This is a genomic window from Enterococcus silesiacus, from assembly GCF_001886225.1.
Classification (GTDB): domain Bacteria; phylum Bacillota; class Bacilli; order Lactobacillales; family Enterococcaceae; genus Enterococcus_L; species Enterococcus_L silesiacus.
In genome coordinates this window covers 57672-115342 of sequence record NZ_JXLC01000009.1, presented here as the reverse complement: position 1 = coordinate 115342, position 57671 = coordinate 57672, and the positions used below count along the sequence as shown (strand labels likewise).

Annotated in this window: 52 protein-coding genes and 1 riboswitch (2 of these 53 cut by a window edge); of the genes, 42 read left to right on the top strand and 10 right to left on the bottom strand. The window is 36.5% G+C overall.

The annotated features are described in order from the left end of the window. On the top strand, positions 1-1035 hold the 3' portion of the coding sequence (locus RV15_RS08210; protein WP_071877571.1) for a WxLIP family cell surface protein. The gene continues 48 nt to the left of window position 1, outside the view; 1035 of the gene's 1083 nt are visible here — the last part of the coding sequence; the start codon falls outside the window, past its left edge; it ends in the stop codon at positions 1033-1035. A 228-nt stretch (positions 1036-1263) separates the two neighbouring features. On the opposite strand, the gene RV15_RS08205 is transcribed toward RV15_RS08210, so the two are convergent. Next, a complete protein-coding gene (locus tag RV15_RS08205) occupies positions 1264-1845 on the bottom strand; it encodes a YdcF family protein (RefSeq protein WP_071877570.1) in 582 nt (193 codons plus the stop codon). 160 nt (positions 1846-2005) lie between these two features. Between RV15_RS08205 and RV15_RS08200 the strand changes: the two genes are divergently transcribed. The 10 genes from RV15_RS08200 to melA all read left to right on the top strand — a co-directional run bounded on the left by RV15_RS08200 (position 2006) and on the right by melA (position 14607). Beyond that, the gene (locus RV15_RS08200; RefSeq protein ID WP_071877569.1) at positions 2006-2863 is read left to right on the top strand and encodes an aminoglycoside 6-adenylyltransferase; all 858 of its coding nucleotides are present in this window, start codon (positions 2006-2008) and stop codon (positions 2861-2863) included. A 424-nt stretch (positions 2864-3287) separates the two neighbouring features. Next, positions 3288-4745 carry a L,D-transpeptidase gene (locus RV15_RS08195; protein ID WP_071877568.1) on the top strand — a complete coding sequence of 486 codons (1458 nt, stop codon included), beginning with the start codon at positions 3288-3290 and terminating at the stop codon, positions 4743-4745. Between the two features lie 266 nt (positions 4746-5011). After that, positions 5012-5191, top strand: a complete 180-nt coding sequence (locus tag RV15_RS08190; protein ID WP_071877567.1) for a 2-hydroxymuconate tautomerase — start codon at positions 5012-5014, stop codon at positions 5189-5191. A gap of 374 nt (positions 5192-5565) precedes the next feature. Next, complete coding sequence (gene thrS, locus RV15_RS08180) at positions 5566-7506, top strand: threonine--tRNA ligase (protein WP_071877566.1); 1941 nt, start codon at positions 5566-5568, stop codon at positions 7504-7506. A gap of 152 nt (positions 7507-7658) precedes the next feature. Further along, on the top strand, positions 7659-9779 hold the full coding sequence (locus tag RV15_RS08175) for a penicillin-binding transpeptidase domain-containing protein (RefSeq protein ID WP_071877565.1): 2121 nt from the start codon (positions 7659-7661) through the stop codon (positions 9777-9779). A gap of 127 nt (positions 9780-9906) precedes the next feature. Beyond that, the gene (gene rpmG / locus RV15_RS08170; protein WP_002296119.1) at positions 9907-10056 is read left to right on the top strand and encodes a 50S ribosomal protein L33; all 150 of its coding nucleotides are present in this window, start codon (positions 9907-9909) and stop codon (positions 10054-10056) included. A gap of 321 nt (positions 10057-10377) precedes the next feature. Next, positions 10378-11223: a hypothetical protein gene (locus tag RV15_RS08165; RefSeq protein ID WP_245791283.1), complete on the top strand. Its 846-nt coding sequence runs from the start codon at positions 10378-10380 to the stop codon at positions 11221-11223. Between the two features lie 111 nt (positions 11224-11334). Beyond that, entirely contained in the window at positions 11335-12120 is a 786-nt protein-coding gene (locus tag RV15_RS08160) for an alpha/beta fold hydrolase (RefSeq protein WP_071877563.1), read from the top strand. A gap of 184 nt (positions 12121-12304) precedes the next feature. After that, the gene (locus RV15_RS08155) at positions 12305-13147 is read left to right on the top strand and encodes an AraC family transcriptional regulator (protein WP_071877562.1); all 843 of its coding nucleotides are present in this window, start codon (positions 12305-12307) and stop codon (positions 13145-13147) included. 149 nt (positions 13148-13296) lie between these two features. After that, entirely contained in the window at positions 13297-14607 is a 1311-nt protein-coding gene (melA, locus tag RV15_RS08150; protein ID WP_071877561.1) for an alpha-glucosidase/alpha-galactosidase, read from the top strand. 58 nt (positions 14608-14665) lie between these two features. Here the strand turns inward: melA and RV15_RS08145 are convergent, their stop codons facing one another. Beyond that, the gene (locus RV15_RS08145; RefSeq protein ID WP_071877560.1) at positions 14666-15205 is read right to left on the bottom strand and encodes a DUF924 family protein; all 540 of its coding nucleotides are present in this window, start codon (positions 15203-15205) and stop codon (positions 14666-14668) included. A 536-nt stretch (positions 15206-15741) separates the two neighbouring features. Here RV15_RS08145 and RV15_RS08140 point away from each other — a divergent pair. The 3 genes from RV15_RS08140 (at position 15742) to RV15_RS08130 (ending at position 20002) form a co-directional block, all read left to right on the top strand. Further along, positions 15742-18240 carry an adhesive domain-containing protein gene (locus RV15_RS08140; protein ID WP_071877559.1) on the top strand — a complete coding sequence of 833 codons (2499 nt, stop codon included), beginning with the start codon at positions 15742-15744 and terminating at the stop codon, positions 18238-18240. Positions 18241-18275: 35 nt separating this feature from the next. Continuing rightward, positions 18276-18878 (top strand): WxL domain-containing protein, encoded by a 603-nt coding sequence (locus RV15_RS08135; protein WP_071877558.1) that lies wholly within the window; start codon positions 18276-18278, stop codon positions 18876-18878. 83 nt (positions 18879-18961) lie between these two features. After that, positions 18962-20002 (top strand): WxLIP family cell surface protein, encoded by a 1041-nt coding sequence (locus tag RV15_RS08130; RefSeq protein WP_071877557.1) that lies wholly within the window; start codon positions 18962-18964, stop codon positions 20000-20002. A gap of 78 nt (positions 20003-20080) precedes the next feature. Here RV15_RS08130 and RV15_RS08125 read toward each other — a convergent pair whose 3' ends face one another. Beyond that, positions 20081-20917, bottom strand: a complete 837-nt coding sequence (locus tag RV15_RS08125) for a YusW family protein (RefSeq protein ID WP_071877556.1) — start codon at positions 20915-20917, stop codon at positions 20081-20083. A 224-nt stretch (positions 20918-21141) separates the two neighbouring features. Here RV15_RS08125 and RV15_RS08120 point away from each other — a divergent pair, with 224 nt between their 5' ends. Continuing rightward, positions 21142-21534, top strand: a complete 393-nt coding sequence (locus RV15_RS08120; RefSeq protein WP_071877555.1) for a DUF4809 family protein — start codon at positions 21142-21144, stop codon at positions 21532-21534. Positions 21535-21662: 128 nt separating this feature from the next. On the opposite strand, the gene RV15_RS08115 is transcribed toward RV15_RS08120, so the two are convergent. Next, entirely contained in the window at positions 21663-22160 is a 498-nt protein-coding gene (locus RV15_RS08115; protein WP_071877554.1) for a DUF4303 domain-containing protein, read from the bottom strand. 265 nt (positions 22161-22425) lie between these two features. Continuing rightward, positions 22426-22594, top strand: a riboswitch (M-box (ykoK) riboswitch). A gap of 171 nt (positions 22595-22765) precedes the next feature. Here RV15_RS08115 and RV15_RS08110 point away from each other — a divergent pair. From RV15_RS08110 to RV15_RS08080, 7 genes are all read left to right on the top strand, one after another. Beyond that, positions 22766-23680: an LCP family protein gene (locus RV15_RS08110; protein ID WP_071877553.1), complete on the top strand. Its 915-nt coding sequence runs from the start codon at positions 22766-22768 to the stop codon at positions 23678-23680. A gap of 156 nt (positions 23681-23836) precedes the next feature. Beyond that, the gene (locus RV15_RS08105; RefSeq protein WP_071877552.1) at positions 23837-25171 is read left to right on the top strand and encodes an FAD-dependent oxidoreductase; all 1335 of its coding nucleotides are present in this window, start codon (positions 23837-23839) and stop codon (positions 25169-25171) included. Then, positions 25161-26633, top strand: coding sequence for an AcpB/EbpR/MafR family transcriptional regulator (locus RV15_RS08100; RefSeq protein ID WP_071877551.1), 1473 nt, complete (start codon positions 25161-25163; stop codon positions 26631-26633). The genes RV15_RS08105 and RV15_RS08100 overlap by 11 nt, the downstream gene beginning before the upstream one ends. A gap of 193 nt (positions 26634-26826) precedes the next feature. Next, positions 26827-28335, top strand: a complete 1509-nt coding sequence (glpK, locus tag RV15_RS08095; protein WP_071877550.1) for a glycerol kinase GlpK — start codon at positions 26827-26829, stop codon at positions 28333-28335. An 18-nt stretch (positions 28336-28353) separates the two neighbouring features. Beyond that, a complete protein-coding gene (gene glpO, locus RV15_RS08090; protein ID WP_071877549.1) occupies positions 28354-30189 on the top strand; it encodes a type 1 glycerol-3-phosphate oxidase in 1836 nt (611 codons plus the stop codon). Between the two features lies 1 nt (position 30190). Beyond that, the gene (locus RV15_RS08085; protein ID WP_071877548.1) at positions 30191-30910 is read left to right on the top strand and encodes an MIP/aquaporin family protein; all 720 of its coding nucleotides are present in this window, start codon (positions 30191-30193) and stop codon (positions 30908-30910) included. Positions 30911-31699: 789 nt separating this feature from the next. Continuing rightward, positions 31700-33427, top strand: coding sequence for a Na/Pi cotransporter family protein (locus RV15_RS08080; protein WP_071877547.1), 1728 nt, complete (start codon positions 31700-31702; stop codon positions 33425-33427). A gap of 35 nt (positions 33428-33462) precedes the next feature. On the opposite strand, the gene RV15_RS08075 is transcribed toward RV15_RS08080, so the two are convergent. Further along, a complete protein-coding gene (locus tag RV15_RS08075; RefSeq protein ID WP_071877546.1) occupies positions 33463-34008 on the bottom strand; it encodes a shikimate kinase in 546 nt (181 codons plus the stop codon). 116 nt (positions 34009-34124) lie between these two features. On the opposite strand from RV15_RS08075, the gene RV15_RS08070 reads away from it, so the two are divergent. From RV15_RS08070 to RV15_RS08030, 9 genes are all read left to right on the top strand, one after another. Then, entirely contained in the window at positions 34125-35057 is a 933-nt protein-coding gene (locus RV15_RS08070) for an alpha/beta fold hydrolase (RefSeq protein ID WP_071877545.1), read from the top strand. A gap of 119 nt (positions 35058-35176) precedes the next feature. After that, positions 35177-35716, top strand: coding sequence for a 5-formyltetrahydrofolate cyclo-ligase (locus tag RV15_RS08065; protein ID WP_071877544.1), 540 nt, complete (start codon positions 35177-35179; stop codon positions 35714-35716). Between the two features lie 9 nt (positions 35717-35725). Further along, positions 35726-36436, top strand: a complete 711-nt coding sequence (locus RV15_RS08060; protein ID WP_071877543.1) for a rhomboid family intramembrane serine protease — start codon at positions 35726-35728, stop codon at positions 36434-36436. A gap of 185 nt (positions 36437-36621) precedes the next feature. Continuing rightward, a complete protein-coding gene (locus tag RV15_RS08055; RefSeq protein WP_010760500.1) occupies positions 36622-36840 on the top strand; it encodes a YqgQ family protein in 219 nt (72 codons plus the stop codon). Further along, entirely contained in the window at positions 36841-37812 is a 972-nt protein-coding gene (locus tag RV15_RS08050) for an ROK family glucokinase (RefSeq protein ID WP_071877542.1), read from the top strand. Between the two features lie 15 nt (positions 37813-37827). After that, the gene (locus tag RV15_RS08045; protein ID WP_071877541.1) at positions 37828-38226 is read left to right on the top strand and encodes a rhodanese-like domain-containing protein; all 399 of its coding nucleotides are present in this window, start codon (positions 37828-37830) and stop codon (positions 38224-38226) included. A gap of 136 nt (positions 38227-38362) precedes the next feature. Beyond that, on the top strand, positions 38363-38728 hold the full coding sequence (locus RV15_RS08040) for a DUF488 domain-containing protein (RefSeq protein WP_071877540.1): 366 nt from the start codon (positions 38363-38365) through the stop codon (positions 38726-38728). A 27-nt stretch (positions 38729-38755) separates the two neighbouring features. Beyond that, positions 38756-40591: an FAD/NAD(P)-binding protein gene (locus RV15_RS08035; RefSeq protein ID WP_071877539.1), complete on the top strand. Its 1836-nt coding sequence runs from the start codon at positions 38756-38758 to the stop codon at positions 40589-40591. A 146-nt stretch (positions 40592-40737) separates the two neighbouring features. Beyond that, positions 40738-41382, top strand: coding sequence for a CPBP family intramembrane glutamic endopeptidase (locus tag RV15_RS08030; RefSeq protein WP_071877538.1), 645 nt, complete (start codon positions 40738-40740; stop codon positions 41380-41382). Positions 41383-41839: 457 nt separating this feature from the next. Here the strand turns inward: RV15_RS08030 and RV15_RS08025 are convergent, their stop codons facing one another. Beyond that, positions 41840-42007, bottom strand: coding sequence for a DUF3042 family protein (locus RV15_RS08025; protein ID WP_010760505.1), 168 nt, complete (start codon positions 42005-42007; stop codon positions 41840-41842). Positions 42008-42266: 259 nt separating this feature from the next. On the opposite strand from RV15_RS08025, the gene RV15_RS08020 reads away from it, so the two are divergent. The 4 genes from RV15_RS08020 to RV15_RS08005 all read left to right on the top strand — a co-directional run bounded on the left by RV15_RS08020 (position 42267) and on the right by RV15_RS08005 (position 47437). Then, the gene (locus tag RV15_RS08020) at positions 42267-43427 is read left to right on the top strand and encodes a galactokinase (RefSeq protein ID WP_071877537.1); all 1161 of its coding nucleotides are present in this window, start codon (positions 42267-42269) and stop codon (positions 43425-43427) included. A gap of 60 nt (positions 43428-43487) precedes the next feature. Then, positions 43488-44474, top strand: a complete 987-nt coding sequence (gene galE, locus RV15_RS08015) for a UDP-glucose 4-epimerase GalE (protein ID WP_071877536.1) — start codon at positions 43488-43490, stop codon at positions 44472-44474. A gap of 468 nt (positions 44475-44942) precedes the next feature. Beyond that, entirely contained in the window at positions 44943-46424 is a 1482-nt protein-coding gene (galT, locus tag RV15_RS08010) for a UDP-glucose--hexose-1-phosphate uridylyltransferase (protein ID WP_071877535.1), read from the top strand. 26 nt (positions 46425-46450) lie between these two features. Then, positions 46451-47437 (top strand): LacI family DNA-binding transcriptional regulator, encoded by a 987-nt coding sequence (locus RV15_RS08005; protein WP_071877534.1) that lies wholly within the window; start codon positions 46451-46453, stop codon positions 47435-47437. A gap of 31 nt (positions 47438-47468) precedes the next feature. Here RV15_RS08005 and RV15_RS08000 read toward each other — a convergent pair whose 3' ends face one another. Beyond that, positions 47469-48488 carry an immunoglobulin-like domain-containing protein gene (locus tag RV15_RS08000; protein WP_071877533.1) on the bottom strand — a complete coding sequence of 340 codons (1020 nt, stop codon included), beginning with the start codon at positions 48486-48488 and terminating at the stop codon, positions 47469-47471. Between the two features lie 242 nt (positions 48489-48730). Here RV15_RS08000 and RV15_RS07995 point away from each other — a divergent pair, with 242 nt between their 5' ends. From RV15_RS07995 to RV15_RS07975, 5 genes are all read left to right on the top strand, one after another. Then, positions 48731-50224 carry an AcpB/EbpR/MafR family transcriptional regulator gene (locus RV15_RS07995; RefSeq protein ID WP_071877532.1) on the top strand — a complete coding sequence of 498 codons (1494 nt, stop codon included), beginning with the start codon at positions 48731-48733 and terminating at the stop codon, positions 50222-50224. 120 nt (positions 50225-50344) lie between these two features. Continuing rightward, positions 50345-50623 carry a YiaA/YiaB family inner membrane protein gene (locus RV15_RS07990; protein ID WP_071877531.1) on the top strand — a complete coding sequence of 93 codons (279 nt, stop codon included), beginning with the start codon at positions 50345-50347 and terminating at the stop codon, positions 50621-50623. A gap of 342 nt (positions 50624-50965) precedes the next feature. Then, a complete protein-coding gene (dnaX, locus tag RV15_RS07985; RefSeq protein WP_071877530.1) occupies positions 50966-52720 on the top strand; it encodes a DNA polymerase III subunit gamma/tau in 1755 nt (584 codons plus the stop codon). Between the two features lie 15 nt (positions 52721-52735). After that, entirely contained in the window at positions 52736-53050 is a 315-nt protein-coding gene (locus RV15_RS07980; protein WP_025872942.1) for a YbaB/EbfC family nucleoid-associated protein, read from the top strand. 140 nt (positions 53051-53190) lie between these two features. Beyond that, positions 53191-54024, top strand: coding sequence for a PrsW family glutamic-type intramembrane protease (locus RV15_RS07975; RefSeq protein ID WP_083429133.1), 834 nt, complete (start codon positions 53191-53193; stop codon positions 54022-54024). 120 nt (positions 54025-54144) lie between these two features. On the opposite strand, the gene RV15_RS07970 is transcribed toward RV15_RS07975, so the two are convergent. Beyond that, entirely contained in the window at positions 54145-54582 is a 438-nt protein-coding gene (locus RV15_RS07970; protein ID WP_071877529.1) for a MarR family winged helix-turn-helix transcriptional regulator, read from the bottom strand. A 30-nt stretch (positions 54583-54612) separates the two neighbouring features. Beyond that, a complete protein-coding gene (locus RV15_RS07965) occupies positions 54613-54945 on the bottom strand; it encodes a darcynin family protein (RefSeq protein WP_071877528.1) in 333 nt (110 codons plus the stop codon). Positions 54946-55167: 222 nt separating this feature from the next. Here RV15_RS07965 and recR point away from each other — a divergent pair, with 222 nt between their 5' ends. Then, positions 55168-55764 (top strand): recombination mediator RecR, encoded by a 597-nt coding sequence (gene recR / locus RV15_RS07960; RefSeq protein WP_071877527.1) that lies wholly within the window; start codon positions 55168-55170, stop codon positions 55762-55764. Positions 55765-55823: 59 nt separating this feature from the next. On the opposite strand, the gene RV15_RS07955 is transcribed toward recR, so the two are convergent. Then, the gene (locus RV15_RS07955; protein ID WP_245791281.1) at positions 55824-56495 is read right to left on the bottom strand and encodes an O-methyltransferase; all 672 of its coding nucleotides are present in this window, start codon (positions 56493-56495) and stop codon (positions 55824-55826) included. Between the two features lie 253 nt (positions 56496-56748). Here RV15_RS07955 and RV15_RS07950 point away from each other — a divergent pair, with 253 nt between their 5' ends. Next, a protein-coding gene (locus RV15_RS07950; RefSeq protein ID WP_071877525.1) for a SpaA isopeptide-forming pilin-related protein crosses the window boundary here: on the top strand, positions 56749-57671 show its 5' portion. It continues 820 nt past the right edge of the window; only the first 923 of its 1743 coding nucleotides appear in the window; it begins with the start codon at positions 56749-56751; its stop codon lies off the right edge, out of view.

Below are 57671 nucleotides of genomic sequence, written 5' to 3'. Positions count from 1 at the left end.
TTCTCAGTGACTATCGGCACAATCAGTCAAGCAAGTGAAATCGATTTTAGTGTTAAAGCAATCTTACCTGAAAATCAACGGAGTAAGGAAATTAGTTATTTTGATTTAAGAGTAGTACCTGGAAAAACGCAGACGATTAGCGTAGAGTTAACCAATGAAACAGAAGAAGAGGTTGTTGTCTATGCTTCAGCAAATTCAGCGATTACCAATGATAATGGCATCGTTGATTATTCTTATAAGGATACAAAAAAGGATTCATCAGCTGTATTTGCATTTAGCGAAATCGCAAAGATACCTAAAGAAATTATTCTACCAAAAAAATCAAATAAAATAATTGATTGTGTGATCGAGATTCCTCAAGACGCTTTTGACGGATATGTTTTAGGCGGTCTTTATTTTGAACAGAAAGAAAACGAAGAAGAAAAGAGCCAAGGAGCATTGGCAGTGGGTAACCGCTTTTCATATGTTGTGGGGGTTTTATTAAGCGAGACAGATAAAGAAGTTAAACCAGAACTAGCTTTGAACAAGGTTAAGACTACCCAAATAAACGGTAATAATGCGGTTATTATGAACATTCAAAATAAAAAAACAGCAATGATCAAAACATTGCAGATGGATGCAAAGCTTTACTACGAAGATGAAGCAAAACCGCGTTATGAGAATCATCAAGAGTCATTGACCATGGCACCTAATACCAATTTTAATTATAAAATCGATTTAAAAGATCAGCCTTTTGTTGCAGGTGATTACACCGTGAAAATCAAAGCCAATGATGGCTATAAAGATTGGACTTGGGAAAAAACATTCAAGATAAAGGAGAAAGAGGCCAAAAAATTTAATGCAACGGCAATCAATCTTCCACCAGAACAGAAAAATCAATTTCCATGGACTCTTATTATTGGTATAAGTGCCGGTATTTTAGCTGTAATTTTAGGAATTATTTATTATTTCAATCAAAAAATGAAAAAAGAACAGAAAATCCAACAAGAAAAGTATGAGGAGTTACAAAAAAGCATGGATAAACCCAAAGAATAGTTGGCTTATCCATATTGAATTATTTCGTTCGGTTAGTAAAAAAATTGATGATTTTTAATAGAGCTAAATAAAAAATTAATAAAATAAAAGAATTTACATCATATTTCCTTCACAATTATCGACTATTATATAACTATACCAACAACAACCCTAACAAAACACTTTTTCATTTTTAACTCCTTTCCCGCCCTTCCCCAAAGGGCGGGTCTTTTTTTTTGAAGAGATTGCTCAATGATCGAAAAGTAAACCATAGCCTAAAGCGCATATTTCTCTAACATAAGTTTTAAATACAGCGGAAGATTTAGAGACAGAAGGTAACCCGCTGACCTCAGAAATTCCTAAACGTTTTGCTAATAATTTTGAGCGATACATATGAAAATCACTTGTAACAAGTACTGTATTTCCTAATTTTTGTTTCTTTTGAGCATTTAGAATATTTTCTTTTGTACGGGTAGAGGTATCTTCGATCAGAATCCGTTTTTGTGAAATACCGTGTACCCTGAGATATTCAGCCATTACATTCGCTTCGCTATCTGGTTCATCTTCACCTTGACCACCGCAAACGATGACTGTTGTTTTTGAATATTTTTTCAAATAAGGAATAGCTGCATCCAAACGTTCTTTTAAAACAGTACTGGGATAGGCATGATCCTTTGAAGTCCCTCTGACTTGAGCCCCTAGAATCAGGACTGTATCTGGCGTTGCAGTTGGCTGTTCTTTGGTTCCGCTTAAAATCAAAAAAAGAACGAGTGCCGCATACACAAAACCTAATCCTATAATGATAAACATGATTCGTTTCACCCATTTCATAACACCACAACCTTTCTTATCTAGTGTAGTAGATAATCAAAATGGATGGTGCTAATATTTCCTTTTTTAAAGTTTTTTTAACGATTTTTAAACAAAGTATAACATAGTTCAGCAATTTGCCTTATACTCTATGTATAAGAGGAAGAAGTGGAGACTAGATATGAGAAGTGAGCAAGAGATGTTTCGTTTGATTTTAGATTCAGCAGCCAATGATCCTAGAATTCTGGCTGTTGGCATGAATGGTTCGCGGACAAATAAAAATGTCCCTAAGGATTTATTTCAGGATTATGATATTGTCTATATTGTGGAAGCAATTGAATCTTTTCTCTGTGATCAATCGTGGATCGATAGGTTTGGGGCGCGTTTAATTATGCAAACACCGGAAGCTATGGAGTTGTTTCCACCAACTAACAATGGGCGTTTTACTTATTTAATGTTATTTGAGGACGGCAATCGAATCGACCTGACCCTTTGTCCTAAAGAACAGGCAAATCATTGGCATGAGGGAGATCGTTTAGCCAAGATTTTATTGGATAAAGAACAATTATTACCAAGTCAAGCAGAAGCGACCGATCAAGAGTTTTGGGTCAAACGGCCTAGCCAAGTAGAGTTTTCAGACTGCTGTAATGAATTTTGGTGGGTCAGTACCTATGTGGTAAAAGGCTTATGGCGTAATGAATTGTTTTATGCAGCAGATCATCTGAATGAAAATTGCCAAAAAGAACTTTTACGGTTACTATCCTGGCGAGCGGGTGCTGATCATGGGTATGATTTTAGCGTTGGAAAGAACTATAAATATTTGCCTAATTATTTGACGAAAGAAGAATACGAAGCGCTCTTAAAAACAATGGACGTTTCTAGTATTGGCAAGGGGTGGTCTGCACTATTTTCTTTACAAAAGCAGTTTGATGATTATGCTAAGCAGTTTTCAGAAAAAAATAATTTAGTGTATGACCAAAAAACAGCTGAGAAAGTTATAAAATATTCGACAGCATTTCGTTTTAAATCCCCAAATTAAATGTATTTCTATTTCTTTTTTTAGCAGCAAGTGAAAAGTAGGTTGTGCAATAGCTTTTATTGTAAATAAATAAGAATTTAATAAAATATATTGCTAAATGGGCTTTTTTCCTCTTACACATGTATGATAGAATAGTAAGTGCACTATATTAAATTTTGATGACGCTCGTTACCTGTTTACTAGGAAAAATATAATTCTAGCATTTATACATACAAAACATGAATTTTTTCTCATATGTAAGCAAATTAATTGAAGAATGAAGAGAATTTGACTACACTAACGTTAAAATGTCAATTCTAATAGGAATTGATGAATAAAGTCAAAGCAATTGTAGGAAGAGTTACTTCCATTTATTTAATTTCTATAAACAGAAAAGGCGTTCATCAAAAGAAACATATAAATCATAAAAAAGGAAGATAGCTCAATGGAAAATGAAGAATCAGTTAGTCGCTCGACAAAAAATACAAGAGCGCCCCTAAATAAGAAGAAAAAGAAATGGTTAGTTCCTGTAGTTGGTTTGTTGATTTGCTTAGCACTGGTATTTACTGGCGGGCTTGTCTACTTCCAATCACATTTTTTCATCACGGCAAAAGCAAATGGTGTTGACATCAGCTTATTAAACGCAAAAGATGCGAAGAAGAAGCTGGAAGAGCTGAATAAAGCTGAAGCTGTTGTTATTAAAGTGAACGACAAAGAAGAAAAAATAGAATTACCTGAAAAATACGAAATTTCAGAAGAATATCTGAAACAAAATATTGGGGATCGTTCTATTAAATTACCGATCAATGAAGACTATAAAGCGGAGTTAAAGAATAAGCTGAACGAGCTGACCTTTGAAGAAGGAACGCCAAGTCAAGATGCTCGGATCGAAAAAGTTGATGGTAAGTATCAAATTCTAGCAGAACAAACTGGGACAAACGTTGATAAAGAAGCTTTGATGAACCAAGTCTTGAAAGATGTTGACGAAAATAAAGGCAATTATGTTTATGATGTAAAAGAGTTTTACCAAAAGCCCGCACTTACAAAAGATGATAAGGGATTACAGGAAAAACTAGCAAAATTGTCTAAAAAAGAAAATAAAGCAATCACATTAGATATCAATGGCGAAAAGTTGACTCTTACAAAAGAAGAGCTACAGTCATTTATGGATGTAAATGGAGATGTTGATTCAAATAAGGTCTATGCCTGGGTGGAGCAAACTAATCAACAATATGGTTCGATCTTTAAGCCAATCATCTTTAAAAATGTGCATGGTGTGACAACTAAGTATAAAAATAATGGCAGCTACGGTTGGGATATCAATATGCCTCAAACAAGAGATTTACTTGTTCAGGCACTGAATAGTGATAAAGACACAGAAACGATTACAGTACCGATTGATGGGGATGTTACACAATCTTCAACGGTTGATAAAGATTATGTAGAAATCGATTTAAACGATCAAAAAATGTATTTCTTTAAAGATGGTGCCAAAGTAGTTGAAACGGATGTCATTACAGGTCGTTACAACAAGGGAACGGCCACTGTTCCAGGATTCCATACTATTTTATATAAAGACACAGATACAAAACTAGAAGGCGAAATGTTGGATGGTTCAAGCTATAGTGTACCAGTAAAATATTGGATGCCATTGAAGAGTTTTGGTGGAGTAGTAACACAAATCGGTATTCATGATGCTGATTACAAGGCAGAATATTTCGGAAATAAAGAAGCGTATAAAACGAACTTCGGTAGTAATGGCTGTATCAATACACCAGGTGCCGCAGTTGCGCAAATTTTCAACGGTGCCTATGCAGGAATGCCTGTCATTATCTATGGACACATCTATGATGATGCACCAGGAGAATTTGATAAACCAGTTGATTATGGTGAACCAGCTTAAAATGTAGTGAGAAGAAGTCTTAAGGGCTTCTTTTTTTATAACATAAAATTAGTGATTGAGCAGAAATAAAAAACTAGGGAAATAATTGAGTAAGGGAAAAACGTTACTAAAATGTATTTCCATGCCAAATTTTTTATCATGGAGAGAATTTGTTTATGAATCAAGAGGCGTCGCTGTTTATTTTGAGGGCTGAGAAATAAATATTTTTTTGTATAAAGTGATATTATTGTAAGAAGAACAATCAAAAATTGAACGGAGGAAACATGATGCCATTTATTCACGTTGAACTAGTTGAAGGTCGCAGTGAGGAACAACTAACTAATATGGTTAAAGAAATTACAGAAGTAGTATCTAAAAATACTGGAGCGCCCAAAGAGAACATCCATGTTATTGTAAATGAAATGAAAAAAGGACGCTACGCACAAGGAGGTCAATGGAAAAAATAAGCATTTTAAAGAAATACTTGCTTTTTATTTCAAGAAGTGTTTAAATTAACACATAAATGATTGATGAGAAAGACAACTGAACTTGCAAGCAGTCTTTTAGAGAGGAAAATCTCGGCTGAAAATTTTCCAGACCTGCACAAGGAATGACCACTTTTTCCAACCTTTGTTGAAGCAAAGGCGGCCGTCCCGTTAACACGCTTGAGGAACATGGCTGTTTGCTGTGTTTAAAAATAGGTGGAACCACGAACTTTTCGTCCTAGTGTCTGATGATCTTTATCAGATGCTAGGACTTATTTTTTTGCTCAAACGTGCTTATTTTGTTGGAAAGTCGAACATTCTCATAATCAATAATAAAAAAATTGGAGGAAACAAAAATGTCACTCAAAATTACATTCCCAGATGGCGCAGTCAAAGAATTTGAGCCTGGCTCATCAACATTAGACATCGCTAAAAGTATCAGTAACAGTTTAGCTAAAAAAGCATTAGCAGGGAAATTCAATGGCACATTAATAGATTTGAGTCGCCCAATCGAAGAAGACGGGAACATTGAAATCGTAACACCAGATCACGAGGATGCACTTGGGATTTTACGTCATTCATCTGCGCACTTAATGGCTAACGCATTACGTCGTTTATTCCCAAAAATCAAATTTGGTGTTGGTCCAGCCATTGATTCTGGTTTTTACTATGACACTGATAATGGTGAGAATCCAATCACAGCAGAAGATTTACCAGCGATTGAAGCTGAAATGATGAAAATCGTCAAAGAAAATAATCCAATCGTCCGCAAAGTTGTTTCTAAGAGTGAAGCGTTAGAATTATTTGCAGATGATCCTTATAAAGTTGAATTGATTTCAGAGCTTCCAGAAGATGAAGTGATCACCGTTTATGATCAAGGCGATTTCGTTGATTTATGTCGAGGTGTCCATGTGCCATCAACTGGACGTATCCAAGTGTTCCAATTATTATCAGTAGCTGGTGCGTATTGGAGAGGAAACTCCAACAATCAAATGATGCAACGTATTTACGGAACAGCTTTCTTTGATAAAAAAGATTTAAAAGAATTTATCAAGATGCGTGAAGAAGCGAAAGAACGTGACCACCGTAAATTAGGAAAAGAGCTAGACTTATTTATGCTTAATCCAGATGTTGGTTCAGGATTACCATTCTGGTTACCAAAAGGTGCCACAATCCGCCGCACCATTGAACGTTATATTACAGATAAAGAAATCAGCTTAGGTTATCAACATGTGTATACACCAATCATGGCCAACGTTGAGTTTTATAAGAGATCTGGTCACTGGGATCACTATCATGAAGACATGTTTCCACCAATGGATATGGGAGATGGCGAAATGCTAGTCCTTCGTCCAATGAACTGTCCACATCACATGATGGTTTATAAAAATGATATCCACAGCTACCGTGAATTACCAATTAGAATCGCAGAATTAGGTATGATGCACCGTTATGAAAAATCTGGGGCGTTATCTGGGTTACAACGTGTGCGTGAAATGACATTGAATGATGGGCATACCTTTGTACGTCCTGATCAAATCAAAGAAGAATTCCTACGCACATTGAAGTTAATGGTAGAAGTTTATGCTGATTTTGATGTAACAGACTACCGTTTCCGTTTAAGCTTAAGAGATCCTAACAACAAAGAGAAATACTTTGATGATGATGCAATGTGGGAAAGATCTCAAACAATGATCAAAGAAGCGGCTGATGAAGCAGGTATCGATTATTTTGAAGCAGAAGGTGAAGCAGCCTTTTATGGTCCTAAACTAGATGTTCAAGTAAAAACTGCATTAGGGATGGAAGAAACACTCTCTACAATTCAAATTGACGCATTATTGCCAGAACGTTTTGATTTGACTTATGTAGGAGAAGATGGGGAAAATACACATCGTCCGCTGGTTATTCACAGAGGGATCGTTTCGACGATGGAACGTTTTGTGGCTTACTTAACTGAAGTCTACAAAGGCGCTTTCCCAACTTGGCTAGCTCCGATTCAAGCAACAATTATTCCTGTATCAGTTGAAGCACATTCAGATTACGCGTATGAAGTAAAAAAACGCCTACAAGAACAAGGTTTACGTATTGAAGTAGATGATCGTAATGAGAAAATGGGTTACAAGATCCGTGCATCTCAAACACAAAAAATTCCTTATCAAATCGTTGTTGGAGATAAAGAGATGGATGACGCAACAGTTAATATCCGCCGTTACGGCAGTAAAGAAACAGAAGTCATCGATCTGAATATCTTTGTGGATAGTATGGTCGCTGATGTAGCGAATTATAGTAGAAAATAATTAAAAAAATGGACAAAGTGACCAACCTTTGTCCATTTTAATTTATTAAAAATTAAATATTTTCTTAGTAAGAGGATTCCCTCTATTTTTTTTTGCGTTTTTTCGTTACAATAGAGAAGCGAGACTTTTCTCACATGGAGGATTAACAATAAATGAAAAAAATGAGCTTTTTAGATAAATTAAAAAATAATAATGAAGAACCAATAACGCAAAAAAATAAAAAATCACATATTCCGTTTCGATTGAACCTATTGTTTTTTGTGATTTTTGGTTTATTTGTGGCATTGATTGTTCGCTTAGGTTATTTGCAGATTGCCGAAGGACAGCAATATGCACAAAAGGTAGAGGAAAACTCTACTTTAAAAATCAAAAACAGTGCACCTCGAGGCCAGATTTATGATGCGAAAGGTAATTTACTGGTTGGAAACAAGGCTAATTTAGCGATTACTTATACACGTGGCAAAAAGGTTCAGCCAAAAGACATGGTATTAATCGCAAATAAAGTAAACGACTTGATTCACGTACCCGCAGATGAATTAACAGAACGCGATAAAAAGGATTTCTGGTTGGCTAACCCCGAAAATTTAAAAGCAGCCCAAAAACGTTTGACAGATAAAGATAAAGTAGATGAAAAAGGCAATAAAATCACCGATGAAGGAACACTATATGCTAAAACGGTGGAAAAAGTTACGCCAGAGGAAATCAACTTTGATGAGCATACTCTGCAAGCAGCTACTATTTTTAAACGAATGAACTCTGTTGAAGAGCTAAATACCGCTTTTATAAAAAACGAAGGGGTTACTCAGGATGAAATTGCGATAATTGGAGAGCATACTTCAGAAATTGCTGGTGTTTCAACGGGGATGGACTGGGATCGAGAATATCCGAATGAAACGGATCTTAGAGGGTTATTAGGAAACGTATCTTCGCAAAAGGCTGGTTTACCAGCAGAAGAAGCCGATGAGTATATTGCTAAAGGTTATGAGCTAAATGATCGTGTAGGGACGAGCTATTTAGAAAAGCAATATGAAGACGTATTGCAGGGACAAAAAGCAATCTCAGAAGTAACTTTGGACAACAATGGAAGAATCGTGACACAAACACCTGTATCAGAAGGCAAAAAAGGTGAGAATTTAAAATTAACGATTGATATGGCTTTTCAGGCGAAAATAGAAGAAGTCGTTCGAGCACAATATCAGCAGCTTCTAGCAACAGGAAATGCGGCTTATTCGGATGGCGCATACGTTGTTGTGATGAATCCTAAGACAGGTGCTGTGATGGCAATGGTTGCACTAGATCGTGATCCTGCAACAAATGAGTTGACTTCTAATCCACTTGCTACAATCAATAAAGCTTTTGAACCTGGTTCGGTAGTAAAAGGAGCCACGATATCGGCAGGATATGAACAAGGTGTTATCAGTGGAAATGATGTGTTGATTGATGAGCCTTTGCAAATTTTTGGAAGTGAGCAGAAATCGTCTGTTTTCAATAAGGTTTTAGGAAATCAAATTCGTCTTAGTGCAGAACAAGCCTTAGAGTATTCGTCCAATGCTTATATGATGAAGTTAGTCTTAAAAATGATGAAAACAGATTATCAATATAACATGCAACTGCCTTACAACACGGGGGATCCGACCTTGTTTAATGTGTTACGTAAAACATTTGGGGAGTACGGAATGGGTGTTACGACTGGGATCGATTTGCCAGGTGAAGAAACAGGTTTTACAAATAAAGCTTTTGATGACCCTGATAGAGCACCGATGCCTGGACACTTACTCGATTTGTCTTTCGGTCAGTATGATACGTACACAGCGATGCAGCTGGCACAATATGCTGCTACTGTAGCCAATGGAGGCACTCGGTTTGCGCCACATGTAGTTGAAGGAATTTATGATAATAAGTCAGATGGTTCACTCGGTGAGCTAAAAGAAGAAAAGAAACCAGAAGCGTTGAATAAAGTTGATATCACTCCAGAGCAGATGCAAATCATCCAAAATGGCTTTTATGATGTTGTTCATGGAAATGGTGTCTTCACAACAGGTAAATACATGCAAGGCGCCGCACTTGATATTGCTGCAAAAACAGGTACTGCGGAAACAAATGTAGGTGAGCACGTTACTGTAAACAGTAATGTAGTAGCATATGCACCGTATAATGACCCAGAGATTGCGGTGAGTGTCATTTTACCTCACTTAACTAGTGAAAATACTAGACCTAATCAATCTATGGTTACAGCCATCGTTAATGCGTATGCTGAATATAAAGCTCAATAAGATTTGTAAAGTAGTTTTCCTTTACAAATTTCGTTAAAAGGGTAGAAATTCCTGCACAAACATGATATGATATTTGAGGCTAAGAAATATCTTAGAAATACGAAATTAGATATGGGAGGGAAAACACATGCGCGTAAACATTACTTTGGAATGTACTTCTTGTAAAGAACGTAACTACCTAACAAGCAAAAATAAACGTAACAATCCTGATCGTTTAGAAAAACAAAAATATTGCCCACGTGAAAGAAAAGTTACTTTACACCGTGAAACAAAATAAGCTGTACATTTAAACTTTGATTCCTTCTTGTAAGGATTCAAAGTTTTTTTGTTATTAGATTGAAGTACGTAGTTACTATAAAAGTAAAAAGTAAACTTTTCTTTAGACAAGAATTCTTTTATACTTTGTAGATTAAGCATAGTTATTTAATGTTTAAATCTTAAGAAACTTTAAAATGTTTTTTTTAGATGTCCAAAAAATGTCATTTATGTTACTATTTTGTTACAAGGTTGTTAAAGGAGTTTTACTATGAAAAAGCTTATATGGCTCATGGGTCTGTTGTTTTTATGTTCACCTATTATTTGTTATGGAGAAGAAACGATGGGGGAATCAAATTTTGATGCGGCAAATGATTTGACAAGCCGTTATGCTCGTAAGGAAATATTGGATGGGAAAACCACAAGTCTTGAAAAGAAAAAAGATGAGGTTTACTTGACGTTCCCTTTTGATAAGCGTCCTTATATGAGTTTTTCAGGATTTGTATTGAATGGTCCGACGAATGTTTATAGTGGGTTTATTGAAACAATTTTTTATCGAGATAAGATCAAAATCAAAGATATGTATTACGAAAAGAATCCAGTTAAAACGGATAAAATTGGGATTTACTCAACTGATTTGTGCTTTATATCGGAAGAGGACGTTGTGTATCATTACAAAAATATTCCTTACCTAGTTAGTAGTGATAAGCCAACGATTTTCTTTTCAAAGGTTCATTATAATAAAGAAAATGAAACGGTATCTGGTGAGATCAAAATGCCGTCGTCTAAAAATACGTATCAAATTGAGCTGTTTTATACGGATAATGACGATTATCATTATCAAGAAGGAGTAGCAGATAAAAGTGGTCAATTCAATATTGAGTTGAGCCGAGAAGGTCTTGAAGGGAAGATGTATCTCAGAGCTAGTGATGGTTTAGGAAACTATGCTGATGCGTGCGATATTATTGATCAGAAAAGTACAACATACTCCGTTCCAACTGAAGCTTTAGAAACGATCAAAAAAAGTCATAAAGTAGTTAAAGATGCGCCAAAACAAACAAGTAGATTTGTAATAATTCTAGCTCTAATTTTTGGGATATTTATACTTATTTTGGTATTATTGCGTGTAAGAGTCATTATAAAAAGGCATAAAAGGGATAAAAAAATAAAAAATGCAGAAAATAATTAATTTTATTTGTTATTAATATCATTATCTTTTGAGTAAATCAAAAAATAGTAAGAAGATTAATTTAAGGTGTATACTTAAGTAAGCAAAAGCTATTTTTTAGGAGTGAATCAGATGAAGGTCAGTATCAGACATCGATATATAAAAAAGATTCCAGTATTGGAAGTTGTTCCAGATGAGGCTAAAAATAAACCATTACCGTTGATCATTTACTATCATGGTTGGCAGTCAGCTAAAGAGTTATCATTGACCCAAGCCAGAAAGTTAGCAAAAAAAGGAGTACGTGTCCTTTTACCAGATGCAATGAATCATGGTGAGCGAAAAACAGGTCCTATTTCGCCGATTCCTTCCGTAACGTTTTGGGCAAGTATTCAATACAATATTATTGAGTTTGCCCAGTTAGTGCGTCATTTTGATAAGCAAGCATTGATCGAGTCAGATAAAATCGGAGTTGGCGGTGTCTCAATGGGCGGGATCACAACGTGTGCATTATTGTCCCAACATCCGGAAATCAAAGCGGCAGCTTGTATGATGGGAACACCAGCACCACTACGTTATATTGAGCGTGTGATGGAACGCTCCGCTGAAATGAACTTTTTTGTGCCAAGTGATCTACCTTTATTACTTAGCTGGGTAGCGAACTACGATCTTTCAAAAATGCCTGAGACGTTGGCAGAGCGTCCAGTTCTATTTTGGCATGGGACCAAAGATCCTAAAATACCTTATGAAGACATGGCTGATTTTTATCAAATGGTTAAAGGAGAATCGTATGCTAAGCATAGTCAGTTTATTACAGGTGAAGGTGAAGGGCATCTAGTTAAAGGTGAGATGATGGATGTTGTCGCAGATTTTTTTGAAAAGGAATTGAAAATCGAGCATGATTACCTGAAAAATGAATAGACTTATATTGAAATTTCAAGTGTTAGAGATATAACGTTTAAACGTTATATCTCTAACACTTTTTTGATCCAGTATATAAATATTGAAATTTTTTACGAAGGATGAATAACTTTTTTAGCGGGTAGGCTATAATGGAAATAATCATATAAAAGATAGTTGGACAACTTAATTGGAGATGAAAGTTATGGTAGGAGAACAGAGGAATTACAGAGATATTTTTGTGAAGGAGCAATTTTTTAGTGATTTTTATTTTTTTAATGTTGGTCACGAACTTTGTGAAAGCAGTCATCATCATGGACCAACAATGAGAGAAGAGCACGTCATCCATTATATTGTTTCGGGTTGTGGAACATATGATGTTAATGGAATCAAATATCGTCTGGGTAAAGGGGATTTTTTTATTATAAAACCAAATGAAATGACTTTCTATCAAGCAGATGATGAGAAACCTTGGGAATATTACTGGTTTGGTTTTTCTGGATCGATGGTCAAAGAACTACTTTATAGTAATGGCATCGGTCTAACAGATTATGTCGGAAAAGTTGAAAAGACAGATGGGATCAAAACATTATTTGAACAAATTATCGCTTCCAATATGTTCGATGATCGGGAAAAATTAGCGAATCAGGCACGATTTCTGACTTTATTGTCACGTTTTAAATTACAAGAAAAAACGATTCATTCTTCGATTTTAGAAAGTCGAAAACAAAAGTACAGTCAATCATTTTTGCTTTATATCAAAAACAATTATTATCGTGAAGAGCTTTCAATTCGTGAAATCAGTCACTCAATGAGCTTGAATAGTTCTTATTTAAGTCAAGTAATCAAAGATGAGATAGGTTGTTCTCCGATGGGGTATTTAAAAGAATTTCGGTTACAAAAAGCCTCGATTTTATTGGAAACGACTGATTTACCAATTACAGAAGTTGCTTTGGCTGTTGGCTATAAGAGCAGTCAGAGTTTTTCAAGGGCTTTTAAAGATCAATTTGGTTGCTCACCATCAAATTTTTCTGGTCAGAGAAGCTAAAAAAATGCCTTATTTTTCTAAAATAATGTTATGTATATATGAAAACGCTTAACTTATAATGATTTTATTGATTGGCTAGTAATCACTATAGTTGTTCACTTAAGACTGTAGAGGCCTATTCAATTTTTTATATGAGGAGGAGAATAGACATGACAAAGATTTCTTTTATTGGTGCTGGAAGTACGATTTTTGCTAAGAATGTTTTAGGCGATGCGATGTTGACACCAAGTTTACAGGATTCAGAGATTGCGTTGTACGATATTGATGAGGTGCGTTTGAAGGAATCAGAATTGATGTTAAAAACTATCAATAAAAACTCGAATGCAGGACGAGCAACGATTCAGATATATGCAGATCGTAAAGAAGCGTTGCGTGATTCTGATTTTGTGATCAATGCGATTCAAGTTGGCGGATATGAACCAAGTACTGTTATCGATTTTGAGATTCCCAAAAAATATGGACTAAAGCAAACAATTGCTGACACAACTGGTATTGGCGGGATTTTTAGAGGGTTACGAACGTTACCGGTCATGTTTGAATTTGCTAAGGAGATCGAAGAGGTTTGTCCTAATGCTTGGCTGCTGAATTATACAAATCCAATGTGTATTTTAACGATGGGCATGCTGAAGGCAACCAAAGTCAAAACGGTTGGTTTATGCCATAGCGTTCAAGTTTGTGTACCAGAGCTATTCAAACATTTGGGAATAGATAAAGAATATGATTTGGACGATTTTCAATGGAAGATTGCAGGAATCAATCACATGGCATGGTTATTGGAGATTACAAAAGAGGGCAAAGATTTTTATCCAGAAATCAAACGCTTGGCAAGTCTTAAAACAGAACCTCATGACGATGCAGTACGTTTTGAACTGATGAAACATTTTGGTTATTATGTGACCGAGTCCAGCGAGCATAATGCAGAATATCATCCTTATTTTATCAAAAAAAATTATCCGGAATTGATCGATACCTTGAATATTCCAATCGATGAATATTTAAGACGTTGTGTGAAGCAAATCGAAGATTGGGAAAAACAGCGGGCTGATATTGTTCATAATGGCTCATTAGAACATACGAGAAGTCGGGAATATGCTTCTTATATTATGGATGCCATTACGACAGGCAATCCAACCGTGATTGCAGGCAATGTTTTGAATAAAGGGCTGATTACCAATCTGCCAGAAGATTCTTGCGTGGAAGTTCCTTGTTTAGTAGATAAAAATGGTGTACAGCCAGCGTATGTTGGTCATTTGCCAACACAGCTTGCAGCGTTAAACCGCACAAATATCAATGTTCAGGAATTAACTGTTGAAGCTGCAATGACATTGAAAAAAGATAAAATCTATCAAGCAGCGTTATTAGATCCTCATACAAATTCAGAATTATCGATCGATGAAATCAAAGCAATGGTCGATGAGCTAATTGAAGCTCACCGTGATTATTTACCAGAGTACCACTAAGCGATAAGAAATAGGGAAGCAAGCGATTAGCCGTTTGCCTCCCTATTTTTATAGTTCCCTAAAACGAAGATCCTGGTTCTTTTAAAAAGGTAATTTCCTCTGCTGTTGAGTGTCTACCTAAACGATCATTTCGATGTGGATAACGGCCAAAACGTGCTAAAATCTCACGATGTTTTAGTTCAAAGGCAAGATTATGCTCTAATCCTTTTTCCGCAAAATGTTTTAATGCTTCCTCATGAATAACTAAAGATTCGGAATGCATTAGCGGCATGTAGATAAATGCGCGCCGTTCCGTTGTTAAATGCTCCAGCTTCCCTGTTGCAATCGCTTCTTGTGTTAAAATTAAAGCCATACCGTCATAGGCAAAAGAACGTGCATTTCCTCTAAATAAGTTACGAGAAAACTGATCTAAAACAATAATTTCAGCTAATCGACCGTTAATATTTTTTCGCCAAGCTGACTTTTCCCCTTGAGCCACTTGCCTATGAATGTCTGAAAACCTTTCCTTGATAAGATTATCAAAAGCCAAATCCTTTTTAAACCACTGACTAGCTTCAGATTCCTCAAACCAAAATGTAAGTATTTCTTGATAGTCCATTGTCTAACCTCCAATCTTCAAATTTATAAACAATTCAATTTTGTCATAAGAATTACCTAAAAAGGGAAAAGAAAAAAGAGTGGATTTTTTTGCAAATAATAAGAAAAGTAAGTGTTATTTTATTTGTTTGAAAACTGGTATTTTCCGTTTATAAATAAAGCTGACTTCACTTTTTTTAGCTTGACTATTTTGAAAAAATATAGGAATAGCCAAATAAAAAGTAAGAAATGGATGCTTGATTTTTTTATAAAAAACTGGGCATTTTAAAATAAATTTTATATAGGTAAATGAGATGTGTGATTTTAATTCTTTAAACCTATTTTTTACCGAAAATTACAATCCAATTATTTGAAATAAAATTATTTAGATAGTATTCTTTACAATGCAATCATATATTACTTAATTGTCTGTATTGGTCGACCTAGAAACAAGCAGATAAACAAGTTTAAAGATTGAACAAGCTATTCAGTCTTTATGTTACCTAGCTATGCAGAGCTGAATCAGCCTTGCTATGCTTTAAAATTAAGGAGGCAATCATGAAAAAGAATTATCGCGCTACAATTACGTTAGCTGGGGCATTGGTATTATTAACAGCCGCAGTAACACCGAGCTCGCTCGTTTTTTTGGGGAATAGGAATCAGTTTGAAGCAGATGCTGTAGAGTTGACGAATACAGCAGATTTAGCAGATATCAGTATTTTAAAAGGGACACAGTTGTCTTCCAACAAAGGAACTGTCATAAGTGATGGTGTTAAGTTGGAAAAAAATGCAGATTCTACATATGATTTAGATCTTTCATTTAAAGGAACTGCCGTTGCAGATGTTGGTTTAGTGTCACCAAAGGTTATCGTTTTTGCGATTCCTGAAGAATTACGTGGGAAAATCGATGGACCGATTTTGATCAATGCTAGCGCTAAGTTACTTCCAATCGTGCCAGGAGACGTTCCTGTGGTCAAAGATTTGGTTTTGAAAGTAGGGGGTTTTGTAACGAGACTACTTGGGCTGGCAAAACCATTGGGATTGCAACTTGATTCTCTGGAAAAGGCATTTGAAGGACTTAATTCCCTTCAAGAATTAGGCAGCTATCAAGCAACAGTTGAAGGAAAATTATCACCAGACGGTAAATATGTGATGGTCGATTTCACTGATGGATTAGGGCAATATGTTCGTACGACGTATGCAAAATTGTTTAATCCACTGAAAGAAGCTGTCGCTGGATTAAAATTCACTGGACTTCTAGCCATTTTAAATCCAGTTCTTGATTTATTAAAGCCAGCTGTTAATGGTTTGTTGGACCTTGTTGGGAAAATTGCCAATGGAACATCGGATGTGTTAACTCAAGCGTTGCAGGCTAATGTACTTGGTGATGTTGATTTCAATTTTTCTACGAAAGTTTCTGATGTAACAGCTGAAAAGGCAAAGGTAACGGCAATGGCAGTGAATAAACCCGTTATTGATTTAGAATTACTAAATACGATCCATGCAAACGGAGATGCGATCAATCTATATTTCGATAAAGTAGAAGAAGATCCTTTAGCGAATTATTCAGTTGCAAAACCGGTTGTTGAAGATATTTTAGAAGGTATGACAAGTCTTAATGGAAGCGTAGCGATTACTAAGCCAACCCCAGAAGGAGTGACATTTAAGGCAAAAGTCGAATTGCCTAATGGAACCATTCTATCTGAAACGGTCAATGAAGACGGGACATTTTGGATTCCCTTTGGTGACTATCAGCCTCAAGGGAATGATCAGCTAAAAATAGTGATTGAGGCTAGTGTAGATAAATATACCAAAGTTAGTGAGCCGACAATCAAACAAGTAATAGCCGATCCGTTTATTCAATACCCAATCGCAAAACCAATTGTAGCGGATATTATAGAAGGCGGAACTAGCCTTATTGGAAATGTTGCAATCGTTCAGCCAGTACCAGACGGCGTGACATTTAAAGCAAAAGTTGAGTTGCCTGATGGAACAAGCCTGACAAGTTCCATTGATGAAAATGGGGATTTTACGATTCCCTTTGGTGACTATCAACCACAAAGTAATGATCAATTAAAAGTAGTAGTTGAAGCAAGTAACGGGAAACAAACAAAAGTCAGCGAACCGGAAATCAAACAAGTAGTAGCGGATCCATTTTTACACTATGTAGTTACAAAACCAGTGATTGGTGATGTTTTAGAAGGCGCACCTAGTCTTAGTGGTAGTGTTGCTCTAACTCAACCTGTTCCAAGTGGTGTGACTTTTACTGCTAAACTGGCATTACCTGATGGCACGAATTTAACTGCTTCACTCAATGAAGATGGCAGCTTTACGATTCCCTTTGATAAGTATCAACCGCAAGGCAACGACCGATTAAGTGTAACAATTGAAGCGAGTGATGGTAAGCGAACAAAAGTCAGTGAGCCTGAGGTCAAACAAGTGATCGTTGATCCGTTGAAAAACTATCAAGTGCCAAAACCACAGTTCAAAGCTGTAAACGAAGGAAGTAAGGCTATCACAGGTTCAATTGTATTAACAAATGTTCCAGGAGGGACTAAATTATTTATGCACGTTCAGTTTCCTGATGGTTCTGTAAGAAAAGTAGCGATTGAAAATGACGGTACTTTCTTGATTCCTGTAGCAGATAAAAACTTAAAAGAAGGCAATCCGCTAAGATTAGTAACCGTTGCAGAACATGCTCAATCGTTGAAAGGCAAAGAAAGTGACAGTGTGGTTTTTGCAGTTGGTAAGATTCCGTCTTTAGAAGGTTATGTTGTTCCTGCACCAGTTGTAGCGCCAATTTTTGTTGGTGATGCAATAATCAAAGGGTCAGTTAAGATCACGAATCCTCCAGAAGGGACCCAATTTAAAGTTAGAGTGAGGTTTCCAGGAAATGTTTATGAAGAAACACCAGTTAATGCAGATGGCACATTTTCACTAGATGTTTCCGGTCGTCAGCTAGCAGCAGGTACGTCGATCACCTTTAATACAGCGGCAACACTTGGCACTGAAACAGCAGCAAGCGGTAGAATCATTGTTTCTGTCGGTGCCAAATAAATATAAGCTTTATCAATAAAGAGAGGGTGTATAAAATGAAGAGTTCAACGTTATTTATCACTAGTTCCAAAGTTTTATTATTATCGGTTGTTTTTGGTACATTCTTTTTAGGACAGTCTGCTTCAGCTGCTGATATTAATAAGGCAACTGATTTAGATGTCACTTTTACGCCAGGTGCATTAACATTAGAAGCTGTTTCTACAATCAGCTATGCATCACAGACGATTTCAGTGAATGATGCCTCATACGTCCCAACAAATCCTGGTGCGATCAATGTTGTTGTTTCAGATGCTAGAGGAACAAATGCAGGGTGGAAACTTAGCGGGAAATTAAATGGGTTCAAAAATAGTTCCGCTGCCGCTTCTTTACCGAATGCTAGCTTGAACTTTAAAAATACACAAGCTGGAACAAATAGTGATGCGGACGCACCAACACCTGTTAACACCGTTAAGTTAACAAGTGGTGCCGAAACTGCGTCCCCATTTGCAACAGCTACCGCTGGTGCTGGAGCCGGAACGTGGACGTTTACTTGGCCAGATGCTGAAAATACAGGCGTGACACTAGATGTGCCAGCTGCAATGGCAACCCTTGGTAAACATACGTCTACGATCGACTGGACATTGGCGGATGCGCCATAGAATCAAAGTGTGATCTAAAGAGAGTGGATGAGTAGTACTTAATTCTGCTCTCTTTTTCTGATTAAATTAAAGGAGTGATTTATATGAAAGGTTGGTATAAATCAAAGCTTACTTATACATTATTTTCGATTGGACTTATTTTTTTATCATTTTTATTGACTATACAGATTGGTTTAGCGCAAGAAAAAAGTAATGAAACAAACAGTTTTTATGTACAAGCAGTGATTCCACAGAATCAAGTCGATATTAATAAATCTTATTTTGATTTAAAAATGTTGCCAGAAGAAGAACAAGAGCTACAAGTCAAATTAGTGAATCCAGAAGATGCACCGATCACAGTTTCAGTCAGTGCAATAAATGCAACAACAACGGAAGAAGGAATGATTGACTATACCTTAAAAGGAATTAAAGATAAAAGTTTAAAATATCCTTTTGAATCTCTGGTCAAAGTGCTAGAAACAACTATTTCTATACAGCCGTACGAAACAAAAATTGCACGTTTTCATTTGAAGATGCCAAAAGAAAAATATGATGGCGTTGTTGTCGGTGGATTACGTTTTACGAAAAACTTACCTGAAAGTGAAGTGAAAAATAAAGACGTGACCATTCAGCAACGATTTCATTATGTTGTCGGCGTCGTGTTGAATGAGACGGATACTACAATTTTGCCTGAGTATGAAATGAATTCAGTAAAGGTAGCGCAGTCTAAACAAGGGAAGAAAATTTCTGTGATCCATTCAATTCGTAATAAGAATGCTGCTATTTCAAAGAAGATGGCGCTAAAAATTATGATTCGAAAAAAAGGAGAGAAGACGCCTTTAATCAAGCTAGAAAAAGAATCGTTGGAAATGGCACCAGACTCAGTAATGGATTTTCCTGTACCAATCAAAAGACAACTACAACCAGGAAAATATATTAGTAAAACCCAAATCAGTCAAGATGGAAAGCGATGGGAATTTGAAAATGAGTTTGACATTACAAGAGAGCAAGCGAAGCTTATCAATGAAGAAAATAAAGCAGTTAAGGTAGAAAACAAGGTTCCTTTGTGGTTGATTTTAATAGTTATTTTATTAGCGTTACTAGTGCTGATACAAACGTATATTTTGTGGCGAAAGAGAAAATAAATTGAACAAACAATAGCCCTCATTTTCTAGACTAGAGAAAATGAGGGCTATATTTGTGATGATTGATGATTTTACTGCTTATTTTAGTTTGAATTTAACTTGTGTATTATCGTTAAATTGACCTTGGTATTGGAATTGTTTGTAGCTTGCACCACGGCCTAATTTGTTTAAAATGTGTGAAGTGATTGTTTTTTCGCTACCATTTTTTAAATCTAAGCCAGCGATGATGCCTTCAATTTTTGTTTCAGCAGCACTACCTTGTAATTGAACTTTGTTTGATTTGTCTTGGTATTGTGCTTTAACAGTACCATTAGAATTTACTTGATATTGTAATTGGATTTGTTGACCAGTCGTATATGTTACTTGGATTTCTAATTTTTTCAAATCAGATTTCTCAGCTGGAACCTCAATTTCAGGAACGTCAACTTCTGGTGTTTCAGTTTCAGGCACCTCAACTTCTGGTACATCAACTTCAGGAACGTCAATTTCAGGTGTTTCAGTTTCTGGTACATAGTAAGATTGTAAACCAAATTCTGCTTTTACATATCCTTTTGTAATTAAGATAACTTTAAGGTGTAAATCTTTTTGATACGTCATTTTTTGTAACAAGTTTACTGATTTGTAGTAGTTTCTACCGAAATCTCTTGCAATCACAGCTGCTTCTGATGAACTATAACCAGCTGCTTCCCATGTGCTTGCTTTAACTAATTCATTGTAAACTGATGATACATTTGAACTAGTTAATGATAAACCAGTGTACTCTAAGATATCTGCTTTATTAAATAAAGTGATTGTCTTATTGTAATTTGATTCTACCACCGTTGCTGCGTCTGCTGGGCTTGACACCACTGCCAAACTAGCGGAACATAAACTGATTGCTAAACCTGCAACCATCATACCTTTAAAAAGTTTCATAAAAAAATACCTCCTCTTTTTTACTACTGTTTTATAAATAGTAGCTTACTTATATTATTATCCAAACTAAATATAAAGTAAATATATATGAGTGATTTCTCATAATGTTTAAAATATATTAATAATTGGAAGCATTTATCTAAAGAAAATATATTTTTTATGAAGTCTGATTTTTGATATAATGGGATGAGACATGATGAAAGTATCAGAAAGGATCTGTACTAATGAAAAAAGCGACAATTACTAAAACAGTTAATTTATTAGATGGAGGCTGTAATGCTTGTGGAATTATTGAGGATGAAAATTATATGTTGATGATCGAGGATCAAATGATTCCGTTAGAAACATTGACTGTCAATTCTTTGATAACAGCGATTGTTTTAAAAAATGGCTATAAACGAGAATATGAGATGGATGTTATTGATGACTATACACTATACAAAAAAGAAAATTACCAAGTGACACTTAAAGAAGAATATGATTTTCTGACCTATTCAAATGATACAGCAAAAATAGAAACAAAAGATCAGATTATCGATGAAAATAAATTAGCAGAAAAAGTCAATGAACTTCTAGTGACTCTTTTTAAGATTGAAGAATTAGCTTTTAGTTTTTAGAAGATCAAAAGAACAGGTTAAGTTTAGGCTGTGAAACAAAAGTGAATTTTTGTTTCACAGCCACTGCTTTTTATAAACAAAACTGCCAGTTAATAGGAGGGAAAAACTCATAAAATTTATTTTTATGGTTAGTCTACTTGAAAATAGTCTGATGTAGATAGCTTTTCAAACCGTTCTTGTGAGTCAGAGCTGTTTTCGTTATGATCGTAAACAAATAACTTGAAGTCTTCTGTTTTCTTGATTCGTTCAAACGTTTCGCTATCAGTTAAGAGGACGATTTGTTGGCAAAGCCATTCAAGAACAGTCTCAATATCTTGATCGTCTTCCACCCAATCATCAAATAAATGAAGTGAAGCGATCCGTTGATCTTCATCCCAGTCACGAGCGTTATATTTCATGTCGTTTAGTTGGGATTCATTAGAGCCTTTATTTGTATAATAATTCGTTGTTTCTTGCCAAAGATCGACCGAGTTGATACAAAGGTTTATTTCTCCTTCTTCATGAATATTACAGTCTAATGCAAAGGCATAAAATGTTTCATCCGTTTGCTCCAATAGAAAGTTATCAATACTATCAGTCAAAAAATTGAAAAAAAATTCCTGTTGTTTTTCTAAAAAATTTTCCATGGGTGACCTCCAAGTGCTTTGTCTTTTAAACATTGAAACAGATAATGCGGTGAATGTCTATCTAAACATGATAATTGATCTAAAATAGATGTTTTAAGAAAGTATAAAGATTTGTTTAGGTTAAAAGTCTTGTTATTGTTTGAAGTAGCCACAGCAGTGCTAAATGTAGCGTCATTTTTGTTTAATAACATAGTTGGTCAAGCGAATCGTTTCGATAAAATTTAATTTGACTTTGTGATTCGATACGCTTATAGTTTAAAATGAATTAAATACTTGTTAGGTGAGGCTCCTATATAAACATAGGCTACTGCTCAGAAATGTCGAAAGACAGGTACGGGTAGGACAAAATTCGTCGAATTAAGGCGTTTTTCAAAGTAGCTAAAGGCAATGCTTTTTACGTTATATAGTGCTAAAACTCAACGAAGAGAAGATCAAGGTAAGTTGAAAATAAATGGCAGATGTCATAAATTTAACCCTGTAATCTAATCCCTTCGCTGAGTGTTCTTGGTGAGGGATTTTTCTTTTATCCAAGGAAACCTTGAAATTACCTAGTTTCAAGGGCTAGAGTAACCTACCCAACTTTTATGTGTAGAAAGGAATAAATAATGAAAAAATCTGTAAAAATAATGATTATTACCTTGTTAACGATTCTCCTGGTGGCTGTGAGTGTTGGCTGTTATGCGGCTATTTCATTTCAAACGGCCAAAGAAGAGAGTGAATCAAAACTTCCTAATAAGAATCAAAACTTTACTGGTGATGAACAAACGAGTGATAAAGAATTGACGGTCATGGTTGTAGGGAATGACTCTAGAGATGATGATGAAGATCAAGGGCGTTCAGATACGTTAATGGTTGCGCACTATGATGGGAAAACCAAACAGCCTAAATTGATTTCGATTATGAGAGACAGTTATGTCACATTTCCTGATGGCGGACTAGATAAAATAAACGCAGCCTACGCATATGGCGGCGCACAAATGACTAAAGATGTACTGAAAACGAATTTTGATTTACCAATCAATTATTATGTCGTGATGGATTTTAAAGAGTTCAGTGATATTATCGATGAACTTTATCCCAAAGGGGTCACGATCGATTCCGAAAAAGATATCAACTTAGATGGTGTGGATATTCTAAAAGGAAAACAAACTTTGCATGGTAACAGCCTATTGCAGTATGCTCGTTTTAGAATGGATGAAGAAGGCGATTTTGGTCGAATCAGACGGCAACAGCAAGTAATGGATGCTTTAGTTGAGCAGTCTAAAGATTTGATTCCAGTCTGGGAATTGCCTCAGGTTGCAGGGAAAATGGTTGGAAAAATCGATACAAATGTGCCAACCAGTTTATTGATTGATTTGGCGAAAGATTTCCTTTCTGGAAACGTGAAGCCATTAAAATCGTTATCTGTTCCGGTAGAAGGATCATGGAACTTTAATGATTACACAGAATCTGGAAGTGTCATCGAACTTGATGAACAACAGAATGCTGAAGCAATTCAGGATTTTATGAAAGATAATTAATAGTAGACTGATGATCTGCTTACTCATTTTATACTGAGTAGGTAGATCATTTTTTTGTAGACAGGTAAACAAATCAGCTTATTTCTATGCGATAAGAGCATGTGTATGCTATTCTTTAAGAAAACGGTTTACTTTGTTAGAAGGAAGGTTTTTACTATGAAAGTAGTGATTATTGGGGCTTCATTTGCTGGAGTATCAGCTGCTTTAGCGATCAGAAAAAAACATCCAAAAGCTGAAATTCAATTGATCGATAAACAGCGAACGATCGGTTATTTACCTGGCGGCATCAATCTTTATTTTAATGAAATGATCGATCCAATTGAAACGGCTCAATTTATTTCAGAACAAGAATTAGTAAACAATGAAATTTCGTTACTACTAAATGCTAAAGTCGTGAGTATGGATTCAAAACAGCATATCATTAAATACGAAAAAGACGGGTCTGATTTTTTTATGTCGTTTGATAAATTGATTTTAGCGACAGGTTCTAGTCAATGGTCTCAGCAAATTATCGGTAGTGATTCGGAGAAGGTTTTAAAATATAAGTTTTTACCAGGTGTACGGCAAGCAATCGAACAATTGGAAAACAGTGACAAAGTCGCCTTGATCGGTGGTGGTCAAATTGGTGGAGAAGCCGCTGACACATTGCTGAAAAAAGGCAAAGAAGTGCATCTTTTTGAACGCATGGATTATTTATTATTCAAGTATTTTGATGAGGAGATGATCCAGCCTGTACAAGCAGAGATGAGTGCTCGAGGTGTTGTCTTTCATTTTGATGAAACCGTGGAAAAAGTCATCGATATTGATGAAGGTCTTTTGATTAAAACAAAGAAGTCTGAATTATTCTGTGATAGTGCGATTTTTGCAATGAATGTGCGGCCAGATTTACGCTATTTAGACGAACATATTAAACGGCACACCGATCAAACCATTTTTGTGAATGATTATTTGCAAACGTCTCAAGCGGATATTTTTGCGATAGGTGATTGCATTCAAGTGCCTTATAGTTTATCTGAGGAATCGTTTTATATCCCTTTGGTGAATAACGCGGTCAGAACAGGATTGGTTGTGGCTCAAAATCTTATTGAACTCACCACCCCATTTGTGGGTTCAATACGTACGATTGGTACGAAACTTGTTGATCATTATGTGGCAAGCACAGGACTGACGGAAGCCGAGGGAGCATTTTATGAACAATCAATTTCCATTGCTCATGTTCAGCAAAAAAGTTCCTTATTTTCTGGAAGCGAAACAATTTTTGGTAAAATTATTTTTGAAAAAGAGAGCCATAAACTTTTAGGGGCACAATTAGTCTCAAAAGCGGATATCCTGGAAAAAATCAACACATTAGCACTTGGGATTCAAATGGGGCAAACGCTAGAAACGTTTTATCAGAAAGATTTTTTATATCATCCATATTATTCCAACGTGATCGATATCACGAACCAGTTAGGTTTTGAAGGTTTGTGGAGTGAAACAGATGAAAATTGAAGCGTTATTAGATAGAAAGGAAGCTAGAGAAGTTGGCATTTTGAAAAAGGTGATTTTAGCTGGCGGTCGGATCAAGGATGTTGAGTTATTGGACTATTTAGGGGTATCAAAAGCTTCTTTTGAAAGTGATTTAAAGGAGTTAGGTTATTACTTGAAACCGTATGAGCAAGACTGTTCGCTGTTTTATGATGGACAATGGGTAGCAATCCATATGTCCGATCAATTTTCGGTTAGTAAAGTTGTAGATGATTATGTAAGAGCATCGATCAAGTTTCAGTTGATTGATTATTTATTTCATTATCGGGAATTTACGATTGCTCAGCTGACAACCAAATTTATGATCAGTGAGTCGTCGTTATTTCGAAAAATCAAAGAGTTGAATTTGCTATTGAAAGAGTTTGATCTTAAAATTCGCAATGGGCAACTAAAAGGTGAAGAATTACAAATTCGTTATTTTTATTTTCAAATTTATTGGTTTTTGACGCCTTATGAAGTACATCGGGGAAAAACACTGACCGTTCAAAATTCTCGAATCATTGAAGCGCTAGAAAAAGCATTGTCTCTTTCTTTTGAGGAACATGGAAAATTGAAGATTAGTTTATGGCTGACGATTAGTAAAAAAAGAATCGTAGTGCAACCGAAACAATTTAAAGAATTATACAGTAAAAGTCAGGTATACGAACAAGATCCTTTTTTTAAAACATTACGCTCTTTTGTTTTGCGTTTTTTTAGCCGTTATCCGATTGAAATCGATGAAGAAGAGAGTTTGCTGCACTTTATTTTTTTAACAAGTATGTCCGTTTTAGCTGAGTCAGATTTTGCTGATTATAGTTTGATTCGAGGCAGGCGCACACCGACATCCTTAGCCGATACGTTCGTTCTGGAGCATGTGATTTTATATTATCGTCCGCAAAAATTTTTCCCGGAGCTGGAGAAAAAGATCTTCTATTATTTTTCCCAAATTCATAGTCGGCTGTATTTTTTCAAAGGTGAGTTAGAATTGTTTGATCGTGAGAATATTTGGCAAAAGGAACAGAACCTTTCCGGTCATCAGTTGGCTGATTTTTCTCGTGTTCTGTTGGATAAAAGTTTAGAATGCTTTGATGAGTACTATGAACAAGGCAATAGCTTGCATGAATGGTCATTGGTGAAATATCTTAGTGTACTGGCAATTATTGATTTTGAAATCGTTGGTGAGACACGTATTGGCATTGATTTAAAGATGGATCACTTATACAAAGAGGTGATGACTCAGGTGTTAGTTTTGAGTTTGAAAAATTTAAATGGCTTAAAGATCGAACCGTTTGATTCTAAAAAAAAGTATGATTTGATGATCACAAATGTTATGAAGCCGAATGTTTATCGTTCTGTAAAAGAGGTTTATGTGTTATCAGAACTGGGCTCAACTTATGATATCAATCAAATCAGAATGAAAATTCGAGCGTTGCATAATAAAAGATGAATTGAATAGAAAGGCCAAAAATAAAAAGAGTTGCTCTTTTATTTTTGGCTTTTTTATTGATATGACTAGGGATTTGATAAAAACTTTCATTTATTTTTGAAATAAAAAAAAAGATGACGTTTTTATGAAACGATTTCCGATTATTATAAGTATATAAAATATAAAGCGTTTTCAAGAGAGGGAGAAAAATCTAATGACAGAACAAAAATACATTATGGCGATCGACCAAGGAACAACGAGCTCAAGAGCAATTATTTTTGATAAAAAAGGGAATAATATTGGTAGTTCTCAAAAAGAATTTACTCAAATTTTTCCTAAAGCAGGTTGGGTAGAGCATAATGCTAATGAAATTTGGAATTCTGTTCAATCCGTTATTGCAGGTGCTTTGATTGAGTCAGGCGTTAAACCTTCTGATATCGTAGGAATCGGTATTACTAACCAGCGCGAGACAACTGTTGTATGGGATAAGCAAACAGGGCTACCGATTTATAATGCAATTGTATGGCAGTCTCGTCAGTCTTCACCAATTGCTGATCAACTAAAAGAAGAGGGTCATGGTGACATGATCCATGAAAAAACAGGTTTGATTGTAGATGCTTATTTTTCAGCAACAAAAATTCGCTGGATCTTAGATCATGTTGAAGGGGCGCAAGAACGAGCTGAAAAAGGAGAGCTATTATTTGGGACGATTGATTCTTGGTTAGTGTGGAAATTAACAGGTGGAGAAACCCATGTAACAGATTATTCCAATGCCAGTCGCACAATGTTATTCAATATTCATGATCTAGATTGGGATCAAGATATTTTAGATATTTTAAACATTCCTCGTGTAATGCTGCCAAAGGCCACATCAAATTCTGAAGTTTATGGACTGACGAAAAACTATCATTTCTATGGAAGCGAAATTCCCATCTCAGGTATGGCAGGTGACCAACAAGCAGCGCTGTTTGGGCAAATGGCTTTTGAACCAGGAATGGTTAAAAACACGTATGGGACTGGTTCATTTATCGTGATGAATACAGGTGAAAAGCCACAGCTTTCTGATAATAATCTATTAACAACGATTGGTTATGGGATCAATGGTAAAGTCTATTATGCTTTGGAAGGAAGTATTTTCGTTGCTGGTTCAGCAGTTCAATGGCTACGTGATGGTTTGAAGATGATTCAAACAGCTGCAGAATCAGAAGCTGTAGCAAATGAATCACACAACAAAAACGAAGTCTATGTCGTACCTGCTTTTACAGGTCTGGGCGCACCTTATTGGGACTCAGATGCAAGAGGTGCTGTGTTTGGTTTAACGAGAGGAACAACGAGAGAAGATTTTGTAAAAGCAACATTGCAATCAGTTGCTTACCAAGTGCGGGACATCATTGATACGATGCAAAAAGATACGGGGATCGCTATTCCCATCTTAAAAGTAGATGGAGGCGCCGCTAATAATGATTTGTTGATGCAATTCCAAGCAGATATTTTAAATACATCTGTTCAAAAAGCGCAAAACTTGGAAACAACAGCCTTAGGTGCAGCCTTTTTAGCAGGTTTAGCAGTTGGTTTTTGGAAAGATTTAGATGAACTGAAAGAATTTTACGAAGATGGGCAAGTGTTTGAAGCAAAAATGTCCGATGAAGAACGTGATGATTTATATGAGGGCTGGCAACAAGCGGTCGCTGCCACACAAATGTTCAAACATAAATCAAAATAAAGGGAAGAAGTGAGTAGTATGTCATTTTCAATCAAAACAAGACAAACATCTATTGAAAAGATGAAGTCTGAAGAATTAGATTTATTAATCATTGGTGGCGGTATTACAGGTGCTGGGGTTGCCTTACAAGCAAGTGCTGCTGGTATAAAAACAGGGTTGATCGAAATGCAGGACTTTGCAGAAGGGACTTCTTCTCGTTCGACTAAATTGGTCCATGGTGGAATTCGTTATTTGAAAAATTTTGATGTGGAAGTTGTTGCGGATACTGTCCAAGAGCGTGCAGTGGTTCAAGCCATTGCGCCTCACATTCCCAAACCTGATCCAATGCTTTTACCCATTTATGATGAGCCGAAAGCGACATTTAACATGTTTTCGGTCAAAGTGGCAATGGATCTTTACGACCGCTTAGCAAATGTGATCGGCACAAAATATGAGAATTATACGCTGACAAAAGAAGAAGTGTTAGAAAGAGAACCACAATTAAAAAGTGAAGGCTTACAAGGTGGCGGTGTTTATCTAGACTTTAGAAATAATGATGCTCGGCTTGTAATCGAAAATATCAAACGAGCGGCTTTCGACGGTGGCTTGATGGTTAGTAAAGTTAAAGCTGTAGGCTTCATTCAAAACGATCAAGGCAAAATCATTGGTGTAAAAGCAGAAGATTTACTGACAGGTGAACAATTTGAAATCAAAGCTAAAGTTGTCATCAATACAACGGGGCCTTGGTCTGATAAAGTTCGTGGGTTGGATATGAAAGAAAAGCTAGTGCCACAAATGCGTCCGACAAAAGGTGTTCATCTTGTCGTAGACAGCAGCAAATTGTATGTACCTCAACCAACTTATTTTGATACAGGTAAACATGATGGACGAATGGTTTTCGTTGTTCCTAGAGAAAAGAAAACTTATTTTGGCACAACAGACACGGATTATACGGGGGATTATGAACATCCTACTGTTACCCAAGAAGATGTCGATTACTTGCTAGAAATCGTCAATAGTCATTACCCTAAAGCTAATGTGACGATTGACGATATCGAAGCAAGCTGGGCTGGACTTAGACCATTGATTTCAGAAAATGGCGGATCAGATTATAATGGTGGAAACAATGGTAAAGTCTCTGATGAAAGTTTTGATCAAGTGATCGACATCGTTGATAAATACCGGAATCAAAAAGCGACCCGTTTTGATGTCGAAAATGTCTTGAATCACTTAGAAGATTCATTGGCTGAAAGCAAAGAAAATCCTTCAGCAGTTTCTCGTGGTAGTTTGTTAGAACGCTCAGAAGATGGTTTGTTGACACTATCAGGTGGGAAAATTACAGATTATCGTAAGATGGCCGAAGGTGCATTGAAAGAAATTCAACGTATTTTGAAAGAAGAATTTAATTGTGGGTTTGAGTTGATTGATTCTAAAACATATCCTGTTTCAGGTGGAAATCTTGATGCAGCAAATGTAGAAGCTGAATTAAATAATCTTGCAAAATTGGGTGTTGAAAAAGGCTTGAGTCAAGAAGAGGCTGAGTATCTTGCTCACTTATACGGGGCAAATGTGACGGAACTTTTTGAGAAAATCACGACAACTGAACCAATAGCTGGTTTAAGTTTAGCTGAAACTTTAGCATTGCATTACGCTTTAGAAAATGAAATGGTACTGACACCAGCAGATTATCTTGTGCGTAGAACAAATCACTTGCTCTTTATGAGAGACACGCTAGATGAAGTGAAGCAAGGTGTAATTTCTGAAATGAGTCATTATTATGATTGGTCCAACGAACAAAAAGAACGCTATACAAACGAGCTAAATCAATTAATTGCAGAATCTGACTTGAGTACATTGAAAGAAGGGACGAAGTAAAATGGATACTTCAAATATGACACAGATTTTCAGTGAGTTTTTAGGGACAATGATTTTGATTCTTTTAGGAGATGGCGTATGTGCGGCAGTTAATTTAAAGAAAAGTAAAGCGGAAGCTTCTGGTTGGATCGTAATTGCTTTTGGTTGGGCGATGGCTGTAACGATTGCAGTTTATGTTGCAGGATATATGGGACCTGCACACTTGAACCCGGCAGTGACGATTGCGATGGCCATGACAGGAAGTTTTGAATGGAGTTTAGTTGTACCGTTTATTGTAGCACAAGTGCTTGGAGCAATCGTTGGGGCGGTTTTAGTATGGTTGGCCTATCTACCTCATTGGCAAGCGACTGAAGATCAAGGTGCGATCTTAGGCACATTTGCGACAGGACCTGCAATTCGTAATTATCCAGCAAATATGGTGACAGAAGTGATTGGTACCTTTGTTTTAGTTCTAGGCTTACTTTCATTTTCACAACACAGTTTTACAGATGGATTGAATCCATTAGTTGTTGGAGCGTTGATTTTATCGATTGGTTTGTCCTTAGGTGGACCTACGGGCTATGCAATCAATCCAGCCCGTGATTTTGGTCCTCGTGTAGCACATCAATTATTACCGATTTCAACAAAAGGGGACTCTGATTGGAGCTATTCATGGGTTCCAATCGTTGGACCAGTGATTGGAGCTGCGGTTGCTTCCGGTGTTTATATGTTAATGGTTTGATTCTTATCGTAAGTTTAGGCGTTGAAAGTAGTCACTTTCAACGTCTTTTTTTGGTATTTTATGATGAGTTGATTAAGACTTAACTAATTTTCTTATAAAAAAAATACATATTTTATTTACAAGAGGGGGGTTTTTCTGTACTCTTAAATGGGGTTGATGTGGTAAAGCACATCACAGTCGATTTTTTCAGCCAAGGCTAAACGGCTCATTCAGCTTTTGCTTTGAAACACAGTGAAAGAAATGAACTGATGTTGAAAAGTACAAGGTGAAGCGGAACGGAACGTTGTTAGCATATCTAGCTTCGCAGGCTAGCCTTTCGGAAAAAAGATAAAAATAGAATGTGATAAAAAGCATCACAATCGATTTTTCCTATTTTTCAGTCAAGGCTAAACGAGCCCGCTACGCTTTTAAATCTATCTAGCTTCATGAGCCATCATCTCGGAAAAAAGATAAAACCTGAATGTGACAAAGAGCATCACAGTCATGTTTTCCTATTTTTCGTCGATGCTAAACGGCTCATTCAGCTTTTACCATATCTAGCTTCATGGGCTAGGTCCTCGGAAAAAAGATAAAACCTGAATGTGACAAAGAGCATCACAGTCATGTTTTCCTATTTTTCGTCGATGCTAAACGGCTCATTCAGCTTTTACCATATCTAGCTTCATGGGCTAGGTCCTCGGAAAAAAGATAAAACCTGAATGTGACAAAGAGCATCACGGTCATGTTTTCCTATTTTTCTGTCGGAGCTAAATGAGCCCACTACGCTTTTAAAATAAAGGAGGAACAGGTGTGTCCTATCAAGAAATATTATTTCCTTTTCTCGGCGGTTTAGGGATTTTTCTATTTGGTATGAAGTATATGGGGGATGGTCTGCAGAAGTCTGCAGGGGATTCGTTACGGGAGATTTTGAATACCTTTACATCTACACCACTGAGATCTGTATTAGCAGGATTGATTGTTACGGCCATTATTCAAAGTAGCTCGGGAACGACTGTTTTGACAGTGGGACTGGTCAGTGTTGGATTTATGTCTTTACGCCAGGCAATTGGGGTGATTATGGGAGCGAATGTTGGAACGACAGTAACAGCTTTTATCATCGGGTTTAATTTAAGTTCGTATTCGTTGCCGATTATTGGTGTAGGTTCGATTTTGCTATTCTTTTCAAAAAGAGAACGTGTCAATAATGTAGGTCAAATTTTGTTTGGCTTTGGTTGCTTATTTTATGGACTAAAGTTAATGGGTGAAGGGATGGCACCGTTGAGCACGTTGCCTCAGTTTGCGGATCTAATGGTGGATGTTTCTCATCATCCTATTCTCGGCGTAGGGATTGGCAGCTTGCTTACGATGGTCTTGCAAAGTTCTAGTGCAACGATCGGAATTTTGCAGCAGTTGTATAGTCAAGGCAGTTTAGCAATTGAATCAGTCCTGCCAATTTTGTTTGGAGACAATATTGGTACAACAATCACTGCTGTGATTGCAGCGTTAGGCGTCAGTGTTGCTGCCAAGCGGACTGCGGCTTCTCACGTAATCTTTAATCTAGTTGGAGCTATTATTTTTACAACGTTGCTGACGCCCTTTACAGCGGTCGTCGTACGTCTGTCCAGTTTGTTGGATTTAAAACCTGCAATGCAGATTGCTGTTGCTCATGGTTTATTCAATATTTCTAATTTATTGATCCAGTTTTGGTTTATCGGCAAAATCGAATGGCTTGTCCGGAAAATTATCCCTGGCAAAGATAAAAGCATTGATTTTAAACCATCAAATTTAAATGAATCAATCATTCAAAGCTCAGCTACATTAGCTTTGAATCAGGCAAAAATCGAATTATTGCAAATGGGTGAATATGTTTTGGGTGCTTTCGAAGCAACGAAATCCTATTATGAGAAACAAGACAATATCGACAAGGAAAATGCCAGCCAGTATGAGACGGCGATCAATGATACGGATAATCGTTTGACTGAATATTTGGTACAACTTTCAGCAACAGAATTGACGATTTCTGAAAGTCATGAACAAACGATGATGTTAGAGTTAACCAAGGATTTAGAACGAATTGGCGATCACTGTCGTAATATTATTCAAAACCTTAATGAAGCGATCCATCTCGAAAAGAAACAAAAAGCTAAAGAGAAAAAAGCTGGTAAAGTTTCTGATCGTGATACACTGATTTTATATGATGAAGATGTGGTAGACTTATTTGAAAAAGTTTTAAAAAATATTCGTGATTCTTTGATCGTTTTTGAAAATGATGACAAAGAAATGGCTGCTCATATGCTGAGTCGGGAAGAACAAATCGATCAAATGGTCAAACTACTTCGCAAAAAGTATATTTCTATCATGAATAGTGGTAAAGGACGAGCCGCTGATGGCGTGTTGTTTATTGATACAGCATCTAATTTGGAACGTATGAGTGATCGCACGATCCATATGGCTAAGTATGTCTTGGGTGAACGCTATGGAACAGAAGAAATTGCAGTCGATCAATCAATAAATCCAGTGATAACCTTGCAACCGTAGGAATAAAAAGAACCCTTTATGACATGTTTTAATTGTCATAAAGGGTTCTTTTCTAGCTTTTGTTTGATCAACTGATATGAAATATCCAATGGCTGACTGCTATCGAGTTTTAAAACAGGACTTTTGGAATGGGCTATTTGATAGCTATGTTCGGCAAATGTTCCAATATCAGAAGGATCTTTAGCAGTGTAATACGTTTTACACCAATCTAAGAAGTCATTCGTTTGATTGCCTTGTGGATCTAACCATACAGAAGTGGCACCTGCTCTAGTTATTTCTCTTTTGATTAGGCGTTGAAAGCGTTGCTCGTCATCTATCGTGAGAAAGACCAACAAATCTCGATCCGTAAAACCAGTAGGATTCCACGAAAATACTGATCCAGAAACAACAAAATGGTCAAATTTTTCGCGATCATCATGATACAGTTTTAAACGTTGCTCGATTGGATAATTTTCTGAAAAAGTCTTGTCTTTCCAAAGATAGTCATCAGTATCGATCCATTTAATGTGTTTTTTTTCAGCAATATAGTTTCCTAGAGTACTTTTTCCAGTACCAGAGGCACCAATAAGTTGCAGTTTCATCTTTGCTGTCCTCCTGTTCCAAAAAGAAATAATCTTAAAAGAAAATGCACATTTGACTATTTCATTTACTAAGAATACTTTATAATAAATACTATCAATTGAGAAGAGGGAAGCATATGAAACATAATACTTTTTTGTCATCCGATCAACGAACCACAAGTCATTTTATCTGCTGGGAGCCTGAGAAAGAGGCAATCGGAACGGTTCAAATCATACATGGGATGGCAGAATATATTGAGCGTTATCATGATTTTGCTAAGTATTTAAATAATTTAGGCTTTATTGTGGTCGGTCATGATCATTTAGGGCACGGGGAATCTGTAGCAAACGATCAACCAAAACATGGGTATTTTGGTCAAGGAGAGCCAGTGACTTTTGTATTGGAGGATATCCATCAGATCAAAGAATGGATCGAAAATAATTATCCTGGTTTACCAAATTTTATGTTAGGGCACAGTATGGGCTCGTTTGCTTTACGTAACTATTTACAAGTATATAAATCTGACCTTAGTGGTGCTATTTTTATGGGCACTGGTAAAAGTGCGGCGATGTTGCCTTTAGCTCTTTCTCTAACAAAAGGATTGAATTTAACGGCGCCAGAAAAGCAAAATAAATGGCTGGATCAAATGGCCTTTGGTTCTTTTAGTAAGCAATTTCCAGAAGCAGGAAGTTTTAATTGGTTGAGTAAAAATCAAGAAAATGTCAGATGTTATGAAGAGGATCCTTTAACGGGTTTCACTTTTACAAACAATGGCTTTTATACGTTGTTCCGTTTGGTCGACGGAGCAAATCGTAATGGTTGGGCGCAGAATATCGATCAAGACTTACCGATTTTAGTGATCAGTGGTGAACAAGATCCAGTAGGGGATTTTGGTAAAGGGCCTAGAAAAGTTGCAAAGGAACTAGATGAGGCAGGCATTAGAGACGTGTTGCTTGTTTTATTTACCGATTTGCGTCATGAGATTTTGCTGGAAGAAGAAAAAAATGAGGTCTATAAAGCGATTGGTCATTGGTTGCAAAAAAAACTAGATCTTGATGTCAAAGACTAGAAATCTGTTTGCTATTTAATGGGTTTTTCTATAAACTACAGAGTAAGGTTAAAAAGTTCAAGGAGTAAAAAATTAAAGTAATGTATTGTGGGGAATTTTTCTGAACAGGAGGGTTGATTGTGGAAAAAATACGATTAAGAAAACTGGGATTGTCAAATTTAAATTGGCTTCAAAAACATCCAGAATTAAAAGTGCAAAAGGAACAGGAAATCAGTCAAGCACTGTTTAACGATCCGTGTTGGAAAAATGCGGAAACGGTCGCAATCACTAAACCACTTGCTTTTGAATTTGATACACATATTTTACTTAATAGAGGTTGGCAAGAAGGAAAACAAATGTTGATGCCGATCACTGGTAAGAATCGAGTGTTGACATTTCACATCGTAACACCTGAAACTATTTTTGAAAAAACTAGATTTGGTGTGGAAGAACCGCAAGATGCATCTGTCGTTTCTGATAAAACGATCGATTTAATCGTTGTGCCTGGGATCGTCTTTACACATGAGGGGTTTCGGATTGGGTTTGGTGGCGGATTTTATGATCGTTTTCTAAAACACTATCAAGGAGAAACATGTAGTTTGGTATTCAGTGAACAGATTCAAGAAAATTGGCAGGTAGAATCTTTTGATATGCCTGTAAAACGATTATTTATCAGCTAGGAGGAACACATGAATTATCAAACACAGATGAAAATAAAAAGAATATTAAAACAACCGCTAATAACTTATCTGTTACTGGGAATCACGACGCTTGTTTTTCTAGGGATGGAACTGACAGGTGGGTCCGAAAACGGTCAAGTTTTGGTTAACTGGGGAGCAATGTCCCGAGGTGAGATTCTTTATTTACATGAATATTGGCGCTTTTTTACTCCGATGTTTTTACATATCGGCTGGCTACATTTTGTGGTAAATATGGTGACGTTGTATTATGTGGGCTCACAAGTAGAAAGTATTTATGGTCATGGGCGTTATCTTTTGATTTATTTACTGAGTGGTGTGGCTGGAAACATTGTTAGCTTTACTTTTGGTTCGCCAAATAGTATTTCGGCAGGCGCGAGTACGTCATTGTTTGGATTATTTGGCGCGTTTATTATTCTTGGCCGTCATTTTAGAAATAATCCGGCGATTTCATTTATGGTTCAACGTTACGCGACATTTATTGGAATCAACTTGGTTTTTAACTTGTTTAGCAGTTCTGTAGATATCATGGGACATATTGGTGGATTGATTGGTGGGCTTTTAGTTGCCTCTGCATTGGCTGTACCAGATCGTTCTGATGAGTTCAATATTCATGAACGGATCATTTCTGGAATCATTTTCGTATTTTTGTTAGGTGTTTGTCTAGTCTTGGGTTTTAAAAAATTCGGTTTACTTGTATAATAAGGAAGTGAGTGAAGCAATGCTTCACTCACTCTAATCTGGATAAACGGTGAGAAAAATGCAACTCCTTTGGAAATAAGAAGAAATTCGTAAAAATTTGAAGAGCAATTTCTATGATTTTTTTCTTATTTCTCGGAGTTAAACGCTTTTTTCTCAGCCTATTGTGTAATAAGGAAGTGCATTTAATGGAAACGCTATATGATGTACAGCAGTTATTTAAACAATTCGGCATTTACATTTATGTAGGTGCTAGAATTTATGATATCGAGTTGATGATGATTGAATTGAAAAATATTTATGAAGGTCACTTGATTGATCGAGACACATATCTCCATGCGAGGAGTGTTTTGCAAAGAGAACATCGAATTGAAGAAAGCAGAGCGACTGAGAAAGGAACCGAGTAAATGGATAAGAAATTGATTGGAATTGATTTAGGCGGAACAACGATTAAGTTTGCGATTTTAACAACTAATGGAGATGTTCAGCAAAAATGGAGTATTGAAACCAATATTCTAGATGAAGGCCGTCATATCGTGCCAGATATCATTGAATCAATCAATCACCGAATTTCTCTTTATGAGATGAAGCATGAGGATTTTATCGGGATCGGCATGGGCACGCCAGGTAGCGTCGATATTAAGAAGGGCACAGTAGTTGGTGCTTATAATCTTAACTGGACGAAAAAGCAAAATGTAAAAGCACAAATCGAAGAAGCAACAGGCATTCCTTTTGTATTAGATAATGATGCTAATGTGGCCGCTTTAGGTGAACGTTGGAAAGGTGCTGGGGAAAACAATCCAGATGTTGTTTTCATCACACTTGGGACTGGTGTTGGCGGCGGGATTATTGCAGAAGGTAATTTATTACACGGCGTGAATGGTTGTGCTGGCGAAATTGGCCACGTAACCGTTGATCCTGGTGGGTTTGAATGTACTTGTGGTAAACGCGGTTGCCTTGAAACCGTTTCCAGCGCTACAGGCGTGGTACGAGTTGCTCGACATATGTCAGAAGAATATGCCGGTGATTCTCAGCTAAAACAAGCAATTGATGATGGTCAAGATGTTTCAAGCAAAGATGTCTTTGACTATGCACAAGCCGATGATCCATTTGCTTTGATGGTGGTTGATCGTGTGTGTTATTTCTTAGGTCTTGCAATCGGTAATGTAGGAAATACGTTGAATCCGTCTAGTGTTGTCATTGGCGGCGGGGTTTCTGCAGCGGGTGAATTTTTACGTAGCCGTGTCCAAACATATTTTGAAGAATTTACTTTCCCAGAAGTTCGTACCAGCACGCAAGTTAAATTGGCTCAATTAGGCAATGAAGCCGGTGTTATCGGAGCTGCATCGCTTGCGTTACAATTCATGGAGAAAGAGTAAGAAAGGGATTTTAGAATGAACGTTTTATGGATTATCAATGGAATTTTATTAACAATTTTACTAGCAATGGGAATCAATGAATTATATCTTAGAATCATGGCAAAACGCTCTGCCAAAACAATCACAGAAGAAGAATTTAAAGAAGGCATGAGAAAAGCTCAAATCATTGATGTCCGTGAAAAAGACTCATTCGATGCAGGTCATATTCTTGGTGCGCGCAGCATGCCTTATACAACGATCAAAACAACGTTGAATTCGATTCGTAAAGATCAACCTGTTTATATTTATGATCAAAAAAAATCATTAAGTATTCGGACAGCCAATCAATTACGTAAAAATGGCTATAAAGATCTTTATATTTTAAAAGGCGGCTATGAAGGTTGGACTGGTAAAACGAAAAAGAAAAATGCATAATTAATCAAGTACAGAGCAGGAGACGAAGGTTCGTAACGGACAACGTTTCCTTCTCTGTGCTTTTTGTTTCCTGAGAAAAATCGTAAATCGTTTCTTTTTTGCTCAATTACGCTAAAATGAAGATGAGGTGACAAACATGATCCAACTAAAAAGAGCGTATGCAAAACCTGATGCTGCTGATGGCTATCGAATATTGGTCGATCGATTGTGGCCTAGAGGAATGTCGAAAGAAAAAGAGCATTTAGATTTGTGGTTAAAAGAGATTGCACCGAGCAACGAGCTTAGAAAGTGGTTTAATCATGAAGTGGCTAAATATCCTGAATTTAGAGAAAAATATGTCATAGAACTACAATCAGGTCAAACACAGGTTGCATTTCAAGAGCTTTTGCAAATCATGCAAGCGTATCAGACACTTACTTTGATCTATAGTGCAAAAGATGAACACCATAATAATGCGGTCGTTTTAAAAGAAGTGCTAGAAAATAGTTGCTCAAAGAAATAAACGAAAAAAGCTGAAAGGAGGAAGCGAATGAAAATTGTGATTGTTGGTGGTGGCCCCCGAGGTCTTTCAGTGTTGGAGCGAATCGTGGAATGGTCAAGAGAAGAGCAGGTAGTCCAAATTACCATGTTCGATCCTTATGGTCCAGGTGGCAAGGTATGGCGGGAAGATCAGCCGCTATCGCTGTTGATGAATTCAGTAGCTTCCCATGTTACTTTATTTACCGATGAAACGTTGAGTACTAAGGGACCTATAGCTAAAGGGCCAAACTTATATGAATGGGCCCAACATGAAGCGGCAGTTTTTATCAAACAAAATAATGTTGAAAATAAACAAAAACTTCTAGAAGAATGTGCAAGCTTGGGACCTAATGATCACTGTTCACGCGTCTTTTATGGCTTATATCAAAAATGGTTTTATGAGTATGTCCAAACAAGAATGACTGAACAAACCTCAGTAAAGTTTTTTAAAGACACTGTCAGAGCGGTGAAAAAGCAAGATGAAAAGTTTTTAGTTTATACCAAAGCAGTAGAAGCTACAGCGGACACTGTTATCTTAGCTTTAGGACATCAAGAAATTGAACTGACGAGAAGTGAAAAAGAGTTAGCGTCCTATGCTAGTGAGCATCGTTTATTTTACTCATCACCTAAAAATGCAGCAGATGCTCATCTTGAAGCCATCACGGACCAAACTCCAGTTATTATTAGGGGACTTGGCTTAGTATTCTTTGATTATCTTACTTTATTGACCAGTGATCGTGGTGGTCATTTTGAAGAGGAGCAGGGGAAATTAATTTATCGTTGCTCGGGTAAAGAGCCTAAGATCATTGTAGGTTCCAGACGTGGAATGCCTTATCATGCTAGAGGAGTTAATCAAAAAGGCTATGGAAAAGAATATCAGCCTCGTTTTCTGAAGGAAAAAAGTTTGAATAAGTTTAAAAGAAAAGAACGATTTTCCGCTGAACAGTTTTTTGAGCTTTTAAAAAAAGAAGTTGAGTTTGCATACTATTCAGCATTGCTCAAAGAACGTTACCCTAAAGTTAATCAGGTGCGTTTTTGCGAAGAATTCATTCGAACAAAGGGAGCCAGTTCGATTTTAGAAAAATATAGTATTGCTGAAACTGACTATTGGGATTGGTCGATCATTGAGCAACCTGATCAAGAAATAACAGAGGCTGAATCGTTTCGATCGTTCATTAGCAGATATTTAGAATGGGATTTTAAAGAATCTACAAAAGGCAATTTATCTGGACCATTTAGTACAGCATTAGATAGTCTCAAGGATTTGCGAGACGAAGTTCGTTTTACTTTGGATCAAAAGCTATTTTCTGATGATGATTATAAAAAATGGCTATGGGATTGGTTTACTCCGTTGAATGCGTTTCTATCGATTGGTCCGCCGCTAGAACGGACGGCTGAATTAAAAGCGTTGATTGATGCTGGTGTTGTCACAATGCTTGAACCAGGAATGAAGATTGAGACAGGAAAAGGTGAATTCGTTGCATATTCAGCAAAAAATCCCGTTCAAAAATATCAGGCCCATTTTTTACTAGAAGCAAGACTACCAAAAACGGCGAATCAAATCAGTTTAAATCCTCTGGTCCAGCAGCTGTTAAGAGAAGAAATGGCAGGACTGCATGAGCTGGAATTAGCCAATGGAGAATTGTATCAAACAGGGGCACTTTTAGTCGATTATAAAACAAATCAAGTACAGTCTAAAGCTGGAAAAACGATTGTAGGATTGTTTTGTTATGGGGTTCCAACAGAAGGAATTCATTGGCTGACTGCAGCAACATCAAGACCTGGAACTGATCCTTGGAATCTACGTGAAGCAGATGTGATTGCGAGCACTATTTTTGAAGCATAGAGGGAAGAAGATAGTTTTGAAATGAGTATATACTTGAGCGTAGGGGGATTTTTTTCTGCAAGCGACTTTCTTTTAAATTTAGGGATTTTCATATAAACTAGGGGATATTCATTGCTATTATTATATGAAAAAGGAGTGTTGGATGTATGAGAAAATCAAATGAACCATCTACTAAGGCGGCTGTCCGTCCGGAGTTGTTATTCCTTGTTACCCTTTTGATTGGGATCAGCTATCAATTTATTCCCGTATTATTTCCAGAAAATAGTGTCCAATTTTTAGGAACTATTTGGAATGCTTCGTTTAGTTTTCTAGCAGGTTTTTTTCTTTTAAAAAGTCCTTTTTTAGAGCAGTTTAAACAGTTTAAATTTACAGTCTTACTGTATGGCATTCCGTTGGTGCTCGTGGTCGGTATAATTTCCGGCATAGTTTTTAAAACGTTTATTGGGCAAGCAACAACAAATTCTATCAGTGACGTGTTGACAAAGCAGATGATTTTCACACAAATTCCGATCATGTTGCTAGGTGAAGAACTATTGAGTACCAATTTAATCTTAGCGCTTGAAGCTAAAGGTGTTTCATTTAAATGGGCGAGCTTAATTTGTGGGGTGCTGTTTGCACTATGGCATATACCAGCATATGGTTTTCATATAGCTCAGCTTTTGATTACGCTTATGCCTGTCCGTTTGGCTCTAAATTATGTATGGAAGAAATCTTCCAGTGTTTGGATCAGCTGGATCTGTCATTTTTTGTATGATGGTTTGAGCTTTGTCGGAATTTTGTTTGGAAAATAAAGGCTATCTAAGTAAAATACAAGCCAAAAATTGCTGTGAAAGTTCAAGCGATTTTTGGCTTGTTTAATTGATTTTGTTGATGTGTATTTCTAGTGTCTAGCTACACAAAGCAGCCCTCTAGGAAAATAGATAACCTGTACATGGAACAAAAGGCGTTCCCCATACAGATTCCTAATTTTCAAGAGGGCAAAGCGCTTTGCTCCGCTTTTCCTATGATCCAGCTGCGTAAACCAACTCTTCGGAAAAAAGATAAATCCTGTTCGTGATAAAGAACATCACAAACAGGATTTTCTATTTTTCTGTCAGAGTTAAGCGGTTTATTCCGCTTTTCTTGATCTAGTTGCACACGTTAGATCCATCGGCGATAACGACAAATAATTCACAGGGCAAAGTACCCTGTTAAAATTATTTCTCTTATATCGCTCAGGATCTGAACAAACGTGTTCCACTTTTCCTATTATCGAGAGATGCGTTTACGCATTGCTTTTTTACGGTTTTCCTCGATCATGTCTTCTTTTTCTTCAATCGGATCAAGAACGGTTTTTTTGATAGTAGCGGCAAAGCCAACTACAGCGGCACAAGTTACGGCTGTGCCTACAAGCATACCTGAAATAAATTTTTTCATATAAGTCTCTCCTCTCAGTTAGTTACACATCTCTATTATGAACTAAAGTCAGAAAAAAATCCAATAGATAGTAATGAAAGCGCTGTAGTTTTGGCCAGTGTTGATTGAAAAACAGGAAGATATGTTTATAATGTTTTGTGTCATAAGCCTATTTTTTCTTTTTAAGAGGTGGTTTTGTAATCGTTTTACGAAATAATTTGTAAAAATTTAGTAAATGTTTTATAATTAATTTACTAAAAAGAATGAAGAGGTGACAATTGTGGAAAATGAATTGAAAGAATTGTTTTATTCTGTATTTGGGGTAACTTCTGAAGAGGTATATTTTGCACCTGGGAGAATTAATTTGATTGGTGAACACACTGATTATAATGGCGGGCATGTTTTTCCGGCGGCTATTACAATCGGGACTTATGGTGTTGCTCGTAAACGAGAAGATCAAGTTATCCGTTTTTATTCAGAAAATTTTTCGGATTTGGGGATTATCGAACTTTCTTTAGCTGACTTAACTTACAAGGAAGAACATGATTGGACAAATTATCCTAAGGGGATGATTCATTATTTAATAGAAAATGGTTATGCTATTGATCATGGATTGGATCTTCTTTTTTACGGTACAATTCCAAACGGCGCTGGTCTTTCTTCATCCGCTTCGATCGAGCTGTTGACCGGGGTTGTGTTAAAGGATCTTTTTGATTTAGATATCAAAATGCTGGACGTAGTCATCACTGGAAAACGTGTAGAAAATCATTTTATTGGTGTAAATTCAGGTATTATGGATCAATTTGCGATTGGTATGGGACAAAAGAATCAAGCTATTTTATTAGATACCAATACATTAGATTATGAATTGGTACCGGCAAACTTTGGTGAATATGTGATTGCGATCATGAATACAAACAAACGTCGAGAATTAGCGGACTCAAAGTATAATGAACGTCGGGCGGAATGTGAATTAGCTTTAAGCCGCTTGCAAACCGTTTTACCAATCAAGTCATTGGGTGAGCTTACACAAGAGAGTTTTGAGCAACATCAAGCGATTATTGCAGATGAAAAATTGATCCGCCGTGCAAAGCATGCAGTAACTGAAAACCAGCGCACGATCAAGGCAAAAGAAGCACTCGTAAAAAATGATTTGAAAAGCTTTGGAGAATTACTGAATGCTTCTCATGCGTCTTTAAAAGATGATTATGAAGTGACAGGAATTGAATTGGATACATTGGTGAATACCGCACAAAAGCTTTCTAGTGTGCTAGGAGCCAGAATGACGGGCGCGGGTTTTGGCGGATGTGCGATTGCGTTGGTGAAGGAAAGCGAATTAGCAGATTTTATCGAACAAGTAGGGCAAGTCTATCAAGAGAAGATTGGTTACCCAGCAGATTTTTATATGGCTAATGTTGATGATGGGGCTAGAAAGCTGTAAAATAGAGAGTGCGTAAAAAGGATTTTGAATTCTGATAGATTTAAATATGGAGGTAGTAATATGTCAATTTTAGTTTTAGGTGGAGCTGGGTATATTGGCTCTCACGCGGTGGATCAGCTGATTAGTAAAGGATATGAAGTGGTTGTTGTTGATAATCTTTTGACAGGACATAAAGAGGCAATTCATAAAAAGGCAACCTTTTACCAAGGGGATATTAGAGATAAACCTTTTATGCAAAAAGTCTTTCAAAAAGAAACAATTGATGGTGTGATCCATTTTGCTGCAAGTTCACTTGTCGGCGAATCGGTAGAAAAACCATTAGTATACTTTAATAACAACGTTTACGGAACTCAAATCGCACTGGAAGTAATGAAAGAGTTTGGCGTAAAAAACATTGTATTCTCTTCAACTGCTGCAACCTATGGGGAACCAAAAGAGATGCCGATCGTAGAAACGATGGCAACTAATCCAGAAAATCCATATGGTGAAAGTAAGTTAATGATGGAAAAAATGATGAAATGGTGTGACCAAGCATATGGTATACGCTATGTTGCGTTGCGCTATTTTAATGTAGCTGGTGCTAAATCTGATGCTACAATCGGTGAAGACCATGATCCAGAGACGCATTTGATTCCGATCATTTTACAAACGGCTTTAGGCCAAAGAGAATATTTAGGGATTTATGGTGATGATTATGATACACCTGATGGCACCTGTATTCGTGACTATGTTTATATAGCCGATCTGATTGCAGCCCATATTGCAGCTTTAGACTATTTACAAAAAGGTAATGAAAGCAATGTCTTTAATTTAGGAAGTAACACCGGATATTCAGTCAAGGAAATACTGGAAGCAGCTCGAGCAGTAACTGGCAAAGAAATACCAGCTAAAGTGCTACCGCGTCGTGTAGGTGATCCGAGCAGACTTGTTGCTTCAAGTGAAAAAGCAAAAAATATCTTAGCTTGGCAGCCTCAAGTCACAGATATCAGCCAGATTATCAAAACCGCTTGGGATTGGCATGTTAGTCATCCGAAAGGGTATGAATAATTCTGATGAAGGGGAATGTTGTTAGGGTATATTGTCCAGCTTCACAGGCTAGCCTTTCGGAAAAAAGATAAAAATGGAGTGAGACAAAAGAGCGTCCCAGTCAGTTTTCTCTATTTTCCGGTCAAGGCTGAACGAGCCTGTTCAGCTTTTAATGTTATCTAGTTCCACGGGCCAGCACTACGCTCTGCTTCGATCTCAACAATTCCTAAGAGCTAAAGCTCTAAGGAGTGAAGGTCTTCGGGAAAAAGATAAAAATTGAATGAGACAAAAAGCATCTCAATCAATTTTTCCTATTTTCCATTCAAGGCTGAACGAGCCCGCTACACTTTTAAATTATCTAGCTGCACAAATCAAACCTTAGGAAAATAGACAAATTGTCAGTGAAACAAAGAACGTTTCAAAGCCAATTACCTAATTTTCTACAGGATTAACCGATTTGTTCCGCTTTTAAAATTAGGAGGAAACGTTGTGTCAATTAGTCAAACTATTACCGATTTTGTAACGTTGGCCATTCAAGCAGGTGGCTGGATGGAGTTGGATCGTCTTTATTTGCAAAATCGTGTACTTGCAGCAATTGGTGAAGAGTCATTAGATGCTATTTCTCCCACAGTAGTGAAAAAGTCTTCCTTGGAGTTAATGGATGAATTAGTTGCTCAAGCTAAAAAAAATGACATAGTGAAAGAAACGTCAGCTGATTTAGAAATTTTTGAAGCACAATTGATGGATTTTCTTACGCCACCACCTTCAGTCGTCAATGCTCTTTTTGCTCAATATTATGAAAAAGATCCAGCAGACGCGACCGATTACTTCTATAAATTAAGTCAAGAAAATGATTACATCAAGACACGTGCAATTGCAAAAAATATTGTTTTTCCGGCAGAAACTGAGTATGGTCAGTTAGAGATCACGATCAATTTATCAAGACCAGAAAAAGATCCAAAAGAAATCGCAGCCCAACGTCAAGTGACTCAAGTAGATTATCCAAAATGTGTTTTATGTATGGAAAATGAAGGTTACAAGGGACGGACAAATTATCCAGCTAGAACGAATCATCGAATCATTCGGATGAATTTAGATGGGGAAAGCTGGGGGTTTCAATACTCCCCTTATGCCTATTATCATGAGCATTCAATCATTTTATCAGAAGAACATCGCCCAATGGTGATTTCAAAAGAAACATTTCGTCGTTTAGTCCGAATCACAGAAGTATTGCCGCACTATTTCGTGGGTTCTAATGCGGACTTGCCGATTGTTGGCGGTTCGATCTTAAGTCATGATCATTATCAAGCAGGACGACATGTTTTTCCGATGGAGAAGGCAGAGATCGAACAGTATTTTGAATTAAATGAGTATCCCTTGATGAACGCTGGAATCGTCAAATGGCCGATGTCTGTGATTCGGCTACAAAGCCCTAACTCAGAAGATTTAATTGAAGCAGCTGCCTTGATATTGGCTAAGTGGCAGAACTATTCTGATGAGTTGGTCTCCGTTCGAGCATTTTCAGCTGATGGGACACCTCATCACACCATTACTCCGATTGCGCGTCGGAAGGGATCGTTATTTGAGCTAGACCTAGTTTTACGGGATAATAATGTTTCATCAGCGTTTCCAAATGGCATTTTCCATCCCCACCAAGAGGTTCAACATATTAAAAAAGAAAATATTGGTTTGATCGAAGTAATGGGATTAGCTGTGTTACCGCCTCGTTTGAATGAAGAATTAAAAGAAGTCGCAAATTATGTTTTAGCGAAAGAAAATCAATTAGCGGATTATCACAAGCCATGGGCCGATCAAATGAAAAATACTTATTCATTTAACGAAGAAAATGTAGAAGAAATCATCCAAAAAGAAGTCGGCCAAATTTTTGCCCAGGTCTTAGCGGATGCTGGTGTTTACAAGCGAACACCAGAAGGTCAAGCAGCGTTTAAACGCTTTATCGATAGGTTGTAAGTTTGTAAAAGAAGGCAGGTGAACAGATGGCGACAATCAAAGATATTGCAAAATTAGCAGGTGTCTCCCCAGCAACAGTTTCTAGAGTCCTAAACTATGATCCAGATCTTTCTGCTGGAATCGAGACCAAGCAAAAAGTATTTGAAGCTGCTGAAGAATTAAATTATACGAAACACAAAAAGAATAGTAAAACGACTAAAGCTAAAATTATATTGGTTCAATGGTATGACGAAGCGGAAGAACTAGAAGATATCTACTATCTTTCTATTCGTTTAGGAATTGAAAAGAAAGCCGAAGAACTTGGGCTTGAATTAGTCAAGCGCTCGTTAGAAGAACTGAGCACAGAAGTTTCAGACGGACTTATTGCACTAGGAAAATTCACTAAAGAACAAGCTGATTTTATGTTTGAAATGAATGCCAATCTTTTGTTTGTTGACTTTGACGCGCTTTATTTAGGTTATAATTCTTTAGTCATTGATTTTTACCAAAGTATGTCTGCTGTTTTAAATTATCTTATTGAGCATGGGCATCAAAAAATCGGCATTATTGCAGGTCAAGAATATACTAGGGAAAGTAATGAATTGCTTGAGGACAAACGACTGACGATCTTTAAAGAAATTTTGGGTCCTAAAAATATGCTGAATGATGCCTATGTTTTAACTGGACCGTTTACTGTTGCTAGTGGGTACGACGTGACGAAGCAATTTTTGCAGCAGCACCCAAGTGATTTTCCAAGTGCGTTTTTTGCGTCTAGCGATGCTCTCGCTGTTGGAGCTTTAAAAGCAATCCAAGAAGTGGGTTATAAAGTACCAGAGGACATTTCAGTAATTGGGTTCAATGATATCAGTGTGGCAAAATACGTTAGTCCACCGCTAACAACGATTAAGATCCATACGGAATGGATGGGCGAATTGGCCATTGAAACGATTTTCTCATTGATTCACACACAGACACCTGTAGCAAGAAAAATCACGATTGCGACAGAACTGATAGAAAGAGCATCAACGAGATAACTTCTCGCTGATGCTTTTATTGTTTATTTGACTACTTATAAGCAATCACAAATAGATTGATATCATCATTAACACAGCTTTGTAGTGTGATTCGTTCACCTCCGCCAGTGTCAACCGTCAAATCCCAGTAATTGGTACCACTACCAACCTCTGTTCCGTAGTCGTCTAGTTGAAGCAGTGTCCGCACAGTGTAAGTAGTAGGAGTTCCATTTGCATCGGTAACGACGATTTGACTGCCTGCACCTAGTGAGAAGACAGTTGAAAAGGCACCAGGATTATGACCGATAAAATGAGTATTTTGTCCGTCATCTCCTGATTGAACTGCAGCTCCTCCCCAAGTAGAAGCAACACCTCCGGGATTTGAATCAATCACGCTTTGTCCGCTACCTTGTCCGCCATTTTGATAAGGGATTGTTTGCCCGTTCATTGTAATGGTCATAGCTCCAAAGGTAGGATCTGCTGGAGGTTCAGGAGCACTCAGCGGTTCAGCTTGAGCTGGTTCAACAGGTGGTTCAGCTTGTGCTACAGCAGGTTGTACTGATTGTAGATCAGCTTCTGGTTCACTTTTTGGCACAATCCGAAATGTTCTTTCGGCAACCCCGGTATTACCGCTGGCATCAGTAGCAGAGAAATGGATAGTCTGTGTTCCAATGACTGAAGTATCCAAAGTTTCAGTAGAAGCAACTTTTTCCGTAACGTCTCCGTCCTTGCTATCACTAGCAGTGACACCTTCAAAAATATCGACTTGTTCATTTTGCTCAACAGTTTCTTCAGGGGCTGTAATAGTTGGCGCAGTGGTATCTTTAGAAGTATTGACGGCAACTACTTTTTCTTTATTTTGTTTTTTCTTAGAGTTAGTCGTAAGCTGACTCAGTTCTTTGCCTGTGGGAACATTTTTTATTAATGTGACTTTGGCTTTTCGTGGTTCACTATTCAAGTGATTCAATCGGCTAGCCGCATCAGTAAAAATAAATCCGCCAATCAACAGTGTAATACTTAAAATACTGATGAAACCAATGATGATCGTGTGTTTAATTGTGTTTTTTTTCATGTAGAATCCCTCCAAAAAATGTGGTGAGATTTTCCATTTATCGATAAATTTTAAATCCGCGTTTTTATATTTTTATAATAAGAGCTGTTTTTAAATAAACCAATTGAGGTGCGCTTTAGATTAATTCAAAAAAGGGTAAGAAGATGCTATAATTGTTGTTAAATAGGGATTTCTTCAAAAAAATCTTAACTAGTGGAAAATTTTGAAGATAAACCTGTATAAATGAGAAATGAGGAGAGAAAATGGAGAGATTGTTGTCGCCGTCTATGCATCGAAGAGTGTTGTTGTTGAATTTATTGAATGGACCTAATAGCTGGATTACCTCGGATTATTTAGCTGAGAGCATTGACTGCTCGAAAAAAACGATCATGTTGGATTGTCAGTACATAGAAGATCGTTGGTCCGATTATTTGACGATAGAGACCTCTAGAAAACATGGTATTCGACTGATTGCCTCGCCGCATCGTTCAATTCATGAAATTTATATAGAAATCATTCAAGAGTCAAATGCCTTTTCTTTATTAGAGTCGATTTTTTTTGAACCAAGGCGACCTGCGCAATTTTGGGAACAAAAATTATTTTTGAGTAATTCTAGTTTGTATCGTTTATCAAACCTAATCAGTTCAGCTCTAAAGGATCGTAATATCCAAATGAGTCGTTCACCTTATTTTGTTCATGGAAAAGACGAACGGCAGATTCGCTATTTTTTTACTTGTTATTTCATTGAAGTCTATGGTATTCGTGAGTGGCCGTTTCATTTAGATCGAGACAAAATTTTTCGATTATCAGACAAGATCAATAGAAAATTTGAATTAGAACTAAACGATAGTCAGATTGTTCATTTGGCGTATTCAATCGCTGTAACAATTATTAGGGAACGTCAAGGTTTTTTGATTCAGAATCGAAAAGATCCAATCAATAGCTTCGTTAAAACAACCATCGATGTTAGAAAATACCAAGCAGATGTAGAAGAGATCGCAGAACCCTTAAATGTAGTCCTTCCTGATAATTGGTATGAAGATTTTTGTTATTCTATTTTTTGGTGGGACTTTGGTTGGGATAATGAACAGGAGAAAGTGAATGTTATTCATCAAGCCGAAAACTTGGTGTTGACGATCAAAAAAGCTCTCTCAATCTCTATTTCAGAACAAAGTAGTGTAAGTATTGTGCGCTTGATTGAGTATATCTATGCCAAACACAAGATGTTTCCTTATAAAAAGTTTATGGTTTATGATCGCTACTTATACTCTAGCCGAGCAATCAAACAAAACTTTATAGTTTTCACAGCGGTTGTAAACAAAGCCTTAGGTGTGCTGGAGGCTAAAATGAAGTTTCCGTGGAAAACAATGTATCTAGATGGCATTCTTCATGAAATGGCCATTCGCTGGCAAGACCTTAGCAAACTCACAGATGAGATGAGGCATCAATTATCTGTTTTAGTTTTAAGTGATTTAGGGAAGGAGCATGCACAGCTCCTTAGCTCCATTTTAAAAGAAAATTTCCGAAACAAAGTCAACCTTTCCGTACAGGAAAATCATTTTTATAATCAGTCAATGAAATCTTTTAATCAAGAATACGATCTTTATGTATCAAATTATGCGGTTGAAACTGTAGATGAAAATATCAACATGATCGTTGAAGATATCCCATCATTTAAAAATTTAACCGATTTACGAAAATACATTGATAAAAGAAGATTAGTTTTACCTAAAGATATTGCGTATTTAAATACTTGATCTGTTATGTTAATTGGTGTGACAAGCCAACTACTTTTTTTAAAATTAAAATAAGGATTGTCATTTAATAAATAATAATGCTATACTAAAACAGTATTATTATTTTTAAAGGAGAGAATTATGAAAAAGAAAGCTTACAGAAACACACCTGCATTTGTCTTTCTAAGTTGGGGATCATTTGCCTTTTTTGTGGCATTGATGTTGATTGGCTTATACACACTAAAAGAACCATTGATGGTTAAAGGCTACTATTTGATGGGATCAGTTGGATTGATTTCTACCTCATTTACACTTTCAAAAGTGATTAGAGATAATCAAGAAGATGAGGAACGCTACAATCAAATGTTCCGCGCAAATGATGGATTAGCCAATAAAGATGAAACAGATACACATATTTAATAAATAAAAAAACGCTTGGAGTGCAGTACCAAACTAAAAAATGGCTGTTTGTTTCCATCGTTTAGCCTAATTTAGAGGTTGGGACAGAAGCGTCTAATCCCGAGAAATAAGAAGGAATTCACGAAAATTGCTCTTCAAATTTTTGTGAATTTCAGCTTATTTCCGAAGGGATTGCTTCTGCTCCCACCGTTTATTCGGATAAAAAGAGCCTGAGGCATAACTTGAAAAGTTATGCCTCAGGCTCTTTTTAAAATATTTTTTGATGCCTTCGCTTTTTTAATGCCTTATTCATAAAAATCACGTATAATAGAAGATAGTGAAATTTCGAGGGAGGGGTAAATTATGGCTTATCAAGCTTTGTATCGTGTCTGGCGTTCACAGCGTTTCGATGACGTTGTTGGACAAAAAGCAATTACGCAGACATTAAAAAATGCGATCATACAAAAGAAAACCTCGCATGCCTATCTGTTTACCGGTCCAAGAGGAACAGGGAAAACAAGTGCGGCGAAAATTTTTGCTAAAGCAATCAACTGTAAACATAGTGTAGATGGGGAACCATGTAATGAATGTGAGACGTGTATTGCAATCACTGAAGGACGTTTGAACGATGTCATTGAGATCGATGCAGCCAGTAATAATGGTGTTGAAGAAATTCGTGATATTCGCGATAAAGCCAAATATGCACCCACACAAGCTGAATATAAAGTCTATATCATCGATGAAGTACATATGTTGTCCACGGGAGCCTTTAATGCGTTATTAAAAACGTTAGAAGAACCACCGCAAAATGTTATTTTTATCTTAGCGACGACTGAACCGCATAAGATTCCATTGACGATTATTTCAAGAACGCAACGGTTTGATTTTAAACGCATCAACACACAAGATATTGTTGATCATTTAGGTTATATTTTAAAGCAAATTAATGTTGAGTTTGAAGAACAGGCATTATATGTGATCGGTCGAGCAGCAGAAGGTGGAATGCGGGATGCCTTGAGTATTCTAGATCAGACGATTTCCTTCAGTGATGAAAAAGTTACCTTGACTGATGCAATGCAAGTAACCGGTAGCTTGACCTATGAAATGATGGATCAATATATTTCCAGTTGTGTAACAGGCGATGTTGAACAAGCCTTAGAAATATTGGAGAATATCCTTAGCTCAGGGAAAGAAGCAAGAAGGTTTTTAGAAGATCTATTATTATATTGTCGTGATTTATTGATGTTTCAACAAGCACCAAATTTATTAGCTGAAAAAGTTGGGAATTTAACTGAGAACTTTAAAGCGTTAGCAGGACAGACTGCCGCAGAAAAAATTTATCAAATGATCCAAATTCTAAGTGATACGCAAAATGATATCCGTTTTACCAATAATGCGAATATTTATCTTGAGGTAGCAACGGTTAAACTAGCAAAATCAGTTAAAAAACCAGTCGAAATTTCGACTGAGACACAACCTGTAGCAACAACAGAGATGGCTACATTACAGCAGCAAATCGAACAATTACAAAAAGAACTAACAGAGCTGAAGAAAAATGGTGTTTCAGCCAAAGAAGCTGAACCAGTTAAAACAACACGAGCAACAAGCAGCAAAAACGCGCTGCGAATTCCAACAGAACTGGTTTATAAAGTGTTGAATGAGGCAACCAAAGACCATTTACTAAACGTAAAAAATGTCTGGGATGATTTATTACAAATGATGTCAGTAACACAAAGGGCGATGTTGAAAGCGAGCGAGCCAGTTGCAGCAAGCCCTAAAGGCTTAGTAATTGCGTTTGAATATGAAATTGTCTGCGGTCGAGCCATGGAAGATGAGGAAATGCAGTTAGCAATTCATAATAATTTAAGCCGTTTGGTGAACAATTATGCACCTGATATGGTTTGTATCACAAAAGAAAGCTGGCCGAAACTACGCCAGTCTTTTATCAGCCAAAATAAAGAAACATCAGATGATCAGTCAAATGAAGATCGTCTAGTTAGTAATGATGAGAACCATTTGTTAGCAGATGAAGTTCCAACAGAAGAAGTCAATACTCAAGTAGTAGACGAAGCGATCGCACTATTTGGCGAGGAGCTAGTTGAAATAATTCAAGATTAAGAGGAGAAGATAGTTATGATGCGTGGCATGGGAAATATGCAAGGAATGATGAAACAAGTTCAAAAAATGCAAAAAGATATGGAAAAAGCGCAAGCCGAATTGAACGAGCGTGAATTTGTGGGAGCCGCAACTAATCAATTGGTGACAGCAACGTTTACTGGCGATCGAAAAATGAAAGATATCGCAATTAAAGAAGAGGTAGTTGATCCAGAAGATGTCGAAATGCTACAAGATCTTGTAATTATGGCGGTAAATGATGCATTGACTAAAGTGGAAAAAGAAACCGAAGCCACAATGGGTAAATATGCTAAAGGGATGCCAGGATTTTAGTTTAAAAGATACTATTCAAAAAAGATGACCTCAAAATGAATTTTGGGTCGTCTTTTTTAGTATTTTTTTATAATTAATATTTAGATAAAAATTGTTATATACTCAATATAGAAAGTCATCAAGTATTTAGGAGGAATAGGATGTTAAGAAAAATTAGTTTATTTTTATTTATTTTGTTGTCTGCTATCGGAGTGAGCTATGAATTAGACAGCATTGGGTTAACAAATTTGAACAATTCAGATTATTTGGTATTATTTTTAACGTTATTACTATTATGTTTGTATATCGTCCCAGGTGGACTATTGCTAAACAAATATTCTAATAATTTTAAGATTAGCAACTATATTATTATTATTGCAATTTTTGGAGGGGCTTTTATCCCTGGCTGGCTATCAGCTTTCGGCAACGAGTTTGGTCAGAATTTGATCAAGGCTCTGTTTGAACATACTCCAACTATTGCGAGCTGGATGGATTCTTTGACCGCTCCGCTTGTTGAAGAAACAACTAAATTTTTATGTGTGCTAGCGGTTATTTATTTATTAAAAATTAAAAGCTTACCTGAAGTTTTTGGTGTAGGAGTGAGTGTGGGGTTAGGTTTTCAGATCATGGAAGATGTTTCTTATGTGGTGAATGCAGCAAGCGAATCTATTCAAGAGGTCGTACCCCAAGTGATTATTAGAATATCTGGTTCGATAAGCTCTCATTGGTCTTATACTGGAATTCTTTCATTGGGAGTTATTTGTTTGCTGACTAAGAATAAAAGTATTAGTAAACGCGATAGTTATCTTTGGTTTATTGCGCCAGTCGTCCTTCATTTCTTGTGGAACTCTCCTTTAAATGAGTATGAATTTAATGGTATTTCGATTGTTTCGGCAATTTTAACTACGTTGACGATCCTCTTAGTTATTCAAATTGTTGATCAATTGAAAGGTTTAAATAATGATAAATTATTAGCAATAGATCATCTTAATTAAGAAATTTATTGATTTTTACAATAAGAAGACATACTTAATAGGCACGATTTTGAGTAGAGTTGTCAAAATCGTGCTTGTGATCATTTTATAGAAGATTATATGTCTTTAGCTAATGAGCTACTAATCTAGTTCTTCCTTTTTTTCTAAATAACTTGAAACCTGTTTTAAATGCTCTATCAATGCAATGAAATTTTCTGTCCCGTCTTGCTTTTCTAGATAGCTTTCAGTAGTAGCGATAGCTTTTCGCATATCTTCTACTAATTTTTCACCAGAGGCACTAAGAAATAGATTATAAGAACTTCTCTTTTGAGGGCTTGGCTGCTTTATAATATATCCTCTCTCACAATATTTTTTGACAACTCTGGCAACCAAACCTTTATCAACCATTCTTTTTTCAGCAAGAAAGTTTTGTGTGCAGCCAGGGTATTCTTCAATTGTGAGAAAGTAATTATAATCAGCAGGACTAATGTCAAACTCCTCGATTTTTCTTTTATTGGTTTGTAAAAGTTGGCGGTAAATACGATCGATCCACTTACCTATTACGATATCATTATTCATTAAAAATACCTCTTTTCAATTTTAGAAATATCAAGCGATTCCCTTTTGTTTTTCAAAGGCTTTAAACGCATCTTCCACACCAAAAATAACATCTTTTATTTTAAAGTATCCTTCTGTATATAAGTTCGTGTCACGGATTTCTTCCCACATAAAATGATAACCCGCTATATCCGTTGTTTCATAAATTGCAAAATCAGTATAATTTGCGCCAGGAAAAGCTTCTGCATCAAAAAAGCGGACAGATATATTAGGATATTTATTGATAATAGCGAGTAGACTCTGTGCTTTCTCATTTCGATTCTCCCGAGAAAGTTGCAACCATTTTGGGTAAAATTCCAATAAAACGATAAATGTATGATTCATAAAAATCATCCTTTCAAGTTTTCTATAGTAATTAAAACATGTTTGGTTGACTTTGTCAACTTTGTTGTATGCTAAAAATAAATTAGATTAATTTTAGGAAGTTAAAAAGACAATTTTTATAAAATCACCTACAAAAAATGGTATAATCAATTTTAGTCTTATAATGGATAAATAGTTTGAAACCAGACGCGAATCGTCTGAGTTTGAAAGGATTTGAAAGTAATGCATTATCCTGAACCAATCGCAAAATTAGTCGAAAGTTATATGAAATTACCAGGTATTGGTCAAAAAACAGCCGTACGTTTGGCTTTTTATACACTTGATATGAAAGAAGAAGATGTTAATGCATTTGCAAAATCGTTGATTAGTGTGAAACGGGATCTACATTTTTGCAGTATTTGTGGCAATATCACAGAAGAAGATCCCTGTGAAATCTGTCAGGATACGACAAGAGACCGTAGCATTATCTTAGTTGTAGAAGAATCAAAAGACGTCATGGCAATGGAGAAAATGCGGGAATATCATGGATTGTATCATGTCCTTCATGGTGTATTATCACCAATGGAAGGAACTGGTCCGGAAGATATCAATATAGCTTCTTTGATCCAGCGTCTGCATGATGACGAGGTCAAGGAAGTGATCATTGCAACGAACGCCACGACAGAAGGCGAAGCGACAGCAATGTACTTGTCTCGTTTGATCAAACCTGCCGGTATTGTTGTGACAAGATTAGCCCATGGATTGTCTGTTGGTAGTGATATCGAATATGCAGATGAGGTTACTTTACTAAAAGCTGTGGAGGGACGTCGGGAACTTTAAAGTATAAGTCAAAAAATAGGTGGAACAAAAGTTTTTTTACTTTGTTCCACCTATTTTTACTATTCTACGATACTAATGGTAAAGCCATCATACCCTTTTATTCCAACTGTCTCAATAGCGGTTGAAGTCAGGTTAGGCAAAGAGGCTAGATCATCCACAAAAGAACGGACTCCAATAACCCTTCCATCAGAGCTATTTTGATCAATAACAGCCCCATCACGTACGACATTATCACCAATAATAATAGTGCCAGGACGAGCAAGTTTTAGTGCATAATTTAAATAAACGGAGTTGTTTTCTTTATCTGCATCAATAAAAATTAAATCGAAAGCAGGTGTTTGAGCTTGCACCATTTTTTCTAAACTGTCAGAAGCTGCACCGACTAAGATCGTTGTTTTATCTGAAACTCCTGCAATAGTCAGGTTTTCTGAAGCAACTTCTGCATGTTTCTTATCGTATTCAAGAGAGATAACTTGTCCGTCATTTCCAATTGCTTTAGCAAACCAAAGTGTACTATATCCGCCAAGAGTCCCAATTTCCAAAATACGATTAGCGCTTTTGATCTTTGTGAGAAGATATAAAAACTTTCCTTGAGAAGGAGATACATCATGCGGAGGTAATTGATGTTTTTGATTATTAGCCAGAATTTGATCAAAAATTGGGTCGTTTTCCACTAGCTTCTCAATAAAATAGCCATCAACTGCTGCAAATAATTTTTCCAAAAAAATCACTCCTATTTTTTATTGGTATTTCTAAAATAAGTATACACCCATTTTTGCTGAGATAACGGTTATTTACGTTGATTCAGCAATTTTTTTAGTTTAAGGTGTTTTGATGGTCTGCTTTTTTTGAAAAATAAATACATAAAATTAGAATAGTTATTATATAATTTGAAAAAGATAAAAATAAAATGTAATATATGCTTTGTTTTTATTTTTTTGAATAAATATAACTAAAATTAATTTGTAACAGGGGTGGGGAATAATGCAGGAGAAATTTTATAGGTCCATTAAGGTGATTGTTTTAAGTGTCATGTTTGTTGGAATTTTGATTAGTTCAACGATGCTTTTTAAAACAAAAACTGAAGCAAAAGAAATCAACAACACCATTCAAAATGTAAAAATTACCAACGAACATGGGGAAGATCAAGCATCTTTTAAATCGTGGGATATCATCCAAGTTCACATGGATTGGAGTATACCCAATGGAAGTGCTCAAAAAGGTGATACGACATTGATCGAATTGCCAGATGAGTTAGATTTGGTCAATAGTTTGTCTTTTGATGTGCTGGATGAAAGTGGAGCAGTTGTGGCTACGGCAGTTGCTGATAAGGGATCAAAAACAGTTTTGCTTACCTATACTGATTTTGTAGAAACCCATTCTAATGTAAAAGGGACATTGCAGTTTCTCAGTCGCTTTGATAAACAAGTAATTGAGGAATACGGCACGATTAAACTAGTTTTTCCAATCAACAAAACGACAGAGGTTTCCACCGAAGTTGAGGTTGAAGAAGCCACAGACGATCCGAATGAGGTAATCAATAAATGGTCATGGTTTTCATCTGATTCTAGTACGCTTTATTGGGAAGTTCGTGTAAATGCCAGTGGACAAGAATTTCCGAATGCTGTTGTTAAGGACACGTTTCAAACGGACAACTACACATTAGTTCCAGGCTCGATCAAAGTGACATCAGCAGAATTTCCCGATGGAGACCAAGGAATTTTTGATAATCCAATGAACAAAGTCGATATCACAAGCCAAGTGACAATCACTTATCTTCCTAATGGTTTTACAGTCGATTTTGGTAATATGCCAGAGGGAATTGGCTATCTTATTTCTTATGACACGACGATCGATCATCAACCTCAAGATCAAGAGGAGTTTTCTAATATCGCAACTTTAGAGAG

What these genes read in the sequence shown, in the direction of transcription:
- RV15_RS08205 (WP_071877570.1), bottom strand. Translation starts at nt 1,845, where the DNA reads ATGAAATGGGTGAAACGAATCATGTTTATCATTATAGGATTAGGTTTT.
- RV15_RS08200 (WP_071877569.1), top strand. Translation starts at nt 2,006, where the DNA reads ATGAGAAGTGAGCAAGAGATGTTTCGTTTGATTTTAGATTCAGCAGCC.
- RV15_RS08195 (WP_071877568.1), top strand. Translation starts at nt 3,288, where the DNA reads ATGGAAAATGAAGAATCAGTTAGTCGCTCGACAAAAAATACAAGAGCG.
- RV15_RS08190 (WP_071877567.1), top strand. Translation starts at nt 5,012, where the DNA reads ATGCCATTTATTCACGTTGAACTAGTTGAAGGTCGCAGTGAGGAACAA.
- thrS (WP_071877566.1), top strand. Translation starts at nt 5,566, where the DNA reads ATGTCACTCAAAATTACATTCCCAGATGGCGCAGTCAAAGAATTTGAG.
- RV15_RS08175 (WP_071877565.1), top strand. Translation starts at nt 7,659, where the DNA reads ATGAAAAAAATGAGCTTTTTAGATAAATTAAAAAATAATAATGAAGAA.
- rpmG (WP_002296119.1), top strand. Translation starts at nt 9,907, where the DNA reads ATGCGCGTAAACATTACTTTGGAATGTACTTCTTGTAAAGAACGTAAC.
- RV15_RS08165 (WP_245791283.1), top strand. Translation starts at nt 10,378, where the DNA reads ATGGGGGAATCAAATTTTGATGCGGCAAATGATTTGACAAGCCGTTAT.
- RV15_RS08160 (WP_071877563.1), top strand. Translation starts at nt 11,335, where the DNA reads ATGAAGGTCAGTATCAGACATCGATATATAAAAAAGATTCCAGTATTG.
- RV15_RS08155 (WP_071877562.1), top strand. Translation starts at nt 12,305, where the DNA reads ATGGTAGGAGAACAGAGGAATTACAGAGATATTTTTGTGAAGGAGCAA.
- melA (WP_071877561.1), top strand. Translation starts at nt 13,297, where the DNA reads ATGACAAAGATTTCTTTTATTGGTGCTGGAAGTACGATTTTTGCTAAG.
- RV15_RS08145 (WP_071877560.1), bottom strand. Translation starts at nt 15,205, where the DNA reads ATGGACTATCAAGAAATACTTACATTTTGGTTTGAGGAATCTGAAGCT.
- RV15_RS08140 (WP_071877559.1), top strand. Translation starts at nt 15,742, where the DNA reads ATGAAAAAGAATTATCGCGCTACAATTACGTTAGCTGGGGCATTGGTA.
- RV15_RS08135 (WP_071877558.1), top strand. Translation starts at nt 18,276, where the DNA reads ATGAAGAGTTCAACGTTATTTATCACTAGTTCCAAAGTTTTATTATTA.
- RV15_RS08130 (WP_071877557.1), top strand. Translation starts at nt 18,962, where the DNA reads ATGAAAGGTTGGTATAAATCAAAGCTTACTTATACATTATTTTCGATT.
- RV15_RS08125 (WP_071877556.1), bottom strand. Translation starts at nt 20,917, where the DNA reads ATGAAACTTTTTAAAGGTATGATGGTTGCAGGTTTAGCAATCAGTTTA.
- RV15_RS08120 (WP_071877555.1), top strand. Translation starts at nt 21,142, where the DNA reads ATGAAAAAAGCGACAATTACTAAAACAGTTAATTTATTAGATGGAGGC.
- RV15_RS08115 (WP_071877554.1), bottom strand. Translation starts at nt 22,160, where the DNA reads ATGGAAAATTTTTTAGAAAAACAACAGGAATTTTTTTTCAATTTTTTG.
- RV15_RS08110 (WP_071877553.1), top strand. Translation starts at nt 22,766, where the DNA reads ATGAAAAAATCTGTAAAAATAATGATTATTACCTTGTTAACGATTCTC.
- RV15_RS08105 (WP_071877552.1), top strand. Translation starts at nt 23,837, where the DNA reads ATGAAAGTAGTGATTATTGGGGCTTCATTTGCTGGAGTATCAGCTGCT.
- RV15_RS08100 (WP_071877551.1), top strand. Translation starts at nt 25,161, where the DNA reads ATGAAAATTGAAGCGTTATTAGATAGAAAGGAAGCTAGAGAAGTTGGC.
- glpK (WP_071877550.1), top strand. Translation starts at nt 26,827, where the DNA reads ATGACAGAACAAAAATACATTATGGCGATCGACCAAGGAACAACGAGC.
- glpO (WP_071877549.1), top strand. Translation starts at nt 28,354, where the DNA reads ATGTCATTTTCAATCAAAACAAGACAAACATCTATTGAAAAGATGAAG.
- RV15_RS08085 (WP_071877548.1), top strand. Translation starts at nt 30,191, where the DNA reads ATGGATACTTCAAATATGACACAGATTTTCAGTGAGTTTTTAGGGACA.
- RV15_RS08075 (WP_071877546.1), bottom strand. Translation starts at nt 34,008, where the DNA reads ATGAAACTGCAACTTATTGGTGCCTCTGGTACTGGAAAAAGTACTCTA.
- RV15_RS08070 (WP_071877545.1), top strand. Translation starts at nt 34,125, where the DNA reads ATGAAACATAATACTTTTTTGTCATCCGATCAACGAACCACAAGTCAT.
- RV15_RS08060 (WP_071877543.1), top strand. Translation starts at nt 35,726, where the DNA reads ATGAATTATCAAACACAGATGAAAATAAAAAGAATATTAAAACAACCG.
- RV15_RS08055 (WP_010760500.1), top strand. Translation starts at nt 36,622, where the DNA reads ATGGAAACGCTATATGATGTACAGCAGTTATTTAAACAATTCGGCATT.
- RV15_RS08050 (WP_071877542.1), top strand. Translation starts at nt 36,841, where the DNA reads ATGGATAAGAAATTGATTGGAATTGATTTAGGCGGAACAACGATTAAG.
- RV15_RS08045 (WP_071877541.1), top strand. Translation starts at nt 37,828, where the DNA reads ATGAACGTTTTATGGATTATCAATGGAATTTTATTAACAATTTTACTA.
- RV15_RS08040 (WP_071877540.1), top strand. Translation starts at nt 38,363, where the DNA reads ATGATCCAACTAAAAAGAGCGTATGCAAAACCTGATGCTGCTGATGGC.
- RV15_RS08035 (WP_071877539.1), top strand. Translation starts at nt 38,756, where the DNA reads ATGAAAATTGTGATTGTTGGTGGTGGCCCCCGAGGTCTTTCAGTGTTG.
- RV15_RS08030 (WP_071877538.1), top strand. Translation starts at nt 40,738, where the DNA reads ATGAGAAAATCAAATGAACCATCTACTAAGGCGGCTGTCCGTCCGGAG.
- RV15_RS08025 (WP_010760505.1), bottom strand. Translation starts at nt 42,007, where the DNA reads ATGAAAAAATTTATTTCAGGTATGCTTGTAGGCACAGCCGTAACTTGT.
- galE (WP_071877536.1), top strand. Translation starts at nt 43,488, where the DNA reads ATGTCAATTTTAGTTTTAGGTGGAGCTGGGTATATTGGCTCTCACGCG.
- RV15_RS08005 (WP_071877534.1), top strand. Translation starts at nt 46,451, where the DNA reads ATGGCGACAATCAAAGATATTGCAAAATTAGCAGGTGTCTCCCCAGCA.
- RV15_RS08000 (WP_071877533.1), bottom strand. Translation starts at nt 48,488, where the DNA reads ATGAAAAAAAACACAATTAAACACACGATCATCATTGGTTTCATCAGT.
- RV15_RS07995 (WP_071877532.1), top strand. Translation starts at nt 48,731, where the DNA reads ATGGAGAGATTGTTGTCGCCGTCTATGCATCGAAGAGTGTTGTTGTTG.
- RV15_RS07990 (WP_071877531.1), top strand. Translation starts at nt 50,345, where the DNA reads ATGAAAAAGAAAGCTTACAGAAACACACCTGCATTTGTCTTTCTAAGT.
- dnaX (WP_071877530.1), top strand. Translation starts at nt 50,966, where the DNA reads ATGGCTTATCAAGCTTTGTATCGTGTCTGGCGTTCACAGCGTTTCGAT.
- RV15_RS07980 (WP_025872942.1), top strand. Translation starts at nt 52,736, where the DNA reads ATGATGCGTGGCATGGGAAATATGCAAGGAATGATGAAACAAGTTCAA.
- RV15_RS07975 (WP_083429133.1), top strand. Translation starts at nt 53,191, where the DNA reads ATGTTAAGAAAAATTAGTTTATTTTTATTTATTTTGTTGTCTGCTATC.
- RV15_RS07970 (WP_071877529.1), bottom strand. Translation starts at nt 54,582, where the DNA reads ATGAATAATGATATCGTAATAGGTAAGTGGATCGATCGTATTTACCGC.
- RV15_RS07965 (WP_071877528.1), bottom strand. Translation starts at nt 54,945, where the DNA reads ATGAATCATACATTTATCGTTTTATTGGAATTTTACCCAAAATGGTTG.
- recR (WP_071877527.1), top strand. Translation starts at nt 55,168, where the DNA reads ATGCATTATCCTGAACCAATCGCAAAATTAGTCGAAAGTTATATGAAA.